The sequence below is a fragment of the Maridesulfovibrio pacificus (SeqCode) genome (genome assembly GCF_048612815.1).
GTDB lineage: Bacteria > Desulfobacterota > Desulfovibrionia > Desulfovibrionales > Desulfovibrionaceae > Maridesulfovibrio > Maridesulfovibrio pacificus.
On the sequence record NZ_JBLZNE010000001.1, the window covers coordinates 226,066 to 283,736 of the forward strand.

Genomic DNA, 57,671 nt, shown 5'->3' on the forward strand with positions numbered 1-57,671 from the left:
GAGAACATCACCGGGCTGTCCCAGTGCCTGAACCTGTTTTTCGAAAACCATTTCATATGAATAGTCATTACCGATGGCGGTAAGAATAGAGGAATCCGTGGTCAGGGCAATTCCGGGCAGGGGCGGGCGTTCAAGTTTGAACCGGTTAACCAGCTCTGCCGCCAGATGCTGGCAGTCTGCCGCGCTTCCGCCGTTTCCGCAAAAGAGGATTTTGGAACCGAGGGCAAGGCGAACGGCCAATGCTTTAGAAACATCAACCACGAGTTGGGAGTATTGCTCAAAAAAAGATTCGCGGACTTCAAGTCCGGCACGGGCATGTTCAACTACTTTCTGCAGTGCTGTCTGGGACATTCATTTTCCTTCTGTTTGCAATTCATTATACGCAAGTGGAGAAATCCGTTTATAGGAAATCATAAGCGGTGGCAACATTCTTGCCGTTCTTGATAAATTGCAGAATGCTCACTATAACATGTTTTTTTTATTCTGCATTCAAAAATGACGGAGTTCCCCATTGAGAAAAATAATATTTATTTTAATGTTTATTATTGCGATTTTCAGCGGATGTTCGCTGAAAAAAAGTACTTCCAGCCCTTCTGAATTGGATACTATGATCGGTCAGATGGTCATGGTCGGATTTCGGGGATTGGAGTTGAGTGCGGATAATCCGGTAGTGGGAGATATCAGGGATGCCCGTATCGGGGGAGTGATTCTTTTCAGCAAGGATTGCGCCCTGAACAGCACAGTTCGTAATATTGCCAATCCCCCTCAACTGGTAAAGCTCACTTCCGATCTACAAAGTTATGCTCAAGTTCCTTTGTTTATCTCAATTGATCAGGAAGGTGGCATAATTAAAAGACTGACCGGGGAAATGGGGTTTTCCGAAACTCCCTCTGCCGCCGAACTGGGCAACAGCGGTGATACTCAGGCAGCATTCAGGGCTGGGCAGACTATTGGCAAGTCATTAAAAGAAGCCGGAATTAATATGAATTTCGCCCCGGTTGTGGATGTGAACCGTAATGCTGCAAATCCGGTAATTGCAGCTTTACAGCGCAGTTTTTCGGATGATCCCCGCATCGTGGCCCGATTTGCGGATTCGTATATTGACGGCCTGCATGCCGAAGGTATTATTTCCTGTCTGAAACATTTTCCTGGACATGGCAGTTCCCGTGGTGATTCACATTTAGGTTTTACCGATGTGACTGATTCATGGGACAGCAGTGAGCTTTATCCTTTTCAGAAATTAATCAGCGACAATAAGGCTGATATGGTTATGACCGCGCATATTTTCAATTCCCGCTGGGATCGTAAGTATCCGGCAACTCTTTCCCGTAATGTTATTCACGGTCTTCTGCGCCGCCAGCTAGGTTTTGAAGGTATAATTGTTACCGATGATATGCAGATGCAGGCTGTTAGCGGGGAATATGGTTTTAAGGAAGGGGTCTACAGGGCGGTAAAGGCCGGAGCCGATATTCTCCTTTTCGGCAATAACCTGATTTATGAACCTGGACTGGGGACAAAGGCAGTTTCAACTCTCAAGCAGCTCGTTTATGAAGGGAAGATTACCGAGCGTAGAATCAGGCAGTCCTACGAACGCATCATGAGTGTTAAGCAAGTGATGGGAGCTGCCAAGTAAAGGCGGATATTACTTTCAGAACTTTTAGAGTGTAAAACAGAAAAGCCCTGAAAATCCAAGACGGATTTTCAGGGCCTTATTAATTCTTAGCGATGGGAAGTTGGATTGTGAACGTTGTTCCCCTACCGGGGGTAGAAGCTACCTGAAATATCCCATGGTGATTCTGAGTAATGATGAAGTATGAAACGGAAAGCCCCAGTCCGGTGCCTGTTCCCGGAGCTTTGGTTGTATAAAAAGGTTCGAAAACCCTTTTGCGGGTGGTTTCATCCATCCCGGGACCGTTATCCGAGACTGTGCACTTTACCATATCACGTTCATTCTTGATTTTTATCGAAATAACAGGGGAGTCATTCATTTCAGGCCAATCGTTCATTGCCTGCGCCGAATTGCGCAGCAGATTCAGGAATACCTGTTCGATTTCAGTGGCAGTGCATGGGGTTAGCTTCAGGTTCTCGTCATATTCCTTGAGTATAGTGATCTTTTTGAAATCGTATCCTTTTACTGGATCGTAATCCTGTGCTGCAAGGGTGGATGCTTTGTCCATAATTCTGCGCAAGTCGCCCGGTGCTTTACGGGAGTCGCTTTTGCGGCTGAATTCAAGCATCCCGGAAACAATAGAGGCTGCTCTTACTCCTGAATCGGTTATTCCGTTCAGGGTTTTAATTATTTTGCGGTCTTCCATGTACTGAATGATTGAATCTATTGAGCAGCCTGCTTTTTCCGCAGCCTTTAGGTTGGCCGGCAGATCGGGAGACATCCTGCGCACAATATTTTGAATACCTTGGAGGATTCCCCCAAGGGGGTTGTTGATTTCATGGGCCATTCCGGCGGCAAGTCCACCGATAGACATCATTTTTTCGGTCTGGATCATCATTTCGTCAATCCGGACTCTTTCGGTTGCATCGTCAATCCTGATAACCGCGCCCTTCATGTCATCGGTGAGCGGGTAGATGATGATATCCTGATGGCTGTTGGGATCTGTCATTCCTTGAGTTCGGAATCCAGTTTCCGGGATCCCGCTTTCTATGGCCTGAGTGATATTACCTGCGTATTTACCCAGAGGAGGAAAGGCCACTTCCACTTCGGACCCTTCGATTTCTTCCTTAGGAATAACAGCCAATTGCTGGGCGGCAGTGTTGAAATGGGTGATTCTTTTTTGACTATCCACCCCGATGATCACCGAAGGCATGGAATCAATTATGTTGCGAATGTAGTTTTTGGTGTTCTGAAGTTCTGTTTCAATTGCTTTGCGTTTTGTTATGTCCGTCCCAACGCAGAGTATTTCCGTCAGTTTTCCTCTGGAATCGAGGATAGGACTGTTGGTCCAGTATACCCAGACCTGACTGCCGTCTTTACGTGTATTCAGATTAGTATTGACCGGGAAATTTTCCGGGTTTTCGGTCAATTCATGGATCATCAACTCGAGTTCAGACTTGCCTGTTTCAGTTTTGGGGATCAGTGTTCCTATAACACTTTTCCCTATTATTTCTTCTTTGGAAAAACCGAAAAATATTTGGGCGTATTCATTAAAAAAAGTGCACATCCCATTACGGTCAATCCTTATAATTATACTGCGGGCAGTATGCACAAGGTCATGATATTCCTTGCGTGACCGAGTCAGCTGTTGCGAGTGTGATGCAACTTCGTCAAGCAGTTTAAGTATCTTGCCGGAAAAAAAGGCCGTGGCGGTAATGTAGTTTCTGTTTTCAATAAAAGACATCTTACGTGCTTCCGTAGCCCAGTCCACTTCCCGAATGCTTTTTGCAGTAGATTCAATGGTCGCCAGATGTTGAATCTTTCTTTCCGGTTTATCGACTACCCGCTTCAGCAGATTGTTGATTCTGATAAAGTCCTGTTCGTTCTTATCTAAATCCCAAGTTAAGAATGCAGATCTTTTGACCAGTATTCCCATGCATATTGCGGTAAAAGCTATAAGCAGCAAGCCAGCGTAAAATTCTGTGGAAATATCTTTAGCCAGAGTTATGGAAAGTCCTCCGAAATTTTGGACATCAGCTTTCGCTGTCAAGAATACATGCCAATTGGAAAAAAACAGACTGCCCATCCGGTAGGCTGTTGGGTAATAGCTTATTTCGGAGCGATACAGAGTGTTCCCGGCTTTATCCTTGATGTATAGCTCAGTGTCGTTTGGTGACACAGGAAGGAGACTTTCAGGGGGAACTTTGGCAATGGCGAAACTGTGGTCCAGCCTTTGAATCAGGTATATTTCATCCTCTTCGGATGGCGCGGTTGCAGGCTGTTTTATAAGGAGAGACTGTCCCGGCTGAAAATCTTTCACCTTTTGGAATACAGGTGACTCAGCGATTGACTTGATTTCGATTGGGAAAGGACGCGTATTAACAACTTCGCCTGAAGGGGTGACCCTTAATATGGAGAGACCGTGATCGAAAGTTGCTCGCGAGGTCACCACGGTTTCCAGAAATGAAATCCTTTCCTCAAGGTAATTGGCCCAAGTTGATGCTTTGCCGTCTACGTCCTTTGATACGGACCAGGAGAAAAGAATTGACGAGCAGATAGAGCTGGCAATGAATATCGTTAGAAAAAGGCAGAGATAATTTCTTATTCGGCTGTTAAGTCTATGAATGCTTCTTATTTTCATGAAATATATGAGTTTTCCAAAGTGGCTTTTTACTGCTTTTTTACTGAACTGCTTTTTGAGTAATATATTTGAAACATGATCCTGTAAACAATTTCTCCCCCTCAAAAGTCTGGGAAAGATTTTCCCCATCGCATAAGGCAGAACTTTCCTCCTGTTTCCGCCTTTCGGTCTTGTCTTGTCTTCTATTAAGAAATGTAAATTTCTAAAAAGACTGTCTAAACAGTATCTTGTGTATTCTTTTTGTAAATAAATAAACGAATGAATCAATAGGCACAACCATTGCAATCTCAACTGCAGAGCAAACCAGCTTTAAATTTACAAGGGGGTGTAGCCGGAAAATATAGACCGATAATTCCATGAGCATATGAAGGCATTTGGTCGAGTTGATTCTCGGAGGTTGGTAATGTGCGGAGTTAAACCGCATTGAGAATATTTCCCATAACGGGACATGTGAGAATCGCCGTCTCATGGCCGTGCCTGCACAGAGTCGCGGACTCAGCTAGGAGTTCCGCGTCTTAACTAAAGATTAAGCGGATACCTGCGCGAGTCCATATGCAGGTAATGCCCGAAGATGCTCAAAATGAAGTGTCGGTGGTTTACCGGGCTACAAGGCCGTGGGCCGAAAGTCGAACTGTTCCGGAGGGTGTTTTATGCAGTAAAAATCAAGCGGATTTTGAACTGAAAACTAACCAGTAAAAGGTCGGAGTGGACGGAACCACTCAGGCGAATTTCTATAAATAATTCAAGGAGGAATTATTATGTCGCTCGTAATTAATCACAACTTGATGGCTATGAACGCAAGTCGTAACCTGCAGGAATCATATGGTAATCTCGGAGTTTCGACCCGTCGCCTGTCTTCAGGTCTTCGTGTCGGAACCGCAGCAGATGATGCCGCAGGTCTGGCGATTCGCGAACTTATGCGTGCCGATGTTAAATCCCTGAACCAGGGTATTCGTAACGCTAACGACGCCATCTCCATGATCCAGACTGCTGATGGAGCTCTCGGTGTTATCGATGAAAAGCTTATCCGTATGAAGGAACTTGCAACTCAGGCCGCAACCGGTACCTACAACTCTGACCAGCGTCTGATCATCGACTCTGAATATCAGGCTATGGCTTCAGAAATTACCCGTATCGCAAATGCGACTGACTTCAACGGAATTCATTTGCTTAACGGTAACGTTTCCGGCGATCACAGTGGTGCAGGCCTTAGGTCTTCTGGTAAGGTAAAGGTCCACTTCGGCACCGGTAACGATTCCGCAGAGGACTACTACTACATTGCAATCGGAACCTCTACAGCTTCCGCTCTCGGTGTAGGTCTTGCCGCAGGTAACTCCATCTCTACCCAGGCACTTGCACAGCAGTCCCTTGATAAGTTGCAGAATGCAATTATCTCCAAGGATAAGATTCGCGCAAACCTCGGTGCTCTCCAGAATAGACTGGAAAACACCATTACCAACCTCTCAATCCAGGCTGAAAACGTTCAGGCTTCGGAATCCCGCATTTCCGACGTTGACGTAGCAACTGAAATGACTGAGTTCACCAGGAACCAGATTCTTACTCAGTCCGCAGTAGCCATGCTTTCCCAGGCAAACGGTATGCCCAGGATGGCAATGCAGCTCATCGGTGGTTAATAACACAGGTGAGTTTAATTCACTCAGAAAGGGAGGTCCGGTCACCGGGCCTCCCTTTTCGTTTTAATATATATATGTGAATAATCTGCTGTGGTGTCCGCTTCGTTTTGATTAAAATTCCTTTTTTTGATCTTTTTGCGAACCATGACATTGAGGAGAGTGTTTCAGGTGTCTATCTTTACTTTTTTGCAATAACATCGTATATCTCCGGCCTGAATCCAGAAATGCAGATACATTCCTGCCTTTTGTCCAGCCCGCGGGCGGAAGCCATCCGGTTCCTCTTTTCAGTTTACGCAATAACTCGAAAAAATCCGTCCAGCCCTGCCTAGCACAATCCACTGCACAGCCGTAAGGAGCCGGAGCTGTGTCTATGATTAAGGAGATTATTTTGTCTACAAAAAAAGTATACTTCATTGAAGGTGACGGTATCGGCCCTGAAGTCTGGGGTGCCGCCCGTCCGGTTATTGATGCTGCTCTTGAAAAAGCATATGGCGGCGCAAAAACAATTGAATGGACTGAACTTCTTGCCGGAGAAAAAGCTTACGCGGAAACCGGAGAGTACCTGCCTCAGGAAACTCTCGATACTCTTGCCAAAGCAGAACTGGCTATTAAAGGGCCGCTGCAGACCCCGGTTGGTAAAGGAATCCGTTCTCTTAACGTTACTTTGAGACAGGTTTTTGATCTCTATGCCTGCATTCGTCCCATCCGTTATTTTGAAGGAATTGAATCCCCGGTGAAACGTCCCGATCTGGTGGATATCGTTGTTTTCCGTGAAAACACCGAGGATGTCTATGCCGGAATCGAGTGGAGCTCTGCTTCCCCCGAAGCAAAAAAGGTAATTGATTTTCTGGTGGACGAAATGGGTGCCAAAATCGATCCTACTGCAGGCGTCGGCATTAAGCCTATTACCCCCGCCGGGTCCAAGCGCCTCGTTCGTCGGGCTATTGATTACGCCATTGACCAGAATCGCGAATCCGTGACCTTGGTCCACAAGGGCAATATCATGAAGTTCACTGAAGGCGGTTTCCGCCAGTGGGGTTATGATCTCGCTGAGGAAGAGTATGCCGGAAAGGTGGTCAAAGAAGGCGAAGACGCAGCAGGCAAGGTCGTTATTAATGACCGTATTGCCGATGCAATGTTTCAGGAACTGCTTATGCGTCCCGAACAGTACAGTGTAGTAGCCACCACCAACCTTAACGGTGACTACCTTTCCGATGCCCTTGCCGCTCAGGTTGGCGGTCTCGGTCTTGCTCCGGGCGTAAACATGGGTGACAAGCTTGCTATTTATGAAGCAACCCATGGAACCGCACCCACCATTGCAGGCAAAGACCTTGCTAACCCCGGAAGTATTCTGCTTTCCGGAGCCATGCTGTTGGAAAACAACGGTATGGGAGAAGCTGCTGTTCTGATTAAGAATGCAGTTGAAAAAGCTTTAGCTGCTAAAAAGGTAACTGTCGATCTGGCCAGCCAGATTAGCGGTGCTGAGCAGGTCGGTTGTAAAGCATTCGGTGAGATTATTCTCGCCAATCTGTAGTATGTCGTGAAAAGCATATACTCAGTGATTTGTAGAGGCTGAATGTACTAAGCCCTCCCTATGGTCAACATAGGGAGGGCTTTCTTATTTAGTACATATTGGGTGAGATCTTTATTGCACGCTGAACTTTATACCTTGGGGAGATTGCTTAAGTTCGATGTGACTGTCCGGGTCATCAACCTCAGTAGAGGTTATCTTGAGCATTTCAAGGTCATATACATCCGGAATAGTGCGCACTTTTAATTGCATTTTGTTGAATCCATTTAGCAACCGCTTTGTTTGACCGGGGAAAAGTCTAAACTGTGCGACACTGACATTACCTTCAACAGTAGCAACAGATCCTGCTACAGGATAGCTGCATTTGTTTTTAATAGTCAGAGCCTGTGCTTCGGTGCAAACCGAAAGGAACATAAACATAAGTATTAAAGCGGGAAATATTTTTCTCATGGTTTCCGGTAAGAGGCTATGCGTTTTTGAAATCGTCCAGCTCAGTATGGTGCGCTATTGTCGGGAAGGTATATTATAAATTAACCAGTGTGTCGTTTCTTATTTATTCATACTTTTGGATGATCTGGTGAGCGCGTACTTATGTTAATGATGCCTGTTCTCAGTTGACTATCTTCAAATCTTACGTAAAGTGTGCCCTTCGGAAATAAAGTTATAATTCATATCGGAGCAGATCTATGCAACGGATAATATTTTTTTTGATTTTTATTCTTTCCTCTTGCCCAGTTCTCGCTGCTGAGAAAAAGGCTCCCCAGATGCCTCCGGCACATGTGGCGACATCAAAGTCATTTGCCGGACAGGTTGCACCTGAATCCTCATATATAGGTACGGTTTATTTTTCAGAGACTTCCGATGTTGCTTCGGAAGTCAGCGGAAAAATCGTCAAGGTAGAGGTGGAAGAAGGGGATATCGTCAGAAAAGGTGATGTGCTGATCAGGCTCAGTTCTGATTTACTCAACACTGAAATCCGCGCGGCTAAAGCTGCCTATGCCGAATCCAAGGCAAACTACGATCTTGCCAAACGCGATGATCAGCGTATTACCAAGCTATTCAAGAGCGGTTCCGTCCACGAAGGTGAATACGATTCCAAACGGTATAAAGCTATCGCAATGGAAAGTGAACTTGCTTCTTCACAGGCAAAGCTTCGCCGCCTTCAGATTCAGCTTTCCAAGAAAACAATTCGTGCTCCTTTTGGAGGCATCGTGCTTAAACGTACCGTTTACTTAGGTGAATGGCTTTCCGTGGGTGCTGATGTAGTCAAGCTGGGTATGAATACCAGTTACGATGTAGTGGTCAACGTTCCGCAGGATGTTGCGCAGGTCGTTAAGCCCGGTCTTGAAGTCGGTATTACTGCCGGTGGCAAGGAGTATAAGGGTAAGGTTTTTGCTGTCATTCCCCGTGGTGATATCGCCAGCCGTACATTCCCGGTAAAGATCAGGATTAATAGCGAAAATGCTTTCAAGCAGGGTATGGAAGCGCGTGTTTCACTGCCTAACGGTCTGGCCAGCGAAACAGTTGTGGTTCCCCGTGATGCAGTAATTACTCTGCGCGGAACTACCATGGTTATCGCGGTTATCGACGGGAAGGCCCAGCCTTTCCCTGTGCAGGTAGTAGGCTTTAAAGGCATGAATGCCGGAGTTCGCGGTAAAGGCCTGAAAGCAGGACTGGATATTGTCACCAAGGGTAACGAAAGACTCAGGCCCGGACAGCCCGTGGTCATTGATAATAAATAGCCCGACGGGCCGGAGTAATTCATGGATTTTGTAAAATTTTCAATCGAAAAGCCGGTATCTGTACTGGTTGGGGTTATCCTGCTGGTCCTTTTCGGCGGTCTGGCCCTTTCCGGTCTGCCTTACCAGCTTTCTCCTTCGGTTACCGAACCGGAAATTACAGTTGAAACCTCATGGACCGGTGCAACTCCTTATGAGATCGAACGCGATATCATTGAAGAGCAGGAAAAAGTGCTCAAAGGTGTTACCGGGCTTATGGAAATGGAGTCCGAATGCTTTGACAGCTTCGGCCGCATTTCTTTGCGTTTCAAGATCGGTACTAACATTGACGATGCTTTGCTCAGGGTCTCCAACAAGCTGAACGAAGTTAAGAAATATCCTTCTGATTCGGACAGGCCGGTTATTTCCGCAACCGGTGCTTCAGCATCTCCGGTTATCTGGATGATTCTGCGTACCCTGCCGGATAACAAGCATCATATTAATGAATACGCAACTTATTTTGAAGATGACGTTCGTCAGTATCTTGAGCGTGTGGACGGTGTTGCCGATTTGTTTGTGGGCGGCGGTACCGAAAATGAAATGCACATCATCATCGCTCCTGAAAAACTGGCTGCCTATAATCTGACTATCGATAAGGTTACCAAGGTCCTGCAAAGTGAGAACGCCAACGTTTCAGCAGGTAACCTCGGCGTTGGACGGCGTGATTATCGAATCCGGACTACCGCTGAATTCAAAACTCCCGAAGAAATTGAGAGTGTTGTTATCACCTCCTCCGGTCAACAGAGAGTTACCATCGGAGACGTCGGTAAGGTTCTGCCCGGATTTAAAAAGCAGACAGTTTCCATGCTCCATAACGGTATTCCCGGTATGGCTATAGGTGTTAAGCCCGAACCAGGTTCCAACGTTCTGGAAGTGACCAAGAACGTGCGCAATGTTGTGGAAAAACTTAATGCAGGAATATTGGCTGACAAAGGAGTCTTTCTCGACTGGGTTTACGATCAGGCCCCTTATATCAACGGCGCAATTGATCTGGTAAAGCAGAACATTATTATCGGTGGTGTGCTGGCGGTCATAGTGCTGCTCATCTTTTTGCAGTCTTTTTCCGCAACCATCATTGTAGCAATCGCTATCCCTATCTCTGTAATCGGCTCATTCATCGTCTTCGGCGGGTTGGGCCGGACACTGAACATTGTAAGTATGTCCGGTATTTCTTTTGCTGTCGGTATGCTGGTGGATAACGCCATTGTTGTCCTTGAAAATATCGACCGTCACCGAGGTATGGGCAAGCGTCCCTACAATGCTGCTTATGACGGGGCCAGTGAAGTCTGGGGAGCTGTTCTGGCTTCGACCCTGACTACCGTTGCAGTATTCCTTCCGGTCGTATTCATCGAAGAGGAAGCAGGGCAGTTGTTCAAGGATATTGCCATTGCGGTTACCTGCGCTATTTCCCTGTCCATGTTTGTGTCCATCTCGGTTATTCCCATGCTGGCCAAGCAGTTTTATTCCCTTTCCAAGCGCAAGAAGAAGGTCAAAAAGAATATTCTCACCGGAATCGGTGCCAAGTTTTCCGATGCCATTATGGGATTACTCAGCTTGGCTATCCGTAACTGGGCAACAAGGCTTTCCACTGTAGCAATTCTGGTGGCGGCTTCGGCTCTGCTGGTGATTTCGTTCTTCCCGAAGATGGAATACCTGCCGCAGGGTAACCGGAATCTGGTCCTTTCCATTCTTATCCCACCGCCGGGGCTGTCTTTTGAAGAACGCGACTCCATCGGTGAATATATTGCCGCCCAGACTAAACCGCATATGGAAGCGGAGAAGGACGGCCTCCCGCAGATTGAAAGTTTGTTCTATGTCTCCGCACCGGATATCAATCTTTTCGGTGCTATTTCGAAAGACGAGGATCGTCCTGCGGCTATGATTCCGCTTTTTAACCGGATCATGAACTCAATTCCCGGTATGTTCGGGGTTAGTATTCAGGCTTCAATCTTTGAAACAGGTCTTGGTAAAGGGCGTATGGTCGCTGTTGATTTCAGCGGACCTGAACTTCCCAAGCTCATGGCTGCCGCCGGAACCATGTTCGGTATGGCCCGTGAAGCCATCCCCGGCGGACAGGTTCGTCCTATTCCGTCTCTTGAAATGCTTTATCCCGAAGTTCGCATAGTTCCCGACCGTGACCGTCTGCGCGCCGCAGGTCTGTCCAGTCAGGAAATAGGTGAGGCTCTTGACGTACTCATGGATGGTCGCAAAATCGGTGACTTTAAAGAAGAAGGTAAAAAGAAAATCGACCTGAAGCTTATGGCTTCTGGTAAAAGGGTAAGTACTCCCGAAGACCTTTACGAATCCCTCGTGGCAACACCTCAGGGCTGGGCGGTTCCGGTTTCTTCACTTTCCCATCTGGAGCGTACTTACGGTATTACCCAGATCCGCCACCTTGAACGTCAGAGAACTGTAACCCTGCAGATTACTCCGCCCAAGAGCATGCCTCTTGAGCAGGCTATGGATATCGTCCAGAACCAGCTCATCCCCAAGGTTAAGGAAATGGGCCTTATGGATGGCGTGAATGTGCGCATGTCCGGTGCAGCCGACAAGCTGACCCAGACCCGTGAAGCCATGCAGTGGAACTTCCTGCTGGCAGTAGTCATTACCTATCTGCTGATGGCAGCCCTGTTCGGAAACTTCATTTACCCGTTCATCATTCTGCTGACCGTACCTCTCGCGGGTGCTGGCGGATTCCTCGGATTGAAGCTGGAGAACCTGTTCATCGCTCCGCAGCCGCTGGACGTGCTGACTATGCTCGGCTTCGTTATCCTGATCGGGGTTGTTGTTAACAACGCGATTCTCATTGTGCACCAGTCCCTGAACAACGTGCGTAACGAAGGAATGGAACACCGTGAGGCCGTGCTTGAAGCGACGCGCTCAAGGCTGCGTCCTATCTATATGTCCGCAACAACATCCATCTTCGGTATGCTTCCGCTGGCAATCGCCCCCGGTCCCGGTTCGGAACTTTATCGCGGACTCGGAGCTGTTGTTCTCGGTGGTCTGGCTCTGTCCACGGTCTTCACCGTGTTCATGATCCCGGCCCTGCTCATGTTCTTCATTAAGATGGAGAAGATTGGCGGTGGTGAGGCTGAGGCGTAGGGTGCGAAAATAAAAACGATCCGGTTGTTGAGAAACATAGGATCATAGGCTACTTATATTCCCATCGACGTTGAATGCGTCGGTGGGAATTTTTTATATCAATTTTCAGGAGACAACCTGCCATGTATTTAGAAAAGTTATCGCTGCACAATTACCGGGGTATCCGGGATATGGAGATCGAGTTCGACAGGCATTTGAATGTGTTTGTGGGCGATAATGGGTGTGGGAAGACGAGTATTCTAGATGCTCTTGTTCGAGGAGTTAGTGCTGCTCGTATAAATCATGTTGCTGGGACCGAAAGACAGAATTTGGAAAACATCTTGCTCATCGCTTCTTATGATATAATGAATGATGAGAGCTGTGCCATGTATGAGTTGTCTTTTTCTGTACAGGGTAAACCTGTTGCTGTTGTTAGTAGTAGTAATCCTGAAGAAATTTCTAGCTCATTAAAAGAAAAATTTGAGAGATTGGATCATCTAGAGAGGATGTATTTTCCTGCGGATCGTGGGTTTGGATTCAGTGCAGCTCCGCCAAGTAGAGATGCACTGAATGGAGTGAGAAATATCGATCCTCGTATAGCTTTAATTATGGATAGATCTTCTCCATTTTTATATGAGTTGTTGTGGATTAAGAATCAGGAAGACAGGGAGAATGCTCAACTGCGTAGAATGATAGATAGTGATGAACCGTTGAATTCGTTTAAAGAAAATATCAAGCTGAAAGCAGTAAAGCAGGCTATATCTAAAATTACTGGGTTTAAAAATTTTGCTTTTTATGCAGATGAGGATGCCTTCTCGGTTGTTAAGAAAGAAGGTGAGCACTCTTTGGTGGTTAATCAACTGTCCTTAGGAGAACAGGTTTATTTAGGTTTAATAGCTGCAATTGCAACTAATGTGGTTCTTAATGCTCCTGATGATATTAATCCTCTTGAACATGCCTGCCTTGTCCTTATCGACGAAATAGACCTCCACCTGCACCCCAAATGGCAACGCCGCATTGTCCCGGCTCTGCGCGAAACTTTTCCTAATTGCCAGTTTATTATCACTACTCATTCCCCGCAGGTGCTTAGTGAAGTTCCGGCTGAGAATATTTTTTCTCTCTATCGGGATGAGAATGGGGATATTAAGTATGATAAGCCTAAATTAAGCAAAGGTTTGAACTCATCGGAGATTTTGCAGGAAGTTATGGATTTGTCCGCTTTTAGTCCCGATTTTGAAGAAGATCTAAATAGAATTTATACTTTGATCGAAGAAGAGGAATTCGAGGAAGCAAAGAAGTTGATTGAGAAATATGAGGAAGAATTCGGTGATGTTCCAGCTTTGATTAAAGCGCGGACTGTTCTCGAACTTTCGGAGTAGCAGCTTGTGAGGAATATTCAGAAAGGTGCGATTCCGCGTAAGTTTAGGGAGTGGAAAGAAGAAAATAATCATCAGCTTAGTGACCTTCCGTTTAAAGCCATTCCGTCAGAGGAGGGCGGGGTGAAAGATGATTTGCGGAAAGCTTTATGTGAAGAACAGGGGGCTTTATGTTGCTACTGCCAAAGTAGAATTAGTGACGAAGCTGAGAAAATGCGCGTTGAGCATTGGGCTTGCCAGCGTAAAAACGTGGACAAAAGATTTGAGTATGGAAATTTGCTGGCTGCCTGTTGCGGTAGTGAAGGACAGGGGCGTAGGAACCATCATTGCGATGTGCTGAAAGCTTCATCCGACCTGAAATACAATCCCGCTGATTTTGATGTGGAGAGTGTAATTAAATACAAAGCTAACGGTGAAATTTATTCTACAGATAAAGATTTCAATGAGCAGCTTGGAAGTGTTAACTCTCCGGGGATTTTAAATTTGAATTTACGCAGGTTGCGTATGCAGAGGCAGGCACAGATTGATGCTGTGATTGGCGAAATGCCTAAAAAGGGAAGCTGGCCGCGAGAAAAGGTTCTTCGAAAAATATGCGAATATGAAACGCCGGGAGAAAAAGGTAAACTCAAACCTTTTTGCGGTGTAGCAATCTACTACCTCAAAAAGAAACTACGCCAATCAAAATAAACAAAAAACAGCCCTGCGAACGCAAAGTTCGCAGGGCTGTTCTCATTTCTATCTATATCTCCCTGATCAGGAATTCTCTTTCACATATCTTTCCAATCTATCCATTCCTTCAGCAAGATTCTCCATGGAATTTGCGTAGGACAGGCGGATGAATCCTTCTGCACCTTCGCCGAAGTCGATGCCGGGGGTGACACCGATTCCGGCTTTTTCGAGGATGTCGAAAGCCAGCTTGAGGGAACTTCCATCAAATTTTACCGCCAGATGTTTCATGTTTACCAGCACGTAGAATGCTCCGGTGGGTTCGACTTTGATTTCAAAGCCGATTTCGCGCAGCCTTTTGATCAGGAACTTGCGGCGCTCATCGTAAATACCTTTGATGCGGTTTACTTCATCCCATGATTCTGTCAGCGCAGCCACTCCGGCATACTGGGCCATTGAGTTAGCGGAGATGAAGAAGTTCTGGCAGAGCTTCTGCATGGGGCGCACGTATTTTTCCGGGCCGATGATGTAGCCCAGCCGCCATCCGGTCATGGCGAAGAGTTTGGAGAATCCGTTGAGCACAAAAGCGTGATCCGTGTATTCAAGGATGGTATGTTCCTTCTCCCCGTAAACAAGGCCGTGGTAGATTTCATCAGAAATAATCCAAGGTCCCATCTTGGCAATCTTCTCCATTCTTTCAGGTGAGAGCAGAGTCCCGGTAGGATTGGAGGGTGAGTTAATCAGGATTGCCTTGGTGCGTTCATTGATTGCTTTTTCGATTGCTTCCGGGCGGTATTGGAAACCGTCCTCTTCAAAAGTACGGATACTGTTTGCTTCGGCCCCGGAGAAGGAAATAAAGTTGCTGTAGCAGGCATAGCAGGGATCAGAGACAATAATGTTGTCTCCCTGATCCAAGATAAAGGTGAAGAGCAACAGCATTGCCGGGGAAGTTCCTTGGGTGATGATAACACGGCCCGGATCGACATCCACGCCGTAAGTATCTCGATAATATTTGCTGATTGCTTCGCGCAGTTCCGGGATTCCCAGGCTGTGGGTGTAGTGGGTTTCGCCGGACTCCATGGCTTTGATGCATGCCTGTTTGACACATTCAGGCGTGTCGAAGTCCGGTTCGCCTATTTCCATGTGGATGATGCTGCGGCCCTGCCGTTCCATTTCCTGCGCTTTTTCCAGAACGTCCATGACTAAGAACGGGGTGATCTCACAGGCTCTTTTTGAAATACATTCCATGCTGTTCTCCGGGGGATATGATGCGCCACGCGCTTTTGATTTGGGATTTCGCCTCTGGCGGCCAAAGGAAATTCACTTTGGAATCCCTATGAAATGGCGGGATTTTTCTAAGGCTATACGGACATATACATTTAGTAGCGTTTGAGTGCAACATAGCCGTTCTGAATCTGTTTATCATGCTTGTGCCCGTTTCAGCGATGCAGTAAATACCCGCCACAGACTATGAATATACTTCTTATCGACAACAACGACAGCTTCACCAACAACCTTGAGCATCTGCTGGCCCGCGAGATTCCCGGGGCACGGATTGCTGTGTATCCTTATGCAGAAGTGCTGGGGCGCAGAGAAGCTTTTGATCTCAGCTCTTACGCACTGATCTTCATCTCTCCCGGTCCGGGCTGCCCTGCGGACTATCCGGGGTATGAAGCAGTGATTGAATCCGGTCTGCCTGTTCTGGGTGTTTGTCTAGGCATGCAGATTCTCAACGAATATTTTGGCGGGCGAACCGCACGGCTGGACGGCTGCTTTCACGGACGCACCGAACGCATAGATTTTGCCGGACATAATCTGGCTGTGGCTAGATATCATTCCTTATATTGTGCGCAGCTTGGAGACGGGCTTAAGTTGCTCAGCGAGAATAGCGCCCATGTTCCCATGGCTGTAGTTCATGAAAGTCTGCCATTGTTAGGGTACCAGTTTCATCCGGAATCATTTTTAACCGAGCAACCCGGAGTATTCATTGCATATGCCCTCCATCATTTCGGACTCCTGTAGTTTTGAGCGTTTTCGGGAGATTGCTTATCACTTTGTGCGTGAGCATAAAGCGGATGTACTGCTCGGTGCCTCTGAATTTCCTGATTCATGCGTGAGTTATCTGGGGCTTGAACCGCAGGACGAACTTATTCTGCAATCCGGTGTTTCCGGCGCAGATGTCAGTTTACAAATGAAAGATTTCTGCTTTGCCGAAGATGGGCCTGTCATCGGTTATCTTTCGTATGAACTCGGGCATGAATTGCGTGGAGTGGAAAGCAACAAGGCCGTGCAGTTTCCGTTACTGCATCTGAAAAAGTACCGTGCGGTACTTATACATGACAGTGGTAAATCGTCCCTGAAATTGCTTTGTTGTGATGAAACTTATCGGTCGGCTATTGTTGATTCCATTCATGAAAATGGAGTTGTTCCAGATGTCGAACTGCCGTCTTTTGCAACTGATGATATTCGTATGTCATTGGATAAACAGGGTTATGAAGACGGAGTGGCAAGCACTCTTGAATACATCCGTGACGGCCTGACTTACCAGCTGAACCTGACCACCCGTTTGACAATGGCTGGTGGTAATCTTGATCCTGTGCTCTGGTTTTTCGCACTGCACAAACGTTATCCTGCTCCGTATTACGCACTCTTCAGCAGTGGTGAAAAGATGGTGGTTTCCACTTCACCAGAGCTCTTTTTGCGGGTTGAGCAGGGTAAGGTTTTGTCCGAACCCATCAAGGGGACTCTTCGTTTTGAGGAGTATTCTGAAGAGTTGGTCAGTTTTCTGCAAAGTTCAGTAAAAGAGGATTCTGAGCTTTCCATGATTGTGGATCTGATCCGCAATGACATTTCATCCGACTGCCGTTATGGATCGGTGGTTGTTGAGGACCATAAATCCGTATTTGCGGTGGATAATCTTTTGCAGATGTTCAGCCGGGTACGCGGGGAACTGGCTGAAGGGCGGGATTGTATTGACTTGCTTTTGAACGCATTCCCCGGTGGTTCCATTACCGGGTGTCCTAAGAAAAGCTCTATGGAGCTTATCGATAAGCTGGAACCGCATGTTCGTGGTCCGTACTGTGGCAGTATCGTAATCATTAATGGACCGCAGGATATGGTTGCTTCAATTCCCATCAGGACCGCTGTTTACGACCAAAATACAAAAGAACTCGACTACTGGGCCGGAAGCGGTATTGTCATTGATTCCGATCCTGAAGCGGAGTACAGGGAAACCATTGCCAAAGCCGGCAAAATTCTGGACCCGGAGTCTGTATGATTTATTTCAGGAATTGTGAGTTGCATGAAGATGATGTTTGTCTCGATTTAGCTCAGCCCGCTTTTAGGACTGGATACGGATTTTTTGAGACCATCTGTTGGAACGGAAGTAAAATCTGTCATCTGGATCTACATCTGGAACGGGCGCACAGTAGCCTTGCTGAATTCGGTATAGCTGAAGAGCCGCTTGATTATGAGGCTATCATTGGGAAAGTGGTCAACGCGAATGGTCTCCTGAATGAATTTGCACGTGTGAATATATTTTTTCCGGTAGAGAAAGATCATACCCAGCCCATCGTTTGCGCTGTGCCTTTTGAGTATGTTCCGCAACGTACGTGGACCCTCAAGCCTAATCCACAAGTTTTTCTTAGCCCGCTCATGGTCCATAAATCCACCAATCGCATGGATTATCTTAATGCATGGAAGACTGCACAAGCGGATGGTTTTGATGATGCTCTTCTGCAGGATTTCGAAGGCAATGTGCTGGAGTCTTCCTTTGCGTCTCTTTTATTCAAAGCTGGTGATAGATTCATTGAACCACAGACAGCATTCAAGCTTCCCGGTACCGCCCGTATTGTAGCAGCTCGGCATATTGAAATTGGTTGCGTACAGGTTAATCTGGCGCAGATTGATAAGTTTGACCATGTTTATGCGCTTAATTCATTAGGTGGTATGATTCCGGTCACTGCCATTGATGGAATTAAATTTGAACCTGATTTTGTTTTAGCTGAAGAAATAAGTGCAAAAATTTTAGAACTAAAAATATAATTTGATATTTTCCCGCTAAAGCCTATATAGATTGCGAAATGCGTTCTTATAAGGTGTATATTAACAGCGCTTTTTTAGGTTAAATACTATTGAAAAATGGTGGGAATCTCAATGGTTGCGGGTAATACAAAGTTCACAGTTCTTTCATGCGGTTCTCTGGATAACCTCGGGCTTCAGCAAGGTGAGAGTGTAAATATTGAACTCTTTACAACTCAGGAACGCCTTTGGGGAGAGGTTGTCGGTTTTAAGTCCGGAGTATTTCTTTCTGTGTGGCTCCCGGCTTTGCGGGAAAGGGAGTATCAGCGGATATTGGCTGACGACCCGGATGTTACTGTCAGGGCGAAGTGTAAGGATTGCTTCATATGCGGTTTTCGTTCAACTGTGACTAGGGTAATGAAATATCCTTATCCTATTCTTTATCTCAGTTATCCAGAATCATTCGAAAAGGTCAGCTTACGCAAGAATGAGCGCGTAGAATGCTTTCAGCCGGTACGCATTGTTTATAAAGGAAAAGAATTGCAGGGAGTCTTTAAGGATATTTCCAAAGGTGGAGGGCGGATATCATTCACTCTTCCTGACGGTAATATCTTTTTTAATATGGGGCACGATTTGAAAGCTGACTTTTCTTTTAAGATGTATGGTGATGGACCGGAAATCAGCGGGGTCGGAGTCATCCGTAATATGGTCAGTGGTTCGACTAATGTTTCAATCGGACTCAAGTTCGTTAAGTTTAACATTGGGTCAGAAGATTTGTTAGCGCAGGTTGTTAGATCATTCAGTCTGCATACTTGATCAGCTTAGAAGATGCAGCCTCAGCCGCAAGGGCTAAGGCTGCATTATAGTATTAAGGTTTGCTGACGGTCGCTATGCGCGAGCGGACAGGAATGTTTGAGGATTCTAGGCCGGGAGTTTGCCCGTGCAGGTCAAAGTCGAGGTTAACACCGGGCCTGAAGATGAGCACGTGCGTTGAGCCTCCGAAATGAAACATGCCCAGCTGATCTCCTTTGTTTATATGCTGTCCTTCGTAAACGGTAATTTCATTGGAAGAAACTTCCGCCATACCGACGAACATGACAGCCATTAAGCCGATATCCGGGTTGTCAGCTTCTATGAAGATAAGTGCCCGGGCAGCAACTTGGGTGATATATCCTTGTGATTTGTTGGGACTTGCCGGATCAAACCCGGCTGTTGGTGACTGGGCATAGTAAGAGCCGTCTATCAGTTTTGTCTTCACAATCTTTCCACTTACCGGACTGTGCCAGCGGTGGTAGCTGAGCGCGCTTAAAAATGCCTGATAAATTGTTCCGCCTTCAAATTGCGGAGCCAGCGGGTCGCCATCGAGCATATGGTAGAGCGAATAGGGCTGACCTTTTATCCAGAATTTATCTCTCATCTTTACGTTTTCTGCCAGATTGAACGGTGCTGATTCACAGGCGTTCGCAATGACCGCATCATTTTTAGGTGAGGCAACAGGTCTCCTTCCTTCTCTGAACTGGCGGGTAAAGAAGTCGTCCCATGATTTAAAACCGTGGTATGGCTTGCCTGGATCGCAGACAAAGTCCTTTTCAAATCCGGGCATGGCTTTCTGGGCATCCCGTCCGAACCATCCTTTTTTCGGGTCCTTGCTAAGGACATATCGTGAGTCCGGTGATCCAAGGAATACAGCCCATTGGTTGAGTATTTTCTTCAACTGCATATTGACCCTGCTATCCAAGAAAGCATTTGTCCCGGCTGAGGTCCCCATGGGCCAGTTCAAGACGGCATTAATGGGAAATCCAACCAGTCCGGTTGTGTTGAATTCCGGTGCCTGCTGTGAGATATCACTCAATTTCAGCAACATCTGATTGTAGTCACGGATTTGCGGATTTCCTGCCGGATCATTTTTGAATTTCGGTTTGTCTGGGACCATTTCAAACATTTGAGTGAAAAGCATGAGCAGCTCAGGATCGTTTTCAATAAGGTCTTTAAATTCCTGAACGACCGGAATAAGCTGAGGGGCATCGTTAGAAACAGGATGTTGTGACGCTCCGTTTGCGGATACGGAAAGACCAAGGCAGAGGAGCAGGCTGCAAAGGAATAGGATAATAGTTTTGGGCCAATATCGATTACATGTCATTTCCGAAGCTCCGGCTTTAATTTTTTTGAGTGTAGGATTAGATGAAAACACATAATTAAAGTTATAACCCGCAGGAGATAACATTGCCAAGCCGGATAAATAAAAAAGGGCGTACCTGAGTAACCAAACTCAGGTATGCCCTTTAAAAAATAATCAATATAATGGTGCTCGTTATTTATGAAGCCAACAGATAATCGCGCCCCATAACAAAACCGCGTGTATCTAGAAATTCAGCAACTTCATCACGTGCACCCCAGCTTGCTACGTAGGAGAGCAGGAAGGTTTCTCCTGCCGGTGGTAGTTCATTACGGCCAATTACTTTTTTGCCGTGGATAAACATTCCTATTTTGCGTGGGTCAACGTCAACGTAGAAAGCGGTTTCCACCCCGAGGCTTTCCAACATCTCGTATCGCTTACGTGAGGTCCGTCCCGAACCGATAATGCCGACTTTAGGATTCGGTCCGAGCTTGTACTGCAGCCAGTTGAAAAGATACTCGCTTTTAATACGGTAGAATGCTTCAACTGTATATTTAGGATGGTTGCGGGATAGGCGGTCCGGCGGATCATTCCAGATGAGAAGTTCTTCATCCACCTTACGCATTTTTACCCCAGCTTCCAGCCAGCGCAGGACCAGTTCGTAGTCTTCAGGGAAATCTCCGTCGCGGAATGGACCGTGCTCTTCAATTAGTTCCTTGCGCGCCATGATGGAAGGATTCGCAAAAGGAAATTCCACAAAACGGTTCAAGGAAATCTCATCAGCATCAACCAAGGTGTTGATCCAATCCACATAATGGGCATAGCCGCCGTTCTTTTCCCGGTCTCCGCCGAACCCTACACGGCAGGCGGTCAGTCCTGTCTCATGGTCGCAGTCCAGCAGTTCCGCCTGTTTTTCTATGCGCTCAGGCAGGGCTAAATCATCTGCGTCCATGCGGGCTATGTAGCTTCCGCTTGCTGCGTTAATGGCAGCATTGGCCGCGCCGACCACTCCCTGATGCTCAAGGAATATCGGCTTTAACCGTGGATCGCGGGCAGCATATTCTTTAAGAATTTCGGCAGTATTGTCTTCGGAACCGTCATCCACAGCCACCAGTTCGAGGTCTTCGAAGGTCTGGCCGAGGATGCTGTCAATTGCTTCGCTTACGGTGGACTCGCAATTGTAGCAGGGCATGGTTACCGAGACTTTGGGACTGCCCATAACTTACTTCTCTCCTTGAGATTCCTGTTCGATAGATTCCTGCAACTGGCGTTTAATTCTGCAAATGCTGCATACTCCCGCAGAAGTGGGGTAACCGCATTCTGTGCAGGGATTGATTTCGTAATCCTTTTCTTCTTTCTCAAGAGCTGCGAAAGCGGGCTGCCCTCGGTCAAGGAATCCTTTGTAGAAAGCGCGCTTGGTGCCGGGGCTGCGCAGTTCCATATCACGCCAGAGTTTTTTGTGTCCGGTGAAGCTGGCACCGGAACTGAACGGGCAGGGCAGGTGATGATAAGGAATGTCCGCAAGAAATGAAAATATGGCACTTTCATATTCAGTAACCCGGAAAAGGGGTTTCACCTTCTTGGCAAAGCCGTTCTCCGCAGGAAGTAGCGGACCCTGATCGGACAGATAGCCCTGATCCCAGCGCAGGGTGTTGGCGAAGAGGCGGGCCACTTCGTCATCAAGGTTATGCCCGGTGGCAAGAGCTGTGTAACCCTCTTCAATTGCAACCTTGTTGAAATATTGGCGCTTAAATTTACCGCAGATTGCGCAAATGGGGCGGCGGATGTGTTTTTTGATCAGCGGCATGGGAACGCCTTCTTTTTCCAGCTCTACCACCCGCAGCGGGTAACCCTTGTCTTTGCAGAAATCTTCTACAACGGCGCGAGCCTTTAGGGATGATTCATAGATACCCAGATCAATGTGCAGTCCGGTTACATCGTATCCGAGCTCTGCCAGTGCGTATATGAGTCCGAGCGAATCCTTACCGCCGGAAAGAGCTACCAGAACCTTGTCATCCGGTTCGAGGAGATTGCGGTTTTTGATGCCTTGCGCAACTTGACGCATGAAGAAATTATTAAAATGTTCCTTACAGAACGCGGCATTATGGCTGGGCAGTGAAACCACAGCCTTTTCTTTACATACCTTGCATTTCATATCGCTATCCTACTGAAATTACTTTTCTGAGTTCAATTTCATCGCCCTGTCTGATCTGCTCGTCCTGAGTGAGCAGTTCTCCATTGCGGATGACCAGAGTGTCAGTATGGTGCAGCCCCTGCTTGTTAAGCAGTTGCAGGACGGTATTTAATTTTGTGTATTCTACTGTCTGGCCTTCGGGTTCGATTTTGACAATTACCATGGTCAGACTCCTTTTTCTAATTTTATATGATAAGATTGATGTCCGAGGCCTAGGGATGTAGCGTTTAAGAACATTTTCATCAAGCTTTTCCTACTAGAAAGAGGGAGAATTTTTTGCTTTAATTTTTTACATTAAGTTACAATCAAGGAAAAATAGAAAAAAAAGCAGCCATAACGAAAAAACATTGTTATCCTGTGCTATGATTAAGGCAAGAATCGGAAGTCTGCAATGCATCCGGTGCAAGGAATTATAAAATGTCTATAAATGTTGACCCCAACTTGAATATTGAACTAAACTGGTAATAAGTAAAAACGACTTTCAAGGAGTGGCATATGTCTCAGAAGACAATTTTAGTCGTTGACGACGAAAAGCATATACGGATGCTCTACAGGGAAGAACTTGAGGCCGGAGGCTATAAAGTTTCAACTTCTGACGGGACCGAAGATATTCTTGTGGTTATCGGGCGTGAAAAACCTGATCTTGTTGTTTTGGATATTAAACTTGGGATTAATAGGTCCGGGCTGGATCTGCTGCAGGAAATAAGGCAGGAGGATCAGAATCTTCCGGTTATCCTCAGTACCGCTTATGACAGCTTCAAGCATGACATGAAGTCTATTGCGGCTGATCATTATGTGGTGAAATCCGTTGATTTGAGTGAGCTGAAGGAAAAAGTGAAGCTTGCCTTAAGCTGATTTTCAGCTCATTCTGTTAGGCTGAGTATTAAAATAATTAGACTTATTTTAGGAATCTATGAAAATAGATTCCTTTTTTACTTGCCAAACCAAAATGACGGTGCTAGAACCCGCTTGTCTTTGACGGCAGAGATGTCTCAAGGCAACCAAAATAAATGCAGGCCAGTAGTTCCAACGGCTAGAACGTCGGTCTCCAAAACCGAATGCTGGGGGTTCGAATCCCTCCTGGCCTGCCATTTATCACTTCTAAAAAGCGAACAAGCTTACAATCCATGTTCGACATAGCCAATACAATCAAAGAAATAAGCATTCTTGCTTTACCTTTTCTTCTGGCAATTACCTGTCATGAGGCCGCCCACGGCTTCGCAGCTTACCTTCTTGGTGATCCTACGGCTAAACAGGCCGGACGCCTTACTCTGAATCCCGTAAAACATCTTGACCCCATGGGAACCCTTGCCCTTGTGCTTACACGCATGATCGGCTGGGCTAAACCTGTTCCGGTCAACCCGATGTATTTCAAGAATCCACAGCGTGATATGATGATTGTCGCTTTGGCTGGGCCGGCGGCAAACATGGCACTTGCGGTAATGTTCTCAATTGTCGTAAAGGTAATTCTTTCACTTGATGTGAATTCCATGTCGCCGTTGATGCTCAGGATTCTTGAGCCTTCGGTAATGATCGCCAATGCGGGTGTCATTATCAATCTGGCTCTGTGTTTTTTCAATCTGCTGCCCATCCCTCCGTTGGACGGAAGTAAGATACTTGCCGGATTCATGCCCCGTGAGGCTGCATTCAAATTTATGTCGTTCCGGTACGGATTCGTTATCGTTATCGTACTGGCAATGCTCGGACTTCTCGGTAAGGTTATCAGTCCGGCCATGGGGTTTTTCTATAATTTTCTGGTTCATTAGGACCGCCAAGCATACAAGATTTTTAAAATGAGTAAGACAAACAATCGCATAGTTTCAGGCATGAGGCCCACCGGACGTTTGCACCTAGGACATTACTTTGGTGTTCTGGTCAACTGGGTCAGGATTCAGGAAGATCACGAATGTTATTTCTTTGTTGCCGACTGGCACGCAATGACCAGTGAATATTCCGATCCCCGCAAGATTCAGGGTTTTGTCCCTGAACTGGTTAAAGACTGGATTGCAGCAGGTCTCGATCCTGAAAAATGTGTGATTTTCCATCAGTCTCAGGTTAAGGAACACATTGAACTGCACCTGATTCTGTCCATGCTGACCCCGCTGGGCTGGCTGGAAAGGAACCCCACATATAAGGAACTCAAGCAGGAGCTGGTTCAGAAGGAACTGAACACTTACGGTTTCCTCGGATATCCTGTGCTTATGGCTTCCGATATTCTTATGTACAAGCCTTCGCAAGTTCCTGTTGGTCAGGATCAGCTTCCTCATCTTGAGCTGGCCCGTGAGATTGCCCGTCGTTTTAACCATCTTAATGGCGAATTTTTCCCTGAGCCGAAAGCTCTGCTCACCGAGGATGCAAAGCTTCCCGGTCTTGATGGTCGTAAGATGTCCAAGAGCTACAACAACGGTATTTATCTCGGTGAGCCCATGGATGAAGTTAAGCCTAAGGTTATGTCCATGCTGACTGACAAGAACAGGCTGCGTAAGTCCGATCCGGGCGATCCTGATGTCTGTAACCTCTATCCTTATCACAAGCTGCTTACTGACACAGAAACCTGTGCTGAGATTGAGGAAGGATGCCGTAATGCAAGCCGTGGTTGTGTGGAATGTAAGAAACTTCTGGCCGAGAATATGGCCAAGTTCCTTGAGCCCATGCAGGAACGCCGCCGCCATCTGGATGAAAATCCGCAGCTCGTCTGGGATATTCTCCATGAAGGTACTGCTAAGGCTCAGGTTAAAGCAAAAGAGAACATGGACGAAATCCGTGAACTGATCGGCTTCAAATTCTAAGTTTTATTTATACAAAGACATTGAGAAATCCCCTGTTGCATATGCAGCAGGGGATTTCTTTATTTCTATGATTTCTCTTTTATTGTTTCCAGAGAAGGCGGCGCAGTTGATCCGGTTATTTTTTCCACCACCTGGCGGACTTCCGGAAGACATCAACGACCATTGGGGTTTTTCTCTGCGCACTGGCATTCACTGTTTTTCTTTTCATTTAGAATGCGTTCAAAAATGGTTGATCTTCCATTTTTTAGTACATCCTTTTTGATATCATCTGAGGTGTAGCTAAAGCAGTGGCAAATGAGCTGAGTCATTAATTGTCCTGTCTAGAACCTATTTTTAATAAATTCAGTAATTGCCTGAATGGCCGATTTCTTGTGTTCACTGACATCTTCTTCAGTTTCCCACCATTGCAGGTCGCTGAATTCCAGCGGTAGACGCAGTGTGAGAAACGGCAGGAAAAAACGAACTACGTTTTCCTTGGAAGAACCTTTTACAGAGTCAAAGTGAAAAAAGACTTCGCCTATAAACCACGCACGGTCTTTCTGTGAAGCAGGTTCCGGGGGTTTGATGTACATGAAGTCCGGGTCTGTCTCGGATTTAAGCTCGCTGTCGTGGAAACGGGAGAACAGATCAAGTACCTGCTTACGGATAAGTTTGTCTCCGTAAACGTCAACAATGAAGGTGAACTTAAGGAATCCTGTCTCCGGAGTCAGGTTGTGGCGCGATATTTTAAGCACCCCGTCCTTGCGTTTGGATTCGTCATCATCAAGGAAAAGGTCAAAGGCGCAAAAACCGATAAAGTTTTCCGCTCCGCGAAGCTCTTCAAGTTGAGCTTCAATTCCGGCAGTAATTTTATTCATTGCTGTCCATCTCTTTTTTGTCTTTTTCTTCACGGAGATGGGTCTGCCCAAATCCGCTTCCAGTCCTCTTAACCATCTTGAAGATGGCAAGGACGATGACCAGCATGACTATTATTGCTTCTACGCCTTCACCTGTCATAGTTTACTCCTGTTCCCCGTTACGGGGGCAGTTAGTGTGAATGTCCGTGCAATGATTCACCTTTAACTAAAGCTGTTACCTTGGGAACAGCGATTAAGGCAAGCAGAATGAGTGCACTAATGCTGTAGAGTAGGTTATGACCATGTTCTTCTCCGGATTGGACCCAGTCAGTAATACTTAGCCCCATCGTATAATAAAGCCAGTTGGCAAACATCCCCAGTGCAAGGGAGCAGACGATGATAGACCCGAGGTAGATGAAGGCTGATCGCTTGCCTAGAAGCTTTGCGACCACGGTGAATGAGGCCGCATTTGTTGCCGGACCAGCCAGCAGGAAGACAAGTGCTGCGCCGGGGGAAAGTCCCTTCAATGCCAAAGCAGCAGCAATGGGTGTTGATGCAGTGGCGCATACGTAGAGAGGTATAGCGGCGGCAAGCATAATAAGCAGAGGGAAGAAGCCGTCACCAAGGTTGCGTTCAATGAAACCGTCAGGGATAAGGGCTCCGAATATTCCTGCTAATAACACGCCGCCCAGGAACCAAATACCGATATCCTGCAGCAGATTGCCGAATGAGTATTTCATACCGTAAACCATTTTGCCGGAAAAAGAGTCAGGGCGGTCGTCGTCAAGAGAATTACCGCAGCCACAACCGGAATCTGAGCAGCTTGCCAGGTCTTCAGTTTGCGAGTTACATCCGCAGCTTGAGTCGGAGCAACTGCTGTGCGTGTGCTTATGTGCATCGTGAGAACCGCAACCGCAGCCGGATAATTCATTCTCTTCATTCATTTTAGGGAGGAGTATTGCATCCGGGATCAGCTTTGGTTCCTCTTTGGAGCTTCCGTTCTTCTTCTCATTTCTGTCTACCATGATGCCGGCGACAACGGCTGTGAAGAATGCTGCAAAGGGTCGGAAAACTGCCATTACAGGATCAAGGAGAGCGTAGGTGACAGCGATGGAATCGACTCCGGTTTCAGGGGTAGAGATAAGAAATGATGTTGTGGCTCCTTTGCTTGCTCCCTGTTGGCGGAGTTGAGCTGCAGCAGGGATGACTCCGCAACTGCATAAAGGGATAGGTACTCCGAGAATGGATGCCTTAAACACATCAGAAGTCTTTCCGGAACCTAGGTTTTTGGAAATAAACTCCGGTCCTACAAATGCTTTCAGCAATCCGGCAATAAAAAATCCTAAGAGCATGAAAGGTGCGGATTCCAGCAAGACCTCCCATGATTCCTGTCCAATTGATAATAAGATATCGAGCATTTATTTGTCTCCCAGCGGAACACCGCATCCATCGCCTTGCATATGTGCTAAAGCGGTTTGCATTATGATTTCCACATGTTTATCATTAAGGCTGTATATTGCCCTGCGGCCGTGTTTTTCAAATCGGACCATGCGCGCCGTTCTAAGAATCCTAAGCTGATGTGAAACAGCTGAGTGTGACATATCCAAAAGTTCTGACAGATCGCATACGCAAAGATCACTTATGGAAAGTGCGTGCAGGATCTTGATCCTGACCGGTTCTCCCAAGATTTTGAAAGTCGCAGCCAGATCATTCAATGTCTCATTTGGACAGCTTTTGCTGTTAACCAGTTCCACAGCACCCGGAGTAGGGTTGTGAGAATTGCAGCAGTCAGAGTTTGTAGTCATGAGTATTCCTTATATGTGTACATATGAACAACTGTTCATATATTAAGTGTAGGCAGTATAAAGTCAAGGAAATTGATTTCTATTTTTCCGTTAGAGGAGTAAAATTATATACCTATTGGAATATATAATTTGATTTTTTGAGGCGGTGGATTAGCTTAAGATATTGGAATCAGGAATTAATCAATTGAGAATATGGTAAAATTTTGAGGAGCTGTTTTGGACGACTCATCACTTGGCAGAGTTTATGTAGATTCAGATTTATTTGATCTGGTTCCTGTGCTCATCGAGTCTCTCTCCGCAGAACTCAGTGAGATTGAGGCAGGGCTGGAGAAAAACGAATACTCCTTTGTCCGCGAAAAGGTTCATTCGTCAAAGGGGGCTGCTCTTACATTCGGTTTTGCGGTTTATACTGAAGAGTTGGAGAATCTCAGGAAATTTGTAATAGACCAGGACGATGCCCACATTCGACAAAGTATCGGCAGACTGAAGATTCTTCTTGAAACTGCTGTTTTCGCACCCGACGACTAGTCAGAGCCTTTCGTAGCAATTCCCGTGTCTTCCTGCCAATCCCCGGAGCACCGCTTTCTCTTGGTCCGGCAACATTCATTGTTACAATATTCTTTGCTGCTATCCATGCCCGGACTGTGTCTACAAGATCTGGACTGTCTAACGATATAACGGCAATCGGTTTGCTGTGTTTTCGGGCCAGTTTGATGGTTAGTGCGGTTCCTTTAGATTTATTCTTTCCGGCAAAGACAAGGGTGCCGTCTGAATCAAGCACATTTTTTTCCGTCCTGATCCAATATTGCCAGCCTGAGGTCTCCTGCATGTTGTAACATGGAGGGATAGGTCCGTCTTCAGCTTTGCGTCCTTTTGGACACCAGCCCCGGTGGGGAATACCCAATTCAATAGCTGCATCCAAAGCTCCGCGATCAACCCCGGTCTGACCGCCGGAAATGATGGTGAATCCTTCTCTCACCAGTTCTGGAGCTTTTGAAAAGGAAGAATGGGCAGCATCAGAGGCAGCTCCGCAGGTTGGGCAGAATAGTATGCTATCTTCGGGAAATAGGCCCGCCTGCCTGTTGAATGTGGCAAGCGGACCTGTATATGAGCATTTAGGACAATTGGCGTACTTTTTAGTTCCGTATTCAGCTGGTATTTCCATATGCTGATAAATATCAGTTTTCCGGTAAAATAACAATCTGTACGTCAGGGGTTTGTGAAAGGCGATCCAGATCAAGACTGCTACTCAGTTCTGCAGTTATAAATATGGTTCCCTTGAATCCTGATGATACCCGGGTCCACAAGTCTGCAGGGGGACAGTAGTTGATTTTGCCCGGACAGATAACCAGCAGGTTTTCCGTGGGCGGTTCATTCTCTTTGCCCAGAACCATGCAGGGATCTGACATGATCAGGTCTTCCTGCAGCAACCCGTGAATGGTTTCCACCAATCTTTTTTCATCGATGGGTTTGATGAGAGCCGCATCTCCTCCGGCTTGCTGACCTTCTGCCAGAGCACTGATGACTATCACGGGAATATGACGTGTTGACGGGTCCTGACGCAGGGCTGTGATAGCCTGCGCTCCGTCCATTACCGGCATTTTCAGGTCCATGGTGATTAACTTCGGCATGCGTTTTTTAGCTGTTTCTACAGCTTCCTGTCCGTTTGTAACCGTTATGATCCGGTAGCCTTCCTCTTCCAGAACCTGAGAGAGGAATTCATTCAGTGCCGGATCATCGTCAGCGACCATGATCAGCGGACTGTCCACGCTTCCAAGATGCCCTTCTCTGATTGGTGTTTTTGTGATGTGGGCAGGAATTTGTGTTTCTTCATCCGGTGTACCAATGGCCAGAGTAAAGTGGAAAGAGCTACCTTCACCGAGTTTACTGTCTACCCAGATACGGCCTTGGTGATGATCAACAATCTGTTTGCAGATTGGTAATCCCAGTCCGGTTCCCTTGGGTTTACCGGTCAGAGTATCGCCTGCCTGCTTGAATCTTTGGAATATTTTTTTTTGGTCTTCAGGGGAAATTCCGCTTCCTGTATCACTGACGCTGACCATTATTTCATCAGCGTGCGACCTTGCAGTACAGGTGATGGAGCCGGAAACAGTGAATTTTACAGCGTTTGATATAAGGTTGACCAGTACCTGCATAACTCTGTCGCGGTCTCCGTAAATGGTGGGTATGTCATCTTCCACATCCACTACCATTTGCAGATCCTGAGGTTTCCATAAAGGAGTGGTTGTCTGCACCGATGTTTCAATAACTTCAGCAATTTCGATGGGAACATTTTTCCAATCGATTTTGCCGGATTCCATTTTTGCAATGTCCAGAACATCATTGATCAGTTCGGTAAGCCGTTGGCCTTCTGAAACAATGATACCGATATTGTCCTGCACCTGATTAATAGCGCGTTCTGTCTTTTTGTCCGGTGCATCACAGACGGGAAATACCGATTTTTCCAGCTTTTTCTTGATAATTTTTGCAAAGCCTAGAATGGAAGTCATTGGGGTACGCAGCTCATGAGATACAGTGGAAATGAAGTCGGTTTTCAAATTGTCGACTTCTTTTTCATAGGTGATGTCCCGGACAAGTATTACTGCACCAAGACATATATTGGGGGTGTTTCCCTCGTCCATCTTATGGATCGGGGTTGCCACAGCTTTCCCTGTTTTGCGTCCGGAGAGCTCTATCTCAGAGGAATAGACTTCATGCTCGCAGCCTTTTACCAGTTCGAAAAGAGCAGTCATCTCTTCAGGGAAAAAGGTTCTGATGTCTTTGCCTCGCAGTTCATTCTCCGTTACTCCGAAAAGTTCTCCAAGAGCGGGGTTGGTAACGGATATCTTGCCGTTAATATCTACAACCAGCAGACCGTCCGCAAGGTTGTCCATGATGACTTCCATATAAGTCAGGGTGTCCTGCAGTTCACTGGTTGCGTTGCCCACAGCCCGTTCAAGCCCTGAAATAAGGGTCGTCAGTTCTTCGGCCATGTTTCTCATGGTTCCGGCAAGCAGTCCTATCTCATCTTTGGAGGTGATTTCAATTTCCGCAGTAAAGTCATGGGCTGAAAGTTTTTTTGCGTACTCTGTCAGCTGGTTGAGCGGTTCCGAGATGCGTTTAACCATCATGTATAAGATAAACACACTTCCCCAGAAGATGAAAAACATGACTACCTGCAGTTTTGCAATGGCCGCCCAGACATATTTATTAATGATGCTTTTATCCATGCCGACGTGAACATATCCGGCCATTCCGGCAAGGATGGGTTTTGTGATGTCTATTACTTCGCCACGTCCTGCAACTTTCAATTCGCGGATGGATATTGAATTGGGGTGAATACTGGTCTTACTGAGAATTTCAGGCACTTCAGGTACAAAGGTGTGCGAAACAATATCTCCGTTTGAATCCTGCACGTAAACGTACGCGGCTCCGTCGCTGTCCTTGAATTGATCGATCATGGACTGGATGGTAGAGGCATCCCTGTTAAGTAGGATTTCAACACTGGAGCTGGCTATGCTGCTGGCAATGGCTTTGCCTTTACTGACATATTCATCAACCATATGATTGTGCAGAGTTAGAGCTGACACAAGGGACATGGAAGTGGAAATTACCCCGAAGAGAATGAAGTTCAAGAGCAGGGTCTTCTGGAATATTTTAGACATTCTCATTTTCATTTGCTCCACCTCGTCCAGTTCTTAAGGGGTACGAATTTTCCGTCAGAAACGGTTGTGTAATATACTTCGTCAAGTCCTTGGTGTTTTCCGCGCCCAAAATTTATTTCCGTACCTATTCCGATATCCAGATTACGGATGGACAGGGTTGCCGAATAAATATTGCCTTCATATTGGGGCATGGAAACTTTTTCCAGAATTTTAGCCATGACTTTGGCGTTCAGGAATCCTTCAAAGCTAATAAAGCTGAACTCAAGTGGGGTGTAGTCTTTGCCGAAACCTTCCGGCGGAGGTGGATTCTTGGCCATAGCTTCGCGGTATTCGCGAACAGCAGGAAGGCTTGTGTCTTCGTAGCTTGGAACTGTCTGGGAGTTTACAAGGTCACGGGTGTAATCTTTGCCTGCGCTGCGGCTAAGGTCATCAAGCAGTTCCAGCATATTTTCGCTTCCCACAAAAGATAGGTTGCAGATGGGAACGTCTATCCCGGCATCCCGTGCATCGCGCACAAAAGCTGCGCACGCCTCATAGGCTCCAACAGAAATTATTGCGTCCGGATTGCCTTTTTTTATTATTTCAACCTGTTCTTGCATGGAGTCATTGAAAGAAGCACCTCGTCTGTAGGTAGTTTCGGCAACTAGATCCAAATCTTTTTCTTTAAGTGCTTTTCTGATTCCGTCCCATCCGCTTCTGCCGTATGCATCAGCCTGATAAAATACAGCTATGCGATGACGTCCTACCATATAAAGATTATGAACCAATCCCCATGTTTCCTGTCTGTATGAAGCTCGCAGGTTAAAGACATATTCTTCGTAAGGAAATTCTCTTTGCGGCTGCGCACCGGTGAAAGGGAAGAAAAGGTATTCCGGCTCTTGGGAATTGAAATGCTTAATGACCGGAAGTACTCGGGTAACAGTCGGGGTGCCCACGTAGTTGAAAAGGGCGGTGACTTTATCCTTTTCGACCAGTTTGATGGTGTTACGGATTGCAGGTTCCGGGTTATAACCGTCATCCAAAAATTTGATGACGATATTGTGTCCGTTTATTCCACCTTGCGCATTGATGTGGTTGAAATAGGCTGTTGAGCCCCGGTAAAGCTCGATCCCTAATCCTTTACTCGGTCCGGTAAAGGCGGCGGACATCCCAAGCAGAAAGGTATTGTGTTTGTCTGCGGTGGCTGGAGAGCAGAGCAATAAGGAAGTCAGCAGGAGCAATACTAGCGTGGATAAGGCTTTGTGCATACCGGAAACCCCGGGGGTTTTACAGCCGTACCCTCATGATAGAAATAGCTCGAAGGCCCGGCATTAGTTCATGTTGTTACGAGGTGTTTTGCAAAACCTCGTTGATACCGGACGGTCAAGATTAATTGATTCCGCTCCGGTTTCAATTTCAGAAATTTTAGTGATGAACAGGTCTACCAGATTCTGGTCCAGCTTTCCTTCTGCAGCTTCCAGGGAAAGAATTTTCAAGGCTCTTTCTTTGGGGGTCGCAGGTTTGTAATGCCGTTCCTGAGTAATGGCATCATAAATGTCCACAATTGCGAGAATTCTGCTCTGGATGAGAATCTCCTCAGCGAAAAGGCCTTCCGGGTAACCTGATCCATCAAGCCTTTCATGATGCTGCCCAATAATGGTCAGTAATTGAGAAAGATCATCTTGAAAGGGGATATGTTCAAGGATGCGTTTGCTTTCTGCCGGGTGTCGTTCAATTTCCATACGCTCTTCAGCGGTCAGGTTGCCACGACGCACGGTCAAACACTTACGCTCATCAGGCTGGAGCATGTGAATTGTAGAGCCGTTAACCTTGAATTTTACGGTACTGATACTATCAACAAAATCAAGGTCCTCCTGAGCGGGACTCAAGGATTTGTTGATTTGTTTGATACGTTTATAGTCGTCTTCCCATTCATGCATGTGATGAATTCCGAAGAGCTTCAACCTCATGCCGATTACGTCTACCATGGACTTCGGCAGTCGTGTCTTCTTGGTCAGCACTTCTTCTTTGATACCGATTTTTCCGATATCGTGAAGGATGCCGGAATAGAAGATTTCCCGGAGGTGTTCATCAGAAAAATTAATGTGGACGAATTTCGTGTTGTCCTGCGAAATCTGTCTGGCAAAGGAAACCGCCAGATGGGCTACCCGCTCGGAATGTCCTGCAGTAAAAGGGTCTCGTGCGTCAATTGCCTCGGCCAGTGCTTTGAGCAGCGCATCCATAAGAACCCGGATGGATTCAAAGTTATAAGCATTACTGATGGAAATTCCGGCTACGGAGGAAAGTGTCCCTACATGTTTAAGATGGGCGGCATTGAATGCATTCGGAGCGCATGATGTCAGTACCAGTACTCCCTCACAGACATTTGGAGAGGGGATGGGCATGATCAGCATGGAGCGGATATTGGAGGAAAGTTTTCCCCGGCAACGTTTGTCTTTGCTGACATCGTTAATAATCTCGCCGCGCAGGCTGGAGATGATGTCTTTAAATAATGAGCATTCAACAAGTTGCTGGGATTCATCCGCGGAAAAATTACCGAAGCTGTCAAAAATAGTAAAACCGTCTTCTTCGGGGAGATAAACAGCGCCCATTTCCGCCGGAAGGGCAGATGTCTTGCACTCATTGGTCAGGGCGGTGATGACATCTTTCAAGCGCAGGGAATTGTTAAGTTCGACAATTGAACGGTGCAGCAGAGCCAGTTCCCTGTATTTGGAAAGAGTTTCCTCTCCGATCAATCTTCGTGCGGTTTCAGATTCAATGTAGTTTGCTATGGAGAAAGAAGTGAATTCCAGAACGGATTTGATGTGTTGCAGTTCCGGGTCGGAAAGATTGTTGCGGTTTTGGATGAATGCTCCGAGACAAAGATTGTCTCCGGCAGGGTTTTTGACCGGGCTGAGAATTGTTTCTTCAAATGAATGGCGGACAGGTTCAGCGCAAAAAATAGGAGTTCCGTCAATATAAACACAGAGCACCGAACCCTCTGGAAGAAGCGGAAGTGCCTTTTGCAAGAACGATCTCAGCTTTTTGGGTTTGATGATTCTTTTTAGCCGGATTTCCGGATTAAGTCCTGCATTCATAGTGGTGTGATCAGTCCTCAATGTTCAGGATGGATTTTGCTACCTCTAAAATTTCGTCCGGGTCGAAAGGTTTGGTCATATAGCGTTCCGCACCGAGTTCAAGCCCGTGCTTACGGTCAGCTTCCTGACCTTTAGCTGTCAGTAGGATGATTTTAACGGTAGAAAGAGCCGGATCTTCACGTACTGCCTGACACACTTCGTAGCCATTCATGTAAGGCATCATGATATCCAGAAAAACCAGTTCCGGGCACTCTTCACGGATACAGTCCAGGCCGTCTTCGCCGTTTTCAGCCGTCAGCAGTTCTACCCCGTGATCATCTTCCAGTTCTTCCAATGTCTGTTCAAGAAGCATCCTGATGTGGACTTCGTCGTCCACAACTAGAATCTTTCCGGCCATGATTCCCCCCTCTTTATTGCCAAATTGTGATCATATTTACATATTGTATTCAAAGTCGGCAAGGGGTAGGTTCGGGAAAATGAAAATTAATTCATTTATTGTCAATGCAGTATGTAATGTATCTAAAAGTAAGGAAATACTCACCGGATGCAGTAGTGACGTTTAGCTGGAAATAATATATTCTGAAATATAACAGCCTGCTCTTGTTCGGGGCTTGCGTAAATTTCTATCAATAACAGAATTAGTTGTATGATACAGTCCAAAGTTGATTCTAGATTTCTGGGGACCATTCAGGATTCTTTCCACGGTTTGCCGCCCATGCCGGGGCCGGTAAAGATTTTCTTTATGTTTCTTGCTGCAGGTCTTTTGCTGCTTTTGATAGTTTATTGGCTTAAAAAATACGGCGCAAAAAATTTTATTTTTGATTTGTTAAAAAAAACACCTTTGGGCCTTCATGTCGAAGAGAATGACCAAGAAGGTCGAAGCGTGGGAGTGGCTGGAAATGTAAGTCGTACAGGAGAACCTTGGAAGGTTACAAGTGATCGGGATATTCTCGATAAGCTGGTTATGAGTCGGATGCAGGTGGATGTTCTTGTCGAACGTTCCGGTCAGCGTTCTCTGGCTGCTGTTGTAAATGTGGCCGGAGTTGAAAAGTTCGACGTGGTGGTTACGTTCAAGGATCTGGTCAGCGATGAGCTTCTTGTTCCCGGAACTCAGGCTAAGTGCATATTTCCCGAAATGATACGGGATAAGAAAAGGGTAAATGCCTTTGTCGGGCTGATCAAAAGTAAGTCCGACAACAAGGGGATGGTTATAACTCGCAGATCTTCTTTTGGTTTTATCAAGCGTAGGGTCTTTGCGAGGCGTAAGGTCGCTGATCAGCGCTTCATTAAAATCAAAATCTGGCGTCTTGAAGCCGAGGATTATGATGTAGATTTTATTTTGGATAATATTGAGTCGGATGTGCTCATTGATAACCGAAAATTTCGCACTCCTAATCCTTCAGTACCACAGGTCCTGGATATTTCTAAGGGCGGTATCGCTTTGACTGCTACTTTCAGGGAGGGCGGGAATGTTATTTCTCGCACTGACAAGGTTCTTTTATGCATGTTGATTTACCAGCCTGCACGCAAGACTTTTCAGCCCCACCTGATTTATGCAGAGGTCCGGGCAGCACGCCCCATGGGGCGGGGGATGACGAGGCTTAGTTTTCAGTTTTTACGCAGTTTGGCTATCCCCCCCCGCAAACGCAGCACCCTTTTTAAGGGACAAGCGGTTATGGCTATGAGTCTGGCCCACCCTGAAAGTGGAAATTAATCAATGAAAAAAATACTGCTTCTAGTTTTGTTTTTGGTCCTTGTTGCCTGTGAACGCTCCGTTTCAATAGAAGTTGAAGAAAACGATCATTCTGGGGTTTATCCTGATAAGGTTGTTCTAGGTGCTTCTCTCGCACTTAAGGGACATGCAAGCTATCTGGGAACCCAGACCATTCATGGAGCCCTTGCTTACCTTAAGCATATCAATGAGCAGGGCGGGATTCATGGCCGGAAAATTGAAGTTGTTACATATGATGATTCCTATGATCCGCCAAAATGTTTAATCAATACTCAGAAGCTGCTCATAAACGATAAAATTTTTGCTTTATTCTGTTATGTGGGAACTCCCACTACGGTGGAGGTCTTACCTCTGGTAGAGGATGCACGTATTCCGTTGCTCGGAATGTTTACCGGAGCGGATGCCCTGCGTAAGCCCTTCAACCGTTATGTGATTAACATTCGTCCTTCATACTATCAGGAAACCCGCGAAGCCGTGCGACATATGGTCGAGGATCTCGGTATTACGAAAATTGCGGTTTTTTACCAATATGACGCCTTCGGTTTTGACGGTCTTACCGGAACCGAATTGGCCTTGAAGGACTTTGGTCTTGAGCCGGTGGCAAGGGGGTCATATACCCGGGGATCATTAGATGTCAGCGAGGGTGTCGAGCGTATCAAGGATTCCGGGGCGCAGGCCGTATTTATGATAGGAACCAGCGGGCCCTGTATTAAATTCATGAACCGTTTGCAGCAGGAAGGGCTCTCTCCTGCCTACTATACCGTGTCATTTATGGGTGCGCGTGAATTTGCCCGGCACCTGAAATCGGACAAGAAACTTGTGATCATGTCACAGGTGGTTCCGCCTTTTGCTGATGATCGTGATTTATCCAGTTCCGAGGCTGCCAGCTATATTGAATTGCTAAAGAGATATTATCCTGAGGACACAGCAAACCTTGTGGGCTTGGAAGGTTTTTTCAATGCCCGTATTCTTGTGGAAGGTTTGCGCCGTAGTGGGCGGGATCTGGATCGAGAGGTGTTTATCAAGGCTATTGAGTCTATGGACAATTATGAAATAGCTCCGGGCATAACGGTCTCATACGGACAGCATGACCATCAAGGCATGGATAAAGTCTATTTTACCCGTTTTAAAAACGGCAGGTTCGAGTTGATAAGAAATTGGGCTGAGTTAAAGCAGGGGGCATTGAAATGAAAAAGATTTCAATGCAGGAACTTGTAGAGCGTTTTTCCGGTCTTACCCTCAAGAATAAAATTTTTATCTCCACTCTCGGGGTCATCCTGATCATCAGCGCTATCATTGCGTTGTTAGCCCGCTGGATTCTTGTGTCGTCATTAACCAAAGAGCTTGAGTTGCGCGGTGTAGCTATTGCCTATTCCATTGCCGAGCGCGGGGCCGGATATATTCTGGATAAAGATTATCCCAAACTCCTCAGTCTTGCTTTTGAGGAAGCCAAGCTTCGCGAGCGTCAGCATCTGATCACTTATATTTATATTTTGGACAAGGATGGTAAGGTGCTTTGTCACACGTTTACCAAGCCTTTTCCCGGAAAACTGGCTCAAGCCAATCCTGTTCCAGAGGGAGCAGACAAATCTTTGCGGCTTATTGATCTGGGGAAAACCTCAGCTTACGATATAGCCGTACCGATTAAGGAAGGTTTGTACCGTATCGGAACTGTGCATGTCGGGCTGAACAAAATTCATATTGATCAACTTGTCTCCACTCTGCGATTTACGTTTCTGGGTTTTATTTCATTTGTAGTTGTGATCATCTTTTGGATCAGTCACAGGCTGGCGAAATATATTACTCAACCTGTGAGTACCCTGACCCGTATCTCAGATGAGCTTTCTAAAGGTAATTTTGATATCAGTCTGGATTTACTTGCCGGTGGATCGGATTGGAATCCTTCAGCCTGTCCCGCTTACTACAATACGGATTTTCCCTGCTGGCATTTTGATCTGTCCACCAACGATGATAATCGAGAGTCGTATGGCCGGGCCAACCGCCAGAAATGTCGTGACTGCCATTTCTATTACAAGCGTGATGGGGATGAGGTCGTCCAGCTCGGGGACAGTTTTCGTAATATGGTTTGGTCCATCAAACTGTACCGCCGCAAATTGCGTGAGTCTGAGGAAAAATACAAATCACTTTTTGATAGTGGCCCGGATCCTGTTCTGGTTGTTTCCTGTGACGATTTTACAATCATGGATGCCAACCCGCGTGTGACAGAGCTTTACGGCTATTCCCGCAATGAACTTATCGGCGAGCAGTTCTTGAGACTGGGGCCGGAGTCCAACAGTGAATGTATCAAGGCTTTTGAGGAATATGGCGGTCCTTCCGGCTGCATTTATTTTCCTAAGATCATCCATTACCGCAAGGGTGGAACTCCGGTTTACGTAAACATGCATGCCTGCCCCATCACATATAAGAGTCAGCCGTCCATTATCGTGGCGGTTAACGATATTACCGAGATTATCGAGAAGGATGCCCAGTTGGTGCAGGCTGCGAAGATGAAATCCCTTGGTGAGATGTCCGCCGGGGTCGCGCATGAGGTCAATCAGCCTCTAAACGCTATCAAGATGGGCAGTGAGTTCCTTGCCCTTATGGCTGAACAGGGACGGGATGTTCCTGCCAGTCAGTTGCAGGAAGTGGCCAAAGAGGTAAGCAATCAGGTGGATAGAGCTGCTGAGATTATCAGTGCGCTGCGGGCCTTCGGGCGTAAGTCCGGTTTCAAGACCGACAGAGTGGATATTAATGCTCCTATACGCAGTGTCCTTGCCCTTGTGACGAAACAGTTTGAACTGCAGAATATTTTTATTCGCTTGAACCTCATGGATGGATTGACCAAGATTGTCGCTGAGGATAACCGTTTGCAGCAGGTAATGTTCAACTTGGTGAATAATGCCCGTGATGCCATTGCCGAGAAACGGGAAAACCTTGGTCTGGACAGCGAAGATTACATCAATATAGACACTTATGAAGACGGAAAATTGGTCTATGTGCGTGTTTCTGATACCGGGGCAGGTATTACCGAGGAAGTACGCAACAAGATTTTCGAGCCGTTTTTCAGTACCAAAGAGGTAGGATATGGCATGGGTTTGGGCCTCGCTATTACCTATGGCATAGTAAGAGACTACAAAGGCAGCATAGATATTGAGAGTGAACCCGGAAACGGAACCTCGTTCATAATCAGTTTTCCGGCTGCTCCGAATGAAAATTAGTTTTTCTTAGTTTAATATAAAGTTATCCAGAGGTTGGGCGTGAGTAGAATTCTTGTAATTGATGATGAAAAAGCAACATTGAATATGTTCAAGATGCTTTTGACCGCTTACGGTCATGAGGTCCTTACTGCCGAAAACGGCGAGGAAGGGATCAGTGTTTTTGATACCGAAAAACCCGATCTGGTCATGACAGACATAAAAATGCCCGGCATGGACGGTTTGCAGGTTTTAGGGAAAATTAAATCAATTTCACCTGATTCCGAGGTCATCGTGATTACCGGACATGGAGATATGGATCTTGCGATCAAGGCGCTCAACCTTGATGCCACGGATTTTCTGAACAAGCCGGTAAAGCGTGAGGAGCTTGAAAAGGCACTTCAGCTGTCAGCGGACAGGATTGAATTTGCCCGCAGCAGGCAGAAGGACATTGTGTTGACCCTTGAAGATGATCTGGCGGTGATCAATGTCAGCGGCAACCTGACGTCTAAATCAGAAGGTCTTTTGCAAGATGTTTTTGATGAGGCTCTTGCCACAGCCAAGGGAAGTTTTATGCTCGTGTTCGAAGAGAAATCCTCTATCAACGGAGCTGCTATGGATTCACTTTACAAGCTGGTGGAAAAGGCCCGTACCCGTGGTTGCGGGGTGCATATCGCAGGTCTTTCCGATAATTTCCGTTCTGTGCTCGATTCCATGGGCATCACCCAGATGGCTTCTGTCTATGAGACTGAGCAGGAGGCGCGGGGAAGTTTGTAGTTAAGATGCTTCCGGCGGCCAGAGAAACCTACTAGTAGGCTTCGCTGATCTCTTTTGAAATTTATTACAATTAAAAAAAGTGCCTGAATCAACAGATTCAGGCACTTTTTGTTTTGCTTTAGTTGTACGACCGATACGTCTCTCTATTCCTACGCAACTGATATTTTTTAACCGCTGCGTTGTGTTCTTTGAGCGACTTGCTGAAATAGTGAGAACCGTCACCCTTGGCTACGAAATAGAGGTAGGAATGCTTCTCGGGATTAATAGCTGCCTTGAGCGATTCAAGACCCGGTGAGCATATGGGGCCGGGAGGCAGTCCCCGGTGCTGGTACGAGTTGTAGGGGTTGGACTTGTCGGTCAGGTGCTTTTTGCGCAGGTTGCCGTCAAATGTCTCACCCAGACCGTAGATGATGGTCGGGTCACATTGCAGCAGATAGCCTTTTTCAAGGCGGTTTGCGAATACACCTGCAATGGTGCGCCGTTCGCTTACATCACCGGTTTCTTTTTCCACTAAGGAAGCAAGGATCACGGTTTTGTGGATTTCAGCCGGGGACGGGAGTTTGCCGTCCCACGCTTTGTCGGCAGCTTTACGAAATTCCTTGAGCATGGTTTCGACCATGACTTTACCGGTCTCAGTTTTGGGTCTGGTCAGCAGATATGTTTCCGGAAAAAGATAGCCTTCAGCATTCTTGGCCGGGATTTTATATTTTGCCAGCAGTTCCGGATTGGATACTGCCTGTTTGAATGCTGCGTACTCGGTCAGACCGGATTCATCCGCTTTTGCTGCAGTGGCCCACCAGGTGAGTCCTTCACGTACGGAAAATTTGTGCAGGATACCGGAAGATGTGGTCAGGGTTTCAAGCACCTGTGGCGCGGTCATGTTGGACCAGAGTCTGAACTCCCCGGCGCGGACCTTGGAAGCTTTGCCTTGGGCCTGTGCGTATTCACGAAACTGTTTGACGTCAGTTATGAGTCCGGCCTCGGCAAGGTCGCTTGCAACGGTCCACAGGGGCTGGCCCTGTTCGACGGTAAAAAGAATCTCGCGCCCTTCAAGTTCCGGGGGAACATTGAGGAAGGTCCAGTTGCGGTACATAAACCAGCCTGCCACCAGCATAAGCGCCATGCACCCGAAAGCAATGGTAGGCATTACATAACGCAGTACTATGCTCGGGCGAGCCACGTTTCCAGAATTATTTTCGCTGCCTGGCTGTCCAGATTCTTCTTTCTTTTCCGGTCCCAAAGTCCGGCCTCCTTGAGTTCGTCTTCCGCTGCAATTGAGCTGAGTCTTTCATCCACAAGATGAATGGGCAAATCAACCCGTCTTTCCAGTGATGCCGCAAAGTTGCGGACCTGACGGGTGGTCAAAGTGTCTTCCCCGTCCAGAGATAAGGGAAGGCCGATGACGATGTCACCGACCTTCTCATTTTCTATAATTTCAAGCAACTCCGAGAACATGGCGTCACGTGTGGTGCGTTCCATGACCTTGAACGGAAATGCAAACATCCGTCCCGGATCAGTAATTGCCAGACCAACGCGCTTTGTTCCGAAGTCTATGCCAAGTGCTTTCATATTAAATTAATACCAATTCATCCTGACGGGTAGCTCTTTCAAGTTCTTTCTTGAAGTCTTTGCGCCACTTGGGTCCGCCGATAAGTTCGGCCATGTATTCCACGGTGTGGAGTACGCGGTTTTGTCTTTTCAGAGTATCCATATTGCGTTTGATACCTACTTTACAGGACGGGCAGCCTACCAGCACCGGGGTTTCTTTATCGTATCCCTGAAGATCTTTCTTAAGCTGTCCGCCCTTGCGGTCACGCAGCTTGTTGTAGATTTCAGGGCTGGTGATGGAGCCGAGACCGGATTCTCCGCAACAGCCGGGAGAGAGTGTTACCTCAGCACCAAGCATGTCGGCAACTGCTTTCCGGTACATTTCCGGGGCCTTGTTCTTTTTAACGTCAGTCCATTCAGTGTGGCAGGAAGCGTGGTAGATCACATCTCTTGCCGCATTGGCTGTGTTGAAATTGAGGTTGCCCGGATTGGTCAGCAGATATTGTACTGCATCACTACGGTTAATATCGTAACCAAGTTCCTTGAATTCGTATGATTCAAGTGATTCACGGCAGGTACCGCAGGCGGTGATCAGGGTGGAAACCTTCATGCCTGCAATGGAAGCTTTGGCGATGCGGTACTGGATGTCGCTGATATTGCGATGGCGGTTGGTGTTGTATGCTTCAACACAGCCACTTGCCAGCAGCGGATAACCGCAGCAAAGGTGTTTGGCAGGCATGATCACGTTTACGCCGGATTTCAGCAGCAGGTACAGGGTTGCCATACCGATGTCTTTGGAGAACAGGGAAGCTCCGCAGCCGGGGAAGTAGTAAACACTGTCCGGTGCGGGGGTGTTCTGCAGAAACATGGAACCCTTGTCGAGATTGATGGTCTCGGAAAGGTTTTTGAAATCCATGGCCGGGGTCTTGCTGTGCAGCATTGGTGATTCCATGCGTCTGCGCCAGTGACCGGGAATAAGTCCGATAGCCTTGGCCTGCAATCCTGCGGACAGGGACAGGAACTTGGCTGCCTTGGGTAATCTGCTCTGCGGGTCCTTAGCTACAAAACCGAGTACGGCATTCTTAATGGGATGCCCGCTGTCGCCTTTGTATTCGAGGAAAGAACGGATCTGGAGTGCTGCTCCTGCAGAATCAATCTTGATGGGGCAGACGGATGTGCAGCGGCCACAGGCTGTGCAATGCTCCATGAGCTTCCTGAGTCTGGTCATAAGATCCGGGGAAGGTTCTCCGCGCTGTACCTGTGAATAGTAGATGGCCTCAATGAGTGCACCCAGCGCGATGTTTTTGTTGCGCGGATGGTACATGAGTCCTTCTTCCGGGAAGAACATGGGGCAGACCTGCTTGCATTTTCCGCAACGGGTACAGGTCTGGATGTTCTGGAGCAGTTCCATCAGGTGTTCTTTGTCCTTGATGGCAGTCTTGTTCAGGTCGTTAATGAGCCTGTTGAACGAGAATGTGTATGCCGGAGAAGGAAGATTTCTGCGGGTCAGCTTACCGGGGTTGAGAATATTGAGTGGGTCCACCTTGAGCTTGTAGGCTTTTATGGCCTCAATCTTTTCCTCGGAAAGGTAGTCGATCTTGGTGATGCCGATTCCGTGTTCACCGGAAACTTCACCTTTAAGTTCAAGAACTTTTTTGAATACATCATCGACTGCTTCATGGGCGCTGTGCAGCATATCCGGGTCGTTGGAGTTGACCGGGATGTTCACATGGCAGTTACCGTCACCGGCATGCATGTGGTTGGCGATGATGATGCGTTGTTCCTTAAGTTTGGCGAGAATCTTGTTAATCTTTGAGTCCAGCTTGGGGAATTCGTCGCGCAGTTCCTGAAAGAGGTAATAGACCTGACTTTCAAGTTCCTGATCACTCATATCCTTGCCGGTGATTTTGCCTTTGAGGATGTTGGTAGTCCGTTCAAGGGCCAGTTCAACTTTTGGTTCCTCAATCGGAAATCCCTGCAGTTCCTTAATGGAAAGCAGAGAACGACGGTATATTTTGGCAAGGTAGATCAGGTTCAGGTCTTCAAGGAAGTCCGAGAAGTCCGGAATAACTTCAAGGGGGATAACGATATCTTCGTTAACCTTGAAACCTGATGTGCGTTTTGCAATGGCGGAAAGCTTGTGGCGGTCTTCCCAGAAAAGTTCCGCTTCTTTTTCGTCACGAGCTGCAAATATGTCCACCCCGTCGTAGGGTTGGGCAATTGAAATAATGGTATCCACCGCACTCTGCAGAGCTGCTTCATCATCAGAATCCAGCTGCAGGATGAGCACGGAAATGGGATCACCTTCGTACTTTTCGGACTTTTTAATGTACTTGATGGCCTGTACGTACTTGGGACCGAATTCTTCCAGTGCAGAGATTTTTACAAGGTCACCTTCCTCACGGATGGTGTCGCGCAGTGCTACAACGTCTTTGATAACGAGCATGGCGTTGCGCATGGAGCGGCCGAAGAATTCAAGACAGAGCACGCGAGAGTTGCTCGGTTTGGGATAAAGGGCAAAGCAGCATTCAGTAATGATACCGTCGACCCCTTCTTTCTGCACACCGGGCAGTCCGCCAAGGTACTTATTGGTTACATCCTTGCCGAGTCCGGTGGTGCGGATTTCTTCTGCTGTGAGCTCAATAGTGTCGATGAGACGGTCTTTGGAGTCAAAGATCTCAAAAGTAGCATCTTCATTGGCGAAGATCTTGTGGCCGGGATGGCCTTTGCGGCGCACTTCAATGAGTTCGCCTTTAGGCATGACCATTTTATAGCTGATGATGTTATCGATGGTGCAGCCGTATTCAAAAGCAAAGGGACCGCCGGAGTTCTCGGAAATGTTACCGCCAAGGGAAGATCCGGCTTTAGATGCCGGGTCTACGGTAAAGAGCACGCCTTTTTTGTCCGCAGCTTTGATGGCATCGAGAGTGATTACTCCGGCCTGAGCACAAAGTGTCATGGCGTCAGTATCTACGCTGAGAATCTTCTTGAAGCGGGCGAGGGAAAGCACTGCTGTGCGGTCAAGGGCCGGGATAGCGCCCCCGGTTGCACCGGTTCCGCCGCCGCGGGGAATAAGACCGAACTGCATTTCATTTGCAAGGCGTACAATGGCCCGGACCTGCTCGGTATCTTCAGGAAAAAGAACCGCGATGGGCAGTTCAATACGCAGGTCAGTGGCATCTGTTGCTGATTGCACAACAGTGTGCGGCTCAAGGCCGATACAGTGTTCGGGCAGGATTTCTTTCATCTTTTCGATGAACCTGTCCCGGAATTCCATATCCGCATCCTGCTTAAGCCAGAAATTTTCCACTGCACGGGTTAAGCGTTGCGGGTACTCGCCGGAAAGGGTGGGGCGGGCAAGGGTAAGTGTGCGGGATACTGATTTGCGGACCAGTTCCGGATCAATGAATGGATTGTAGCGCACAAGGAAAAGCTCAGCTGCGATGCTTTCCGCTAGGGTGCGCACATCTTCGGGCCAGCCTTTAAATTCAAAGGGATCAAGACCGAGTACCCTTTGTAGAAGGGCTTCGGCAGGAATAGAAATATGGGGACCTAATTGAGGCATAATTGTCTTACCGTGAATTGTTGTTGTTTTTTACAGGGAGCAGAACACCCTCCTGTGAAGAAAAAAGGGAATATAGTGACCACTGTGGTTAAAATCAAGCAACTATTTTGCAAAATAATGATTTTTTATCAGCTTGTAAATTTAAGCTTAGATATTTAAATCCCTGAATTACTATGTAATATTTTAGGATACAGAGGATTAAGGAATGCAAGATAGATTTTGCTTTCCGGCTGAAAACGTCTTTTGCGCTGATGAGCGGGAGACTTATAATAGTGGGCCGGACTTCATTAGATATAATGGCGGTGCCGCCGATTGTAAAGCTCTGTATGCGGTTAATGCTTGACAGAAAAGGTGGAAGTGAATGATTATTTCTGCCTCCACATTTCTCACATTTGATCGTTTCTTAAACTTCATTTCGAAATTCGTAATATAAATCTAAAAAATTAATAAATTTGAAAAAGAGAGGGTCTATTAATGATCGGTGACGATTTTGCAGAGCTCAAACTTTTTATAACCGGCCCCATTCTTTTGCGTGAAGAAGTGCGTAAGGCCGGCCTTCTCCCTGAGTTCGGACATCGGGATGCAGAGAATCCCAAGCGCTTCGATCCAATCATGCGCAATCTTAAAACTATTGCCGGAAATCCGGAAGGATACATTCCGGTTATATTCAATGGCTCAGGTACCAATGTGCTTGAAGCTTCCATCCGTTCACTTGTTGCGGATTCCGATAAGGTACTGAATGTTTCCGTCGGCGCATTTGGTGATCTCTACCACAATCTGGCCGTTGTTAACGGTAAGAATGCAGTTCAGCTCAAATTTCCCTATGGTCAGGCTATAAGTCTGGAAAAATTGGAAGAAGCTCTCAATGAGCATAAGCCCGATGTGGTTACTTTCACCCATAACGAGACTTCGACCGGTGTAATTAACGATGTTGTTGCGGTTTGCGAAATGATTCGCGCTCATGGTGCTGCCCCGATAATTGACGCGGTTTCGATTTTTGGAGGTGCGCCCACATTTATTAATGAGTGCAGACCGCTCATGTATTGCACCTCCACGCAGAAATCTTTGGGATTGCCGGCCGGATTCGGTATCGGTTTTGTTTGCGAGGAAGCTTTGCAGAAAGCTGAGTCTGTTGCCAACCGGGGTTACACCACTGACATTATCGCTCAGGTAGGAAAGGCCAAGATTAACCAGACTCTGACTACCCCCAACGGAACCCTCGCCAACCAGATGTGTGTGCAGTTGGACTATATAGTTAATGAAGAGACCGTGGCAGGACGATTCAAGCGTCATGAAGATATGCGCGCTATTGCCCATAAATGGGCTGAGACAATGGACGGCTACGAACTCTTCGCACAGGAAGGCTTTCGCTCTCCCAGCCTAACCACTTTCAAAACTCCTTCTCATATGAATATTGAGAAGCTTAAGGAAGTGAAGGAACTCATGCGTGGGCACGGTTACCTCTTTGATCCCGGCTACGGCAAAATCAATAAGGAACTCGAAGAGCAGGGAGAATCCCCAATCTTCCGTGTTGGACACATGGCAGATATCCAGCCGGAAATGGTTGCGGAATATCTTGATGTTCTTGGCGGGGTGCTGAAGGGATTTAAGTAGTCTGGCTAAGTTAAGTTTGAAGTGAAAGCCCTGACCTGCGTGAGCGGATCAGGGCCTTTTTTATTTTTAAACCAAAAAACATTTTTTATAGTCACCACTCAGTTTTTCTTGCAAAAACGGAAAAAATTTGTAAATTAAAACCGAGTAGTGGCTCAGTTTTAAGGTTAAAAAAGAGCTATGTGAAAAAAATATCATGTCGATTTTGGGGTCAAAAACATATAAAAACATAAGTATTCGAAGTTGTTAACTTGTTATTTGTGTCATATTTGTGAAAAAATGGACGGGTTGACATTGAACCCCGATTCAGATTATTTTAGATTCCGACTGAGTGCTCAGTCGGTTTTTTGAAAGAGGAGAAACAATGACCAAGATGTCCAAAAAGAAGGCGGCAATTCTGGAGGCTGCCACCATCCTTTTCGCCAACAAGGGATTTGCAGACACTTCCATGCAGGAACTGTCCAAGATGACCGGAGCGGCGGAAGGAACTATTTTCTATCACTTCAAGAATAAGGAGCATCTCCTGTTGACGATCCTTGAGGCAACCAGGGCTCGTATATTGGAGGAGTTCGAGGCTCATATGGATCAGCATCAGCCTGGAACCGGTATTGAAGAGATGGAAGAGGTGGTTGCGTTTTACCTTCTTCTGGCTGGGCGGATGGAGTATCAGTTTCTGCTTCTGCACCGACATTTTCTTTATCAGTTCGCCGAAAGCCGACCTGAATTCCGGGAAAACCTCGAAGCTATCTATAACTGTCTGGTCATACTCTTTGAGCAGGCTATCCAGAAGGGGTTGGATGATGGCTCCATCGACGAGGTCAACCCCCGGAAGAGTGCACTCATCATTTTTACGATGGTCGATGGTTTAGTGAGATTCAAGAACTTTAATCTCTACGATGCGGGTGCTCTGTTCAATGACTTGATTGAGTCTATCCGTAGGATGTTGAAACCTAACTAGGGGTGTTTATCTCATGCTTACTAGAATTTTTCCTTTTCTGGGCTGGTTCAAAAAGTACAGCGGAGCGGCTTTCAGAGCGGATATTATTTCCGGTCTGACCGTTGCACTGGTTCTTATTCCCCAGTCCATGGCGTATGCGCAGCTTGCAGGGATGCCTGCTTACTACGGTCTTTACGCCTCTCTGCTTCCTCCTATGGTGGCAGCACTGTTCGGTTCCAGCCGACAGCTCGCTACCGGTCCCGTTGCTGTTGTATCCCTTATGACCGCAGCCTCCCTTGAGCCTTTGGCAACCGCGGGTAGTGAAGGCTACATCGCCTATGCATTGTTGCTGGCATTGCTGGTAGGTGTTTTCCAGTTTCTGCTCGGCGTTCTGCGACTCGGACTGGTCGTTAACTTCCTTTCCCACCCGGTTGTTAACGGATTTACCAACGCAGCGGCTATCATCATTGCTTCTTCTCAGCTTTCAAAGATGTTTGGCGTCTACGTGGACAAAGCTGAACTTCATTTTGAAACAATTATGAGGGTGATTAAGGGCGCAATGCATTATACCCATCTACCTACTTTAGGTATGGGGATTTTGGCTTTCGCCATTATGGTCGGGTTGAAACGGGTTAATCCCAAGATTCCAAACGTGCTCTGCGCGGTAGTGATCACAACGCTGCTTTCATGGTCTACAGGTTTTAACCATGATGCACGAGTTGATATCTCCGCCATTCAGGATGCTGAAGTACAGGCTATCATTGCTGACTTCAACAAGTCTGTTGCCGGTATTGAAGACCTCGCTGTTAAACGTACTGAAATTGCGGCTCTTGAAGATAAGGCTAAGGCAGATAAAAACCAGATCGGTTATTACGATGCAGAGCATGACCTTGCCGTAGTCAACTATCAGGTTAATGTTCTTAAGCATAAATCTCATGAACTGCGTGCTTCCTTACGTAACCTTCTATTTGACGGTGTGGAACAGGCCGACGGTTCCATGACTTTCTACGTGCAGGGTAAAGCTCCTCAGGGTGTAACCACTGATGGACGTACCTGGCGTGTAAAAGTTGGGAACAAATTACTCGACACCACTTCGCTGAAAATGATGGGCGGCGGGGCAGTTGTCGGAAACGTACCTTCCGGTTTTCCTGCAATTGCGGTTCCTACGCTGGATCTTAAGGTTATCCTTAAACTGCTTCCTTTCGCAGTTATCATTTCCCTGCTTGGTTTCATGGAAGCTATCTCCATTGCAAAGGCTATGGCAGCCAAGACCGGTCAGAGACTTGACCCCAACCAGGAACTTATCGGTCAGGGGCTTGCAAACATGCTTGGTGCTTGCGGTTCCGCATATCCAGCTTCCGGTTCATTCTCACGCTCCGCAGTTAACCTGCAGGCGGGTGCTGTAACCGGACTTTCAAGTGTATTCACCTCCGCCATTGTGGCTGTTACCCTGCTGTTCTTCACCCCGCTTTTGTATCATCTGCCGCAGGCTGTACTCGCTGCCGTTATCATGATGGCTGTTATCGGGTTGATTAACGCTTCCGGTTTTATCCACGCATGGAAGGCCCAGAAATATGACGGAGCTATCTCAATTATTTCATTTATTGCAACTCTTGCCTTTGCACCGCACCTTGATAAGGGTATCATGATTGGTGTGGCACTTTCGCTCGGTGTATTCCTCTATAAGAGTATGCGCCCGCGTGTTTCGAGTCTGTCGAAGGGTGAAGACGAGGTGTTGTGTGATGCAAGCATTCATGGTTTGCGTGAGTGTGACCATATCGCGATTGTCCGTTTTGGCGGTCCCCTGTTCTTTGCTAACGCCAGTTTCCTCGAAGATCAGATTACCGATCGACTGATGAATATGCCTAAACTGAAGCATATCATTCTTGTTTGCAGTGGTATTAACGATATTGACGCATCCGGCGAAGAAGCTCTTTCCCTGATCGTTGATACTGTCAGAAGCGGAGGAAGAGATATTTCTCTTTCCGGCGTAAACGAGAGTGTCATGGATGTACTTGGAAGAACTCATTTACTTGAGAAAATCGGAAAAGATCATGTGTTTGCGGATACCGACAGTGCCCTCTGTAGAACTCATGCTCAAGCTCACCATGACGGTACTGAGGATGATTGTCCGCTCACAACATATTGCCGTGTTCGCGGTAACGCCTAGTGGAGGTTGCTAATGTCTGATCTATTTATCTTCAGTGGTCTGTTCTGTCAGGCTGATGCCATTGTAAAACGCTTGATTGATGACATTGACTTCAAGCTGGTTACCGATGGCGACCTCGTGGCTGATGCTGCAGCGCTCGGAGGAATGAATGAAAAGGCCATAGTTAAGGCTTTTTCTCCCAATACTTCGATTTTTAATAAGTTCAGCCATGAAAAAGAACGCGCTGTTTCCTGGCTCCGTCTGGCTCTTGCTAAAAAACTTGCCGAAGGTCAGGCATTGCTTGTCTCAGGTATGGTTACCCAGCTTTTGTCTCAGGAAATCAGCCATATTCTTAAGGTTTGCATCATTGACGACCTGCAGAAGAGAGTGGAAACCGCCCGTAACGAGTCCGGGCTTTCCAAAAGTGAGGCTGAAAAAGAAATTCAGCACAGTGATGAAGAGCGTGCCATATGGGTTCGTGACATAACCGGGAACAATGATCCCTGGTCTTCATCTCTCTACGATATGATTATCCCTGCAGATAAGACCGGTGCTGATGAATCCGCAGCTTTGATCAAGGAACAGCTGAACAACGCAGCTGTAGAGGTTACCGAAGCATCCAAAAAGGCGGTACAGGATTTCCTGCTTGCTGCTCAGGTTGAGACTGCATTGGTAACCAAAGGTCATAACGTTCTCGTCAGTGCAAAGGATGGCAAGGTCACACTCGCCATTAATAAAAAAGTGCTCATGGTTGACCGCCTTGAGAAGGATTTGCGCGAAATAGCCGAACCGCTGGAAGGCGTAAAGAGCGTGGATGTGACCTTCGGTAAGGAATTCTATGAGGCGGATATCTATCGTCGCATGGATTTCGAACTTCCTTCACGAGTTCTGCTGGTTGATGATGAACGTGAATTTGTTAAGACCCTGTCCGAACGATTACTGCTTCGTGACCTCGGTTCCGCAGTAGTTTACGATGGTGAATCCGCCCTTGATGTTGTTAAGGATGATGAGCCTGAAGTAATGATTCTTGACCTGAAGATGCCCGGTATCGACGGTATCGAGGTTCTGCGCAGAGTCAAAGCTGACCGACCTAACATCGAAGTTATCATCCTTACCGGTCACGGTTCCGAAGACGACCGTAAGACCTGTATGGACCTCGGCGCGTTCGCTTATCTGAACAAGCCTGTTGATATCGATGTTCTCAGCAAGACCCTCAAGGATGCATACGCCAAGGTGCGTAACTCTTAATCATTAACCTCTCCGGGGCGGGACATGAACATAAAGGGAATATTCAAGCCGGAATTCTGGGATGCGGACCCTAAGTCCGCAGGACCTTACAAGCAGCTGTTTGATTACAAACGGATCTGGCAGCTTTGTATCGGAATCCTTGTTGCGGTATCTCTTGTTCCCATTTTGATCATGGCTTCCATCGACTTCAGCGTTACCCGGGGAGCGATTATATCTGAAAACACCCTGGAGGCGGCAAGGACTACGTCCAATACCCGCCGTTCGGTTTCGTACTTTCTGGAGGAGCGGAAATCAGCATTACAGCTGCTGGTTGAAATGCATGATTTCCGCTCTTTTCATGATCCTGTAAAACTGGGTGAAATGCTGAATTCATTGAAAAAAAGTTTCGGCGGATTCATTGATCTCGGTGTTATCAACAAGGCTGGTAAACAGGTTGCCTATGTAGGTCCGTACAATCTTGAGGGCCGGGAATATGCAGGACAGGACTGGTTCGAACAGACCGTGGAGCAGGGTATTTACATCAGTGAGGTTTTTCTGGGCTTTCGTGACAGTCCGCACCTTGTTATCGCCTTAAAGCATATGCTTGACGAGAAGACTAATCATTTTAAAATTCTGCGTGCGACTCTGGATACCAAGCAGTTTAACGGAATTCTGTCTTCATTGGTTCTTTCTGCCGGGGAAGATGTCTTTCTGGTGAACAGGGAAGGGATTTTGCAAACTCCATCCAAATGGAACGGTGAGATATTTTCAAAGATAGGTTTTGAACTCCCTGAGGAATCCTTCCGTACCAAAGTGGAACAAATTTCTTATCGCAAGGGTGCTCCGGGCATGGTTGGCTACGCTTACCTTGAAAATACCCCTTTCGTACTTCTCTATGTGAAGACTGAAGCGGAGTATATGGGTGGCTGGCAGAGCTCCCGCGACACGGTGACCTGGTTCACCATTATTAGTATTGCCGTCATTATTCTGGTTATGTGGGCGGTAGCTTCGTATCTGGTTGATCGTATCTACATAGCTGATATGACCCGTTCCAAAGCTTTGCGGCAGATGGAGCATCATAATCGCATGGCCTCCATTGGACGTTTGGCAGCCGGGGTAGCCCACGAGATCAATAACCCCTTGGCTATTATCAATGAAAAAGCCGGACTGCTTAAAGATCTTTTTACCTTCAGCAAGGCTTACGATGCCGATGAACGGGTTATCGGACTCGTGGATTCAGTCATCGGCTCTGTTGAACGTTGCGGGCGGATTACCAAGCGTCTGCTGGGATTTTCCCGTCAGACCGATATGGAGTTTCGACCGGTTTATCCTCGCAAGGTGATCGATACAGTTCTGAGCTTTTTAGATAAGGAAGCTGAGTATCGCTGCATTGAGGTAAGTGTGGACGTGGATGATGGTATTTATGAAGTGGTCACTGACCGAGGTAAGCTTGAGCAGGTTTTACTGAACCTGATTAATAATGCCTTTCAGGCCATGAAGGACGGAGGAGCCCTTTGGGTCAGGGTTGAGCGGGGAGATGAGGGACAAGTGCTGTTTTCAGTGAAAGATAACGGGTGTGGCATTCCCGAATCAGATCTGAAGAGAATTTTTGAACCGTTTTATTCAACTAAAAAACAATCAGGCGGAACCGGGCTTGGATTATCCATTACCTATGGTCTGGTGCAGGACCTTGGCGGTGAAATGAAAGTTCAGAGCCAGCTGGGTAAAGGAACTGAGTTCAGTTTTATGCTGCCTGTTGTTCCCAATATGAATGGGGAGAGTTAGTCGATGAAAATTTTATTGGTTGATGATGAATCAGAACTGGTTTCAGCGTTGGCAGAAAGACTTTCCTTTCGCGGATTTGATGCCGATTGGGCCTGTTCTGGGGCTGAGGCGATAGAAAAGGTAAAAACGAATGAGTATGCGCTCGCTGTTCTGGATGTGAAAATGCCTCGTATGAGCGGGTTGGAGCTACGGGCTGAGCTGAACAAGATTCGTTCAGGCATGAAATATATTTTTCTTTCGGGCCACGGTTCGGAAGATGATTACAAGGCGGGAGCGGCCGAAGCAGAGTGTTATCTGGTCAAACCCGTTAAGATTGAAGAGCTGGTGGAAAAGATTAATCTGGCTCTTGGATCCAAATAAACTTCCACAAGGAGTATCGCATGGGAGCATCAGCACAGCAGAAAGACCGTGACGGACTCTGCTTTTTCGGGCAGATCAGCGCGGCTATTTCCCATGACCTCAAAAATGTTCTGGCAATCATCAATGAAGATGCCGGCCTGTTGCATGATTTTTCACTCATGGCTGCGCAGGGCATGGAACTTGATCCACAACGGCTGATTAAGTTGGCTGAGAAAATTCAGGGTCAGGTCAAGAGAGGTGACGGAATCATCAAAAACATGAATCGGTTTGCACATAGTGTGGACCTTCCGGTATGCGATGTTGATTTCCGCGAACTCACTGGACTGGTAATTTCTCTGTTGACCCGCATCGCCTCGCGCAAGTGTGTCACGGTAATTCTTAAGGAAGGCGAACAGGTCAACGGTAAGGGCGACCCGTTTACCATCCAGATGCTCATGGCCAAAGCTCTTGAGTATTCCATGGATAGTGCCGGCAGGGATGGAGAACTCGGCATAGAGGTAAGCTCCGCAGGCGGCGTGAATACTGTCGCAATTTCAGGATTGAGTGAAGCAATTTCTGATGAACAGCTGGCCGATCTTGAATCAATATCCGTTAAAGCGGGCGCCGAACCCGCATATGTCTCGCAGGACAATATATTAACTCTTAATTTTTAATTACTTTAAACTGCTTCATGCAGGTGGAGAGAAAAAGATGGCAGAAAAAGTACTTCTGGTTGATGACGAAAAGGAATTTGTTGAAGGTTTGGCTGAACGTATGGAACTGCGCGGTATGAATGTAACCGCATGTACAAATCCTCAGGAAGCTCTCGACAAGGTTGACTCTGAAACTTTCGATGCAATTGTGCTTGATCTCCAGATGCCCGGAATCGATGGTATCGAAGCTCTTAAGCACATCAGAAAGTCCAGACCTGAAATGCAGGTTATCCTGCTCAGCGGTCACGCAACCGTAGAGAAAGGCATCGAGGCTATGAAACTCGGCGCCATGGATTTTGTTGAAAAGCCCGCCGATATCAACGTGCTGACCGACAAGATAAAGAAAGCACAGGCTAAGAAGATGATCCTCGTGGAAGAAAAAACCGAGGAGAAAGTTAAGGATATTCTGAGCCACAAGGGCTGGTAGGGATAGCCGATCATAGCTTGTAAGAAAACGCCTCCGTCGGGTGCGATGGAGGCGTTTTTTGCGTTAAATCAGTGTCTTCTAAGGATTATCCAAATAAAATGTTGCGAATGGCAGGTGGTATTGTGAAATTGGCATCAATATAAACTAAGAGAACAACTAAAAAAATACCTAAGCCCATAGGCCAGATGAGTTTGTCGTACCAGTTTTGTTTAGGGCAGCTAAAGTGAAAATTTAAGAATAAGGTAAAAGATGTTTTAAACTTATCCCGTAAAGCTTGAATGCGGACTTTACGTGAAGAGTTTAATTTTTCAGGGCCAATAATTCTTGCGACAAAGAAAAAATAATCAGCAAAAAAACCAACCAAGATAACGAGAATTAAAATATTATATATCCATAAATCTTCAAGCTGACCTACAACATACGCACACAACAAAAGACTTAGTATTGTCCAAAAGAATCGTCTGAATATTTTAATAATCATTTTGACCTCTAAAATGTCTGGCGCAACCACGCTAAAATAACGCATACCCTAGTCAGCCAAACACCCTGTATTCGGTTGAATGCGGAGGCTTTTTTTCTCATTAAATCAGTAGCTTTTCCTACTATTGTAAAACAATTATTGAAGGACAATAGTAAAGATTATTTAAAGACAATAGTTAGCCGGCTAGCGCCTGTTGAGCAGCAGCTGTCCATATACTGCCTGACCAAGGGAAATACACCCGTCGTTGGGTGGCAGATAGCGGTGAACCAGTGGCGAGAGACCTCGTTTTAAGAGTTCTTCCGGAAGTTCTACGGCTATGGTCAGATTTTGCATGACCCCGCCGCTTAAGCCTATAGTTTTGATTCCGGTTTGGTCGGCAATCTGCTCAGCGCAATCAGCGAGTCCCACTATCAGGCCTCGATGGAAACGGCGGCTGATTATTGCGGGAGATATACCGTTTTGAAAATCCCTAAAAGACTGCTTGAAAAGTTCTCCAGTTCGAATCTCGTATGGGTCGGCAGTTTGATCGAGCGGGCAGTCGTATACTCCTTGTTCATTCATATCCTGAACTTTCTCGAGGATAATTGCCGCCTGTCCTTCGTATGATATGGCCGGGCAGAGTCCTAGCATGGCTGAGACTGCGTCAAAAAGGCGTCCGCAACTGCTGGTCGGCGGGCAGTTGATATTCCTTTCAAGCACCTGATCAAACATTTTCAGGCCGCCTTTAAATTGATCCGGTATTGCAATCAGGCCCGGAGTAAGGCCGAGGTCCTGTGCTGCTGCACGGGCAATGCGCCAAGGTTCGCGTACGGCTGCTTCTCCACCGGGGAGGCGCAGGTGGCTAAAACGGGCCAATCGTTTGTGTTCCAACTTTTCGTTATCCACAAGCAGACATTCACCGCCCCAGATGGTGCGGTCTTCGCCCAGTCCGGTTCCGTCTAGGGCCAGTCCCAGCGCAGGGCCTTGATGCTTGTTCTCGGCAAGCACAGAGTGGATATGGGCGTAATGGTGCTGCAGTGTTGTTGTTTCGAGACCTTCTGTCTGTGAAATTTCTTCAGCAAATCCTGTGGTCAGATAATCGGGGTGTAAGTCGTGGACTATAAGTTCCGGTTTGACCTTAAGGATGGATTGCAGGTGCATCCGAATTTCTTTCCAGAAATTGGCAGTCTCAAGGTTTTGCATATCCCCTATATGCTGGCTGCTGAAAGCCTGATCACCTTTGGTCAAACAAAGGGTGTTCTTGAGTTCCGGTCCGGTTCCCAGAACGCAGGGGCCGTCCTGCGCAAGGAAAACAGGGGAGGGAGTGTAGCCTCTTGCTCTGCGCATGAAGACTGTGCGTGATTCGGATTCACCGTTAAATTCGGGCACAGAACGGGCTACAGAGTCATCTACCCGAATAAGGATGTCGCGGTTATGAAAGAGGAATACGTCTACGATATGAGAGAGTCGTTTCAGGGCTTCGCGGTTCCCGATACAGATAGGGGCGGAACTCATGTTCCCTGAAGTCATGACCAGCGCTGACGGAAGGCCAGAATCATTCATGGATGAGAAATGTTTGAGCAGTACCTGATGCAACGGGGTGTAAGGCACCATTAAACCGATGAAGTCTGTGTCCGGTGCTATTTCAGGAGCAAGTGAATAATTGTCGCCTTTGGGTGCCAGAACGATGGGGCGCTGCAAACCTTCCAGAAGCTCAATGTCGTTGTCGGTGAGGTCTGCTAGTTTGCGTGCTTCATCAACATCACGAACCATAACAGCCAGTGGTTTGTCCGGTCGGTTTTTACGCTCGCGCAAAGTGCGGACTGCATTTGGATTGGATGCGTCACATACAAGATGAAATCCGCCGAGGCCTTTCACCCCGGCAACTTTTCCGTCTGCAAGCAGCTTTGCCAGTTCGCGGAGAGCTGTGTCCGGTCCGGCAAGATCATTGCCTTCGTTATCGGTCAACCAGATCTTCGGACCGCAATCAGCGCAGGCATTGGGCTGGGCATGGAAGCGGCGATCCAGCGGGTTTTCATACTCAATGCGGCAGTCATCGCAGAGTTCAAAGCAGGCCATGGAAGTCACCGGACGGTCGTATGGAATCGATTTGGTAATTGTGTAGCGCGGCCCGCAATTGGTGCAGTTGGTGAAAGGGTATTCGTAGCGGCGATTCTGCGGATCATTCATATCCGCAAAACAGTCCGGGCAGGTCGCCACATCCGGGCTGATCAATACGCAATGGCCTTCCCCGGCTGTTGAGGCCAGAATGCAGAATTGTTCCTCACCTGCGACAACTTCAAGATTCTTCTTTTCCAGCGAAACTATACGGGCCAGTCTTGGCAGGTCGTCCTTAAAGCTTTGGTCAAAGCCATTGAGCGCATCTTCA

48 protein-coding genes and 1 tRNA gene (2 of these 49 only partly in view) are annotated in these 57,671 nt (G+C 47.0%); 27 read left to right on the forward strand and 22 right to left on the reverse strand.

Going from position 1 to position 57,671, the window contains the following annotated elements; genetic code table 11:
* A protein-coding gene (locus ACNI23_RS01160; RefSeq protein WP_420246225.1) for a D-sedoheptulose 7-phosphate isomerase crosses the window boundary here: on the reverse strand, nt 1-351 show its 5' portion. The gene continues 267 nt to the left of window position 1, outside the view; the window shows 351 of its 618 coding nt (coding positions 1-351); it begins with the start codon at nt 349-351; its stop codon lies off the left edge, out of view.
* Nucleotides 352-511: 160 nt separating this feature from the next.
* Between ACNI23_RS01160 and ACNI23_RS01165 the strand changes: the two genes are divergently transcribed.
* Entirely contained in the window at nt 512-1,633 is a 1,122-nt protein-coding gene (locus ACNI23_RS01165) for a glycoside hydrolase family 3 protein (RefSeq protein WP_420246226.1), read from the forward strand.
* A gap of 79 nt (nt 1,634-1,712) precedes the next feature.
* On the opposite strand, the gene ACNI23_RS01170 is transcribed toward ACNI23_RS01165, so the two are convergent.
* Nucleotides 1,713-4,250, reverse strand: a complete 2,538-nt coding sequence (locus ACNI23_RS01170; RefSeq protein ID WP_420246227.1) for a PAS domain-containing sensor histidine kinase — start codon at nt 4,248-4,250, stop codon at nt 1,713-1,715.
* A 758-nt stretch (nt 4,251-5,008) separates the two neighbouring features.
* On the opposite strand from ACNI23_RS01170, the gene ACNI23_RS01175 reads away from it, so the two are divergent.
* Both ACNI23_RS01175 and icd read left to right on the forward strand, forming a co-directional pair.
* Nucleotides 5,009-5,884, forward strand: a complete 876-nt coding sequence (locus ACNI23_RS01175; protein WP_420246228.1) for a flagellin N-terminal helical domain-containing protein — start codon at nt 5,009-5,011, stop codon at nt 5,882-5,884.
* 370 nt (nt 5,885-6,254) lie between these two features.
* Nucleotides 6,255-7,418, forward strand: a complete 1,164-nt coding sequence (gene icd / locus ACNI23_RS01180; RefSeq protein ID WP_420246230.1) for an NADP-dependent isocitrate dehydrogenase — start codon at nt 6,255-6,257, stop codon at nt 7,416-7,418.
* Nucleotides 7,419-7,529: 111 nt separating this feature from the next.
* Here icd and ACNI23_RS01185 read toward each other — a convergent pair whose 3' ends face one another.
* Entirely contained in the window at nt 7,530-7,865 is a 336-nt protein-coding gene (locus ACNI23_RS01185) for a hypothetical protein (RefSeq protein ID WP_420246232.1), read from the reverse strand.
* Nucleotides 7,866-8,101: 236 nt separating this feature from the next.
* On the opposite strand from ACNI23_RS01185, the gene ACNI23_RS01190 reads away from it, so the two are divergent.
* The 4 genes from ACNI23_RS01190 (at nt 8,102) to ACNI23_RS01205 (ending at nt 14,337) form a co-directional block, all read left to right on the forward strand.
* Entirely contained in the window at nt 8,102-9,157 is a 1,056-nt protein-coding gene (locus ACNI23_RS01190; RefSeq protein WP_420246233.1) for an efflux RND transporter periplasmic adaptor subunit, read from the forward strand.
* 21 nt (nt 9,158-9,178) lie between these two features.
* Nucleotides 9,179-12,295 carry an efflux RND transporter permease subunit gene (locus ACNI23_RS01195; protein ID WP_420246235.1) on the forward strand — a complete coding sequence of 1,039 codons (3,117 nt, stop codon included), beginning with the start codon at nt 9,179-9,181 and terminating at the stop codon, nt 12,293-12,295.
* Nucleotides 12,296-12,417: 122 nt separating this feature from the next.
* Nucleotides 12,418-13,653 (forward strand): AAA family ATPase, encoded by a 1,236-nt coding sequence (locus ACNI23_RS01200; protein WP_420246237.1) that lies wholly within the window; start codon nt 12,418-12,420, stop codon nt 13,651-13,653.
* Nucleotides 13,654-13,659: 6 nt separating this feature from the next.
* Complete coding sequence (locus tag ACNI23_RS01205) at nt 13,660-14,337, forward strand: retron system putative HNH endonuclease (protein WP_420246238.1); 678 nt, start codon at nt 13,660-13,662, stop codon at nt 14,335-14,337.
* Nucleotides 14,338-14,403: 66 nt separating this feature from the next.
* On the opposite strand, the gene ACNI23_RS01210 is transcribed toward ACNI23_RS01205, so the two are convergent.
* Nucleotides 14,404-15,564, reverse strand: a complete 1,161-nt coding sequence (locus tag ACNI23_RS01210) for a pyridoxal phosphate-dependent aminotransferase (RefSeq protein ID WP_420246240.1) — start codon at nt 15,562-15,564, stop codon at nt 14,404-14,406.
* A gap of 222 nt (nt 15,565-15,786) precedes the next feature.
* On the opposite strand from ACNI23_RS01210, the gene ACNI23_RS01215 reads away from it, so the two are divergent.
* The 4 genes from ACNI23_RS01215 (at nt 15,787) to ACNI23_RS01230 (ending at nt 19,152) form a co-directional block, all read left to right on the forward strand.
* On the forward strand, nt 15,787-16,338 hold the full coding sequence (locus ACNI23_RS01215; RefSeq protein ID WP_420246242.1) for an aminodeoxychorismate/anthranilate synthase component II: 552 nt from the start codon (nt 15,787-15,789) through the stop codon (nt 16,336-16,338).
* A complete protein-coding gene (locus ACNI23_RS01220; RefSeq protein ID WP_420246244.1) occupies nt 16,310-17,593 on the forward strand; it encodes an anthranilate synthase component I family protein in 1,284 nt (427 codons plus the stop codon). Before ACNI23_RS01215 ends, ACNI23_RS01220 begins: the two co-directional genes overlap by 29 nt.
* The gene (locus ACNI23_RS01225) at nt 17,590-18,360 is read left to right on the forward strand and encodes an aminotransferase class IV (protein WP_420246246.1); all 771 of its coding nucleotides are present in this window, start codon (nt 17,590-17,592) and stop codon (nt 18,358-18,360) included. The genes ACNI23_RS01220 and ACNI23_RS01225 overlap by 4 nt, the downstream gene beginning before the upstream one ends.
* Nucleotides 18,361-18,471: 111 nt before the next feature.
* Complete coding sequence (locus tag ACNI23_RS01230) at nt 18,472-19,152, forward strand: PilZ domain-containing protein (RefSeq protein WP_420246248.1); 681 nt, start codon at nt 18,472-18,474, stop codon at nt 19,150-19,152.
* Nucleotides 19,153-19,204: 52 nt separating this feature from the next.
* Here ACNI23_RS01230 and ACNI23_RS01235 read toward each other — a convergent pair whose 3' ends face one another.
* The 4 genes from ACNI23_RS01235 to ACNI23_RS01250 form a co-directional block, all read right to left on the reverse strand.
* Nucleotides 19,205-20,476, reverse strand: coding sequence for a phosphatidylserine decarboxylase family protein (locus ACNI23_RS01235; RefSeq protein WP_420246250.1), 1,272 nt, complete (start codon nt 20,474-20,476; stop codon nt 19,205-19,207).
* A 175-nt stretch (nt 20,477-20,651) separates the two neighbouring features.
* Nucleotides 20,652-21,671 (reverse strand): glycosyltransferase, encoded by a 1,020-nt coding sequence (locus ACNI23_RS01240; RefSeq protein ID WP_420246251.1) that lies wholly within the window; start codon nt 21,669-21,671, stop codon nt 20,652-20,654.
* Between the two features lie 3 nt (nt 21,672-21,674).
* Nucleotides 21,675-22,607, reverse strand: a complete 933-nt coding sequence (locus tag ACNI23_RS01245) for a PP-loop family protein (RefSeq protein WP_420246252.1) — start codon at nt 22,605-22,607, stop codon at nt 21,675-21,677.
* 4 nt (nt 22,608-22,611) lie between these two features.
* Nucleotides 22,612-22,809, reverse strand: a complete 198-nt coding sequence (locus tag ACNI23_RS01250) for a MoaD/ThiS family protein (RefSeq protein ID WP_015850988.1) — start codon at nt 22,807-22,809, stop codon at nt 22,612-22,614.
* A 332-nt stretch (nt 22,810-23,141) separates the two neighbouring features.
* Between ACNI23_RS01250 and ACNI23_RS01255 the strand changes: the two genes are divergently transcribed.
* The 4 genes from ACNI23_RS01255 (at nt 23,142) to trpS (ending at nt 25,435) form a co-directional block, all read left to right on the forward strand.
* Nucleotides 23,142-23,501, forward strand: coding sequence for a response regulator (locus ACNI23_RS01255; RefSeq protein WP_420246254.1), 360 nt, complete (start codon nt 23,142-23,144; stop codon nt 23,499-23,501).
* Nucleotides 23,502-23,660: 159 nt separating this feature from the next.
* Nucleotides 23,661-23,737 (forward strand) — tRNA-Trp (locus ACNI23_RS01260).
* A gap of 36 nt (nt 23,738-23,773) precedes the next feature.
* Nucleotides 23,774-24,412 carry a site-2 protease family protein gene (locus ACNI23_RS01265; protein ID WP_015850990.1) on the forward strand — a complete coding sequence of 213 codons (639 nt, stop codon included), beginning with the start codon at nt 23,774-23,776 and terminating at the stop codon, nt 24,410-24,412.
* A gap of 27 nt (nt 24,413-24,439) precedes the next feature.
* Nucleotides 24,440-25,435 (forward strand): tryptophan--tRNA ligase, encoded by a 996-nt coding sequence (gene trpS, locus ACNI23_RS01270; protein ID WP_420246256.1) that lies wholly within the window; start codon nt 24,440-24,442, stop codon nt 25,433-25,435.
* A gap of 320 nt (nt 25,436-25,755) precedes the next feature.
* Here the strand turns inward: trpS and ACNI23_RS01275 are convergent, their stop codons facing one another.
* From ACNI23_RS01275 to ACNI23_RS01315, 9 genes are all read right to left on the reverse strand, one after another.
* Nucleotides 25,756-26,292: a hypothetical protein gene (locus tag ACNI23_RS01275; protein ID WP_420246258.1), complete on the reverse strand. Its 537-nt coding sequence runs from the start codon at nt 26,290-26,292 to the stop codon at nt 25,756-25,758.
* Entirely contained in the window at nt 26,285-26,431 is a 147-nt protein-coding gene (locus tag ACNI23_RS01280) for a hypothetical protein (protein ID WP_420246259.1), read from the reverse strand. Before ACNI23_RS01280 ends, ACNI23_RS01275 begins: the two co-directional genes overlap by 8 nt.
* 31 nt (nt 26,432-26,462) lie before the next feature.
* On the reverse strand, nt 26,463-27,689 hold the full coding sequence (locus ACNI23_RS01285) for an SO_0444 family Cu/Zn efflux transporter (RefSeq protein ID WP_420246261.1): 1,227 nt from the start codon (nt 27,687-27,689) through the stop codon (nt 26,463-26,465).
* A complete protein-coding gene (locus ACNI23_RS01290; RefSeq protein WP_420246262.1) occupies nt 27,690-28,076 on the reverse strand; it encodes an ArsR/SmtB family transcription factor in 387 nt (128 codons plus the stop codon).
* 427 nt (nt 28,077-28,503) lie between these two features.
* On the reverse strand, nt 28,504-29,241 hold the full coding sequence (locus tag ACNI23_RS01295) for a putative molybdenum carrier protein (protein ID WP_420246264.1): 738 nt from the start codon (nt 29,239-29,241) through the stop codon (nt 28,504-28,506).
* A 13-nt stretch (nt 29,242-29,254) separates the two neighbouring features.
* Nucleotides 29,255-31,753, reverse strand: a complete 2,499-nt coding sequence (locus tag ACNI23_RS01300; protein WP_420246266.1) for an ATP-binding protein — start codon at nt 31,751-31,753, stop codon at nt 29,255-29,257.
* Nucleotides 31,750-32,988 carry an ABC transporter substrate-binding protein gene (locus ACNI23_RS01305; RefSeq protein WP_420246268.1) on the reverse strand — a complete coding sequence of 413 codons (1,239 nt, stop codon included), beginning with the start codon at nt 32,986-32,988 and terminating at the stop codon, nt 31,750-31,752. The genes ACNI23_RS01300 and ACNI23_RS01305 overlap by 4 nt, the downstream gene beginning before the upstream one ends.
* Nucleotides 32,989-33,051: 63 nt before the next feature.
* The gene (locus tag ACNI23_RS01310) at nt 33,052-34,749 is read right to left on the reverse strand and encodes an HD domain-containing phosphohydrolase (protein ID WP_420246270.1); all 1,698 of its coding nucleotides are present in this window, start codon (nt 34,747-34,749) and stop codon (nt 33,052-33,054) included.
* A gap of 79 nt (nt 34,750-34,828) precedes the next feature.
* Nucleotides 34,829-35,215: a response regulator transcription factor gene (locus tag ACNI23_RS01315; protein WP_420246272.1), complete on the reverse strand. Its 387-nt coding sequence runs from the start codon at nt 35,213-35,215 to the stop codon at nt 34,829-34,831.
* 249 nt (nt 35,216-35,464) lie between these two features.
* Between ACNI23_RS01315 and ACNI23_RS01320 the strand changes: the two genes are divergently transcribed.
* From ACNI23_RS01320 to ACNI23_RS01335, 4 genes are read left to right on the forward strand one after another with little or no spacing between them, the layout of a single operon-like run.
* Nucleotides 35,465-36,532 carry a hypothetical protein gene (locus ACNI23_RS01320; protein WP_420246274.1) on the forward strand — a complete coding sequence of 356 codons (1,068 nt, stop codon included), beginning with the start codon at nt 35,465-35,467 and terminating at the stop codon, nt 36,530-36,532.
* A gap of 3 nt (nt 36,533-36,535) precedes the next feature.
* A complete protein-coding gene (locus ACNI23_RS01325; RefSeq protein WP_420246276.1) occupies nt 36,536-37,741 on the forward strand; it encodes an ABC transporter substrate-binding protein in 1,206 nt (401 codons plus the stop codon).
* Entirely contained in the window at nt 37,738-39,768 is a 2,031-nt protein-coding gene (locus ACNI23_RS01330) for an ATP-binding protein (RefSeq protein WP_420246278.1), read from the forward strand. The genes ACNI23_RS01325 and ACNI23_RS01330 overlap by 4 nt, the downstream gene beginning before the upstream one ends.
* Nucleotides 39,769-39,807: 39 nt before the next feature.
* Entirely contained in the window at nt 39,808-40,521 is a 714-nt protein-coding gene (locus ACNI23_RS01335; protein ID WP_420246279.1) for a response regulator, read from the forward strand.
* Nucleotides 40,522-40,639: 118 nt separating this feature from the next.
* Here the strand turns inward: ACNI23_RS01335 and mltG are convergent, their stop codons facing one another.
* From mltG to ACNI23_RS01350, 3 genes are read right to left on the reverse strand one after another with little or no spacing between them, the layout of a single operon-like run.
* Nucleotides 40,640-41,761, reverse strand: a complete 1,122-nt coding sequence (gene mltG, locus ACNI23_RS01340; protein ID WP_420246281.1) for an endolytic transglycosylase MltG — start codon at nt 41,759-41,761, stop codon at nt 40,640-40,642.
* On the reverse strand, nt 41,683-42,090 hold the full coding sequence (ruvX, locus tag ACNI23_RS01345; protein ID WP_420246282.1) for a Holliday junction resolvase RuvX: 408 nt from the start codon (nt 42,088-42,090) through the stop codon (nt 41,683-41,685). The genes mltG and ruvX overlap by 79 nt, the downstream gene beginning before the upstream one ends.
* A 1-nt stretch (nt 42,091) precedes the next feature.
* Entirely contained in the window at nt 42,092-45,634 is a 3,543-nt protein-coding gene (locus tag ACNI23_RS01350) for an FAD-binding and (Fe-S)-binding domain-containing protein (protein ID WP_420246283.1), read from the reverse strand.
* 474 nt (nt 45,635-46,108) lie between these two features.
* On the opposite strand from ACNI23_RS01350, the gene ACNI23_RS01355 reads away from it, so the two are divergent.
* The 8 genes from ACNI23_RS01355 to ACNI23_RS01390 all read left to right on the forward strand — a co-directional run bounded on the left by ACNI23_RS01355 (nt 46,109) and on the right by ACNI23_RS01390 (nt 54,822).
* Nucleotides 46,109-47,248 carry a pyridoxal-phosphate-dependent aminotransferase family protein gene (locus ACNI23_RS01355; protein WP_420246285.1) on the forward strand — a complete coding sequence of 380 codons (1,140 nt, stop codon included), beginning with the start codon at nt 46,109-46,111 and terminating at the stop codon, nt 47,246-47,248.
* A gap of 361 nt (nt 47,249-47,609) precedes the next feature.
* Entirely contained in the window at nt 47,610-48,203 is a 594-nt protein-coding gene (locus tag ACNI23_RS01360) for a TetR/AcrR family transcriptional regulator (protein WP_420246286.1), read from the forward strand.
* Between the two features lie 13 nt (nt 48,204-48,216).
* Complete coding sequence (locus tag ACNI23_RS01365) at nt 48,217-50,352, forward strand: SulP family inorganic anion transporter (RefSeq protein ID WP_420246288.1); 2,136 nt, start codon at nt 48,217-48,219, stop codon at nt 50,350-50,352.
* A gap of 12 nt (nt 50,353-50,364) precedes the next feature.
* On the forward strand, nt 50,365-51,579 hold the full coding sequence (locus tag ACNI23_RS01370; RefSeq protein ID WP_420246290.1) for a response regulator: 1,215 nt from the start codon (nt 50,365-50,367) through the stop codon (nt 51,577-51,579).
* Nucleotides 51,580-51,603: 24 nt separating this feature from the next.
* A complete protein-coding gene (locus ACNI23_RS01375; RefSeq protein WP_420246291.1) occupies nt 51,604-53,343 on the forward strand; it encodes a sensor histidine kinase in 1,740 nt (579 codons plus the stop codon).
* Nucleotides 53,344-53,346: 3 nt separating this feature from the next.
* A complete protein-coding gene (locus tag ACNI23_RS01380; RefSeq protein WP_420246294.1) occupies nt 53,347-53,703 on the forward strand; it encodes a response regulator transcription factor in 357 nt (118 codons plus the stop codon).
* 20 nt (nt 53,704-53,723) lie between these two features.
* Nucleotides 53,724-54,356, forward strand: a complete 633-nt coding sequence (locus tag ACNI23_RS01385) for a sensor histidine kinase (RefSeq protein ID WP_420246296.1) — start codon at nt 53,724-53,726, stop codon at nt 54,354-54,356.
* 37 nt (nt 54,357-54,393) lie between these two features.
* Entirely contained in the window at nt 54,394-54,822 is a 429-nt protein-coding gene (locus ACNI23_RS01390; protein ID WP_015851018.1) for a response regulator, read from the forward strand.
* 85 nt (nt 54,823-54,907) lie between these two features.
* Here the strand turns inward: ACNI23_RS01390 and ACNI23_RS01395 are convergent, their stop codons facing one another.
* The gene (locus tag ACNI23_RS01395) at nt 54,908-55,303 is read right to left on the reverse strand and encodes a hypothetical protein (protein ID WP_420246298.1); all 396 of its coding nucleotides are present in this window, start codon (nt 55,301-55,303) and stop codon (nt 54,908-54,910) included.
* 183 nt (nt 55,304-55,486) lie between these two features.
* Nucleotides 55,487-57,671: the 3' portion of a carbamoyltransferase HypF gene (gene hypF / locus ACNI23_RS01400; protein WP_420246299.1), read on the reverse strand. It continues 158 nt past the right edge of the window; only the last 2,185 of its 2,343 coding nucleotides appear in the window; its start codon lies off the right edge, out of view; it ends in the stop codon at nt 55,487-55,489.

Coding starts and splice junctions, on each gene's coding strand:
- ACNI23_RS01170 (WP_420246227.1), bottom strand. CDS start 4,250: ATGAAAATAAGAAGCATTCATAGACTTAACAGCCGAATAAGAAATTAT.
- ACNI23_RS01175 (WP_420246228.1), top strand. CDS start 5,009: ATGTCGCTCGTAATTAATCACAACTTGATGGCTATGAACGCAAGTCGT.
- icd (WP_420246230.1), top strand. CDS start 6,255: ATGATTAAGGAGATTATTTTGTCTACAAAAAAAGTATACTTCATTGAA.
- ACNI23_RS01185 (WP_420246232.1), bottom strand. CDS start 7,865: ATGAGAAAAATATTTCCCGCTTTAATACTTATGTTTATGTTCCTTTCG.
- ACNI23_RS01190 (WP_420246233.1), top strand. CDS start 8,102: ATGCAACGGATAATATTTTTTTTGATTTTTATTCTTTCCTCTTGCCCA.
- ACNI23_RS01195 (WP_420246235.1), top strand. CDS start 9,179: ATGGATTTTGTAAAATTTTCAATCGAAAAGCCGGTATCTGTACTGGTT.
- ACNI23_RS01200 (WP_420246237.1), top strand. CDS start 12,418: ATGTATTTAGAAAAGTTATCGCTGCACAATTACCGGGGTATCCGGGAT.
- ACNI23_RS01210 (WP_420246240.1), bottom strand. CDS start 15,564: ATGGAATGTATTTCAAAAAGAGCCTGTGAGATCACCCCGTTCTTAGTC.
- ACNI23_RS01215 (WP_420246242.1), top strand. CDS start 15,787: ATGAATATACTTCTTATCGACAACAACGACAGCTTCACCAACAACCTT.
- ACNI23_RS01220 (WP_420246244.1), top strand. CDS start 16,310: ATGCCCTCCATCATTTCGGACTCCTGTAGTTTTGAGCGTTTTCGGGAG.
- ACNI23_RS01225 (WP_420246246.1), top strand. CDS start 17,590: ATGATTTATTTCAGGAATTGTGAGTTGCATGAAGATGATGTTTGTCTC.
- ACNI23_RS01230 (WP_420246248.1), top strand. CDS start 18,472: ATGGTTGCGGGTAATACAAAGTTCACAGTTCTTTCATGCGGTTCTCTG.
- ACNI23_RS01235 (WP_420246250.1), bottom strand. CDS start 20,476: ATGACATGTAATCGATATTGGCCCAAAACTATTATCCTATTCCTTTGC.
- ACNI23_RS01240 (WP_420246251.1), bottom strand. CDS start 21,671: ATGGGCAGTCCCAAAGTCTCGGTAACCATGCCCTGCTACAATTGCGAG.
- ACNI23_RS01245 (WP_420246252.1), bottom strand. CDS start 22,607: ATGAAATGCAAGGTATGTAAAGAAAAGGCTGTGGTTTCACTGCCCAGC.
- ACNI23_RS01250 (WP_015850988.1), bottom strand. CDS start 22,809: ATGGTAATTGTCAAAATCGAACCCGAAGGCCAGACAGTAGAATACACA.
- ACNI23_RS01255 (WP_420246254.1), top strand. CDS start 23,142: ATGTCTCAGAAGACAATTTTAGTCGTTGACGACGAAAAGCATATACGG.
- ACNI23_RS01265 (WP_015850990.1), top strand. CDS start 23,774: ATGTTCGACATAGCCAATACAATCAAAGAAATAAGCATTCTTGCTTTA.
- trpS (WP_420246256.1), top strand. CDS start 24,440: ATGAGTAAGACAAACAATCGCATAGTTTCAGGCATGAGGCCCACCGGA.
- ACNI23_RS01275 (WP_420246258.1), bottom strand. CDS start 26,292: ATGAATAAAATTACTGCCGGAATTGAAGCTCAACTTGAAGAGCTTCGC.
- ACNI23_RS01280 (WP_420246259.1), bottom strand. CDS start 26,431: ATGACAGGTGAAGGCGTAGAAGCAATAATAGTCATGCTGGTCATCGTC.
- ACNI23_RS01285 (WP_420246261.1), bottom strand. CDS start 27,689: ATGCTCGATATCTTATTATCAATTGGACAGGAATCATGGGAGGTCTTG.
- ACNI23_RS01290 (WP_420246262.1), bottom strand. CDS start 28,076: ATGACTACAAACTCTGACTGCTGCAATTCTCACAACCCTACTCCGGGT.
- ACNI23_RS01295 (WP_420246264.1), bottom strand. CDS start 29,241: ATGGAAATACCAGCTGAATACGGAACTAAAAAGTACGCCAATTGTCCT.
- ACNI23_RS01300 (WP_420246266.1), bottom strand. CDS start 31,753: ATGAAAATGAGAATGTCTAAAATATTCCAGAAGACCCTGCTCTTGAAC.
- ACNI23_RS01305 (WP_420246268.1), bottom strand. CDS start 32,988: ATGCACAAAGCCTTATCCACGCTAGTATTGCTCCTGCTGACTTCCTTA.
- ACNI23_RS01315 (WP_420246272.1), bottom strand. CDS start 35,215: ATGGCCGGAAAGATTCTAGTTGTGGACGACGAAGTCCACATCAGGATG.
- ACNI23_RS01320 (WP_420246274.1), top strand. CDS start 35,465: ATGATACAGTCCAAAGTTGATTCTAGATTTCTGGGGACCATTCAGGAT.
- ACNI23_RS01325 (WP_420246276.1), top strand. CDS start 36,536: ATGAAAAAAATACTGCTTCTAGTTTTGTTTTTGGTCCTTGTTGCCTGT.
- ACNI23_RS01330 (WP_420246278.1), top strand. CDS start 37,738: ATGAAAAAGATTTCAATGCAGGAACTTGTAGAGCGTTTTTCCGGTCTT.
- ruvX (WP_420246282.1), bottom strand. CDS start 42,090: ATGAAAGCACTTGGCATAGACTTCGGAACAAAGCGCGTTGGTCTGGCA.
- ACNI23_RS01350 (WP_420246283.1), bottom strand. CDS start 45,634: ATGCCTCAATTAGGTCCCCATATTTCTATTCCTGCCGAAGCCCTTCTA.
- ACNI23_RS01355 (WP_420246285.1), top strand. CDS start 46,109: ATGATCGGTGACGATTTTGCAGAGCTCAAACTTTTTATAACCGGCCCC.
- ACNI23_RS01360 (WP_420246286.1), top strand. CDS start 47,610: ATGACCAAGATGTCCAAAAAGAAGGCGGCAATTCTGGAGGCTGCCACC.
- ACNI23_RS01365 (WP_420246288.1), top strand. CDS start 48,217: ATGCTTACTAGAATTTTTCCTTTTCTGGGCTGGTTCAAAAAGTACAGC.
- ACNI23_RS01370 (WP_420246290.1), top strand. CDS start 50,365: ATGTCTGATCTATTTATCTTCAGTGGTCTGTTCTGTCAGGCTGATGCC.
- ACNI23_RS01375 (WP_420246291.1), top strand. CDS start 51,604: ATGAACATAAAGGGAATATTCAAGCCGGAATTCTGGGATGCGGACCCT.
- ACNI23_RS01380 (WP_420246294.1), top strand. CDS start 53,347: ATGAAAATTTTATTGGTTGATGATGAATCAGAACTGGTTTCAGCGTTG.
- ACNI23_RS01385 (WP_420246296.1), top strand. CDS start 53,724: ATGGGAGCATCAGCACAGCAGAAAGACCGTGACGGACTCTGCTTTTTC.
- ACNI23_RS01390 (WP_015851018.1), top strand. CDS start 54,394: ATGGCAGAAAAAGTACTTCTGGTTGATGACGAAAAGGAATTTGTTGAA.
- ACNI23_RS01395 (WP_420246298.1), bottom strand. CDS start 55,303: ATGATTATTAAAATATTCAGACGATTCTTTTGGACAATACTAAGTCTT.